Consider the following 57671-nt stretch of genomic DNA (forward strand, 5'->3'; position numbering starts at 1 on the left):
CGTGACAACCTGACTTTTCTAGCATTCTCGCCCAGGCGATATTCCGCTCTTCATCAAATCGCGCTTTCAGCTCCACGACGACCGTAACCTGCTTACCGGATTCCGCGGCTCTCGCCAGCGCTTGAATAATCGGAGAGTTCCCGCTCGCCCGGTACAGTGTCATTTTGATCGCCAGCACTTTGGGATCATAAGCCGCATGGACGATAAAATCGGTCACAGCGTCGAACGTTTCATACGGGTGATGAACAAGCACGTCCTTCTGTTTCAGCACATCGAAGAAATCATTCGTATCCTCGAATTCTATGGGATATTTGGCATTTACCCGCGGGTAGCGAAGATTTTCAAATCCACTGAGTGTATTAGCCAGCTTCATAAAATAGGTAATATCGAGCGGCCCGTCAATTTCAAAAGTTTGCTCTTCAATCTCGAACTCATCCTGAAGCTGGGCGAGGGCATATGGATGAATCCCTTCTTGAACCTCAAGCCGTACAGGAGAGCCCCAACGCCGGCGTCTCAGCTCCTTTTCTATCTCCTCAAGCAGATCCTCCGCGCCTTCCTCATTGAGCGTTAAATCGGCATTGCGAGTCACCCTAAAGCCATGAACGGAAATCGGAATATAACCGCTGAACAGCGATTGGATATGATGCTCCATTAATTCTTCGAGAAGAATAAACTCCTGTTTTTTACTATTGGTCCGCGTCGGTACGGAAATGTATCGGGACAAATTGCTCGGAACTTGCACAATGGCAAAATAAGGCTCATCATCCGGGTCATCCCCTTCTCTAAGCAGAAGGACGGCCAAATAGACAGAATGATTATGTACAAGCGGAAATGGCCGGCTTTGATCCACAGCCATCGGCGTCAGAACCGGAAAAATAATGTCATGGTAATATTCATCCATGGCTTTCTTCTGGCTCATATTCAAATCTTCGTATTCCGTGAACACGATGCCTTCTTTCGTCAACAATCTTGTCACTTCACGATACGTTTTGTACTGTTCGCTCACCATTTTGGATGTGCGCTTCATAATTCGTTTAATTAACCCCGCCGGTGTGTAGCCGGTAAAATCTTTTTTGGTATACCCAGCCTTAATTTGATCCTTGAGCCCTGCAACACGAACACTCATGAATTCGTCGAGATTGCTAGATACGATGGCCAGAAATTTCACACGCTCAAGCAGTGGAGTACTTGGATCCTGGGCTTCCTGCAGAACACGCCAATTGAATTCGATCCAACTTAAATCGCGATTTAAGTACTTGGTCGAAATCTCTTTGTGTTCCTTGAGCTCTTTAACTTCTTTCAAATCGGGTTCTCGCGCAATACTCATAAAGCCTCCAATTAGGTTATCTAGTTTATGACTTCATTGTACTATGTGTCCGGTATGCCGACAATGCAGCCCCCCCTTTTCAATTATATGAAGATTTTGTAAAGGAATGATCGTTTCCGTATTTATCCATGTTCATGGTACAATACAAAGAACTGAACCAAGGAGAGAATAAACGATGGGAATCCTGAATCCGCGCTTAGTCCACCAGATTTTCAGGGGCATTTGGGTGGCTTTGATCCTCGCTGGAATCGGCTATGCCTTATACTATGTAGTTCCGCTTATTTACCCATTTATTTTTGGCTGGATTTTAGCTCTTATGCTCAATCCGGTAGTGAATTTCTTCCAATTCAAATTGAAATTTCCGCGTTGGCTTGCCGTCACCTTATCCATGCTCATCTTTTTAGCCGCTATGATAACGGCCATTACGCTGCTTGTCGCTAACATCATTGTGGAGCTAGGATCTCTAGCAGATACCCTGCAGTTCCAGATAAACCGTTGGGTGGAGCAATTCAACGTATTCATCAATTCAACGGCGTTCCAGAACTGGATTGAGAGAATTAATGATTTTTTCGAAAATAACCCTAAATATCAAGAAACCGTCAACAAGAACCTGTCTTCCACGGCAGGCTCGATTGCGGATGTCAGTAAGTATGTCATCAGTTATGTCTTTGACACATTGAGACGTTTTCTCACTTCTCTGCCGAATATTGCAACGATTACGATTATCGTCATGCTGGCTACTTTTTTTATAAGTAAAGACTGGTATCTGCTCATCAAAAGGTATAAAGGCATCTTCTCGGACATCATCGTTAAGACTACGCAATTGATCCGAAACGATTTGCAAAAGGCATTATTCGGCTACATGCGCGCACAGCTCATTCTGGTCTCGCTGACAGCGCTGGTCGTTATCATTGGCTTGCTCGTTCTGCGTGTTGACTATGCCATTACAATCGGCTTACTAACCGGCTTGGCGGATTTGATGCCTTACTTGGGAACCGGCGCGGTGATGGTGCCGTGGATCCTGTACGTGTTTTTTGCACAAGGGGATCTGTTCCTCGGGATCGGGCTCAGCATTCTGTATGGCGTCATCGTAATTGCCAGACAGATTATGGAGCCTAAAGTGCTCGCTTCCTCCGTTGGCCTTGACCCGCTAGCCACATTAATCGCCATGTTCGTCGGATTGAAGCTGTTCGGGCTTCTTGGACTCATTATCGGACCTGTGTCACTTATTCTGATTTCCGCTTTTTACAGAGCACGAATCTTTCACGATATCGCCGCTTACATACAAAAAGGCTCGGCACCTCCTGAATAAAGGAGACCGAGCCTTTGTTATTGGGGCTGCTTGCAAGACCACCGCCTTATCTTCGATTGATCCAATGGATGTTGCCTTTGCCAATTTGTCTTCGGATCAAAGCTAACAGCATCACCTTGAAGATCGTCCTCGTATACGGGAAAACAAGGAGAAAACCGAGGATGTCCGTGATAAAGCCCGGTGTAATCAATAAGATGCCGCCGAGGAAAATACAAATGCCATCCAACAGATGCTGTGCCGGCAGCTGCCCTTGGGACCATTCAAACCGAGCGTACTCCAACACTTTGCGTCCTTCCCGTTTAGCGAAATAAACGCCGAGGACGCTGCTTAGAATGATAAAGGCAAATGTTGCCCAACCGCCAATTAAATGCCCCATCAGGATAAGGAGGGAAATTTCGATGGCAGGCACAACAATGAAAATAGCAATAATGATGCGTAACATAAACCCAACCCCTTCCCCTTTAAGAGTACTCAGATAACAGCTGCCACAATTCCGGCGCTTCCTTGTCTATACGTACTGGCTTCCAAGAAGGATTCACCCAAACATGACGCGTGTTTCCTGTTACAAGCAAATCTCCCTTTGTTTCCGCCGATACAGATGTCAAATCTTCAGTAATCTTCCTGATTTCGTAAGCAAAATGGAGACGTACTGAGCTGATCTCAATCACTCTGGTGTTAATACTTACCAAATCGTCATAGCGAGCCGGCTTCTTGAACTTAACCTCCGCTTCGACGACGGGCAGCAAAAGCCCTTTATCCTCAATGCTGCGGTAAGGGTAGCCTAGCCCCCTGATCAGCTCCGTTCGTCCGATTTCGAACCAGTTCAAATAGTTAGCGTGGTAAACTACGCCCATTTGATCTGTTTCGGCATATCGTACGCGCAGCTGGTGCTCATGCCATCGTTCCTCATTCATGTATATGCAAGCCTCCCAAGGACAAAGTTATGCGTTTAGTATAACACAGAGAGGGGGATGAACTCCCTTTTTGCGGGGCTGCGCGAGGGGGATTGCCAGTGGCAGGAAAGAATGGATTACTTGGAGTAGCTAGCTTGGTAGGACCTGTGAAGGGACGACAGTGGTGGAGTTGAAGAGGTGTACGAGCTTTTGCGATTAGAGTGTGATTCGAGCGTCTGTGTGGCAGGTAAGAATGGATTACTTGGAGTAATTAGCTTGGTAGGACGTGTGAAGGGACGACAGTGGTGGGGCTGAAGAGGTGTGCGAGCTTTTGCGATTAGAGTGTGATTCGAGCGTCCGTGTGGCAGGTAAGAATGGATTACTTGGAGTAGCTAGCTTGGAAGGACGTGTTGTGCGCCCGTCACGCACATTAACGGGAAATTATCCTGCTATTTTCCCATTTCATAAGGGGACAGACCCAATTAACTGGAAATTAGATTTTCCAGCTAATATTTAGAACAGATAGCTGCTAATGATCTTGGCAGCACGGGGCAGCGGCCAAAATCCTCAAGACCTTGCTCCAAGAGGAACTACAGGGCGCTAATTGAGCCAAGTCAGCTCTTTTCAGGGTTCATTTGGAACTACAGGGTCTTATTTAGTCCGCAAGCCGCCTCATGTAATCAAACCCGCCAGAATAAAGGACCACAGTTCCCTCCAACCGCCCAAAGGTCCGTTTTTACTGAAAATAACGGACCATAGTTCCCTCGGGCAACTCCATGTGCATGATTCCCCAAACAAAAGAGAGGCCATCCAGATAAGTCTGATCAGACCCTCTTAGATAGCCTCTTCGTTACAACTTACAGAACGCTCGCTTGGCCGGAGTAGATGATACCTACTTCCGGATAAATCGACACTTCTGTACCGTCTTTAATAACTTCTACTGCGTTCTCAACGCCTACGATAACCGGGATTCCAAGGCTAAGCGCGACAACAGCAGCATGTGATGTAATGCCGCCTACTTCCGTAATCAAAGCGGAAGCTCTTTGTACAGCCGGCATATACTCTTTATCCGTAGTTACCGTTACAAGCACGGCACCGTCAACCATTTTGGCATTCGCTTCTTCAGGCGTGCGTGCTGTGACAACGATACCTGTAGCGGTTTGCATACCGATACCTGTACCTTTGGCCAGCATCTCGCCAACATGATGAACTTTGATCAAGTTCGTTGTTCCAGAGCGTCCGACAGGGACTCCCGCCGTGATAACGACGATATCGCCTAAAGAGACAATGCCTGTTTTGATGGAGCTATCCACAGCCAGGTTGAACAGCTCGTCCGTTGTTTTAGCTTGTACGCTCATTACCGGGATAACGCCCCATACCAGGGATAAACGACGGATCACTTGCTCGCTTGGCGTAATCGCGATGATTGGCGCTTTCGGACGGTATTTGGATACCATTCTTGCCGTATATCCGCTTTCCGTAGCTGTCAAAATCGCTTTCGCCCCAAGTTCTAAAGCCGAATTAGCTACCGCTTGCGAGATCGCTTCTGTGACCGTAACTTGTGCTGCTTGTGCTTGGCGCAGGAAAATTTCTTTGTATTCCAGAGCTGTTTCTGCACGCTCAGCAATACGAGCCATCGTTTCAACGGACTCAACCGGATATTTCCCTGCAGCCGTTTCACCGGAAAGCATCACTGCATCTGTTCCGTCGAACACGGCGTTCGCTACGTCACTTGCTTCCGCACGCGTCGGACGCGGGTTACGCTGCATGGAGTCGAGCATCATCGTTGCCGTAATAACCGGCTTGCCAACGATGTTACATTTTTTGATCATTTGCTTTTGTACAACCGGTACGTCTTCAGCCGGAATTTCAACACCAAGATCCCCACGGGCAACCATCAAACCGTCGGATACTTCGAGAATTTCGTCTAAATTGTCTACGCCCTCTTGGTTCTCGATTTTACTAATGATTTGAATGTGAGTTGCGTTATGTTTTTCCAGCAATTCACGAATTTCCATAACGTCGCTTGCTTTACGCACAAAAGATGCTGCGATGAAATCTACGCCTTGCTCGATACCGAAAATAATATCGTTGGCGTCTTTTTCCGTGATACCCGGAAGCGAGATCTTCACGCCAGGCACGTTAACGCCTTTTTTACTTTTAATCGTTCCGCCATTGACGATGCGGCACTCGATTTCTGTTCCGCGAATGTCAACAACCGTAAGTCCAATCAAACCGTCATCGATTAGAATCGTGGAACCAACTTCAACGTCGCGCGGCAGATCGGAGTAAGTAACGGAGATGCGATCAGCATCGCCAAGAATCTCTTCTGTCGTCAAAACGATATGCTTGTCCTGAACGAGCTCAATCGGTTCTTCCTTTAATTTCCCAGTACGGATTTCAGGCCCTTTGGTGTCTAGCAAAATTGCCGCTAATTTGCCTGTCTCAGCAGATGCAGCGCGAAGATTGCGGATACGTGCGCCATGCTCCTCAAAATCTCCGTGGGAGAAGTTAAGACGGGCAACGTTCATTCCCGCTAACAGGAGTTTTTTCAAATTCTCTTGTGATTCGCTTGCTGGTCCGATGGTACAGACAATTTTCGTTTTACGCATGGTTTCCCTCCTGAGTAAATGTGAACCGACCTATTTCTCTAAATTTATGGTAACGGTCCTCTAACAGCTCCTGTTCGGTCAAGCTTAGCAATGGCTCAAGCTGTTCCCAGATCGCTGTTTTGATAAATTCTGCTTGTGCAGCAGGATCACGGTGTGCGCCGCCTTTAGGCTCCGGAACGATGCCGTCAATGACGTTTAATTCTTTAATGTGATCTGCGGTAATCTTCATTGCTTCTGCCGCGTGTAGAGCTTGGGAAGCATCTTTATATAAGATGGAAGCTGCGCCTTCCGGACTGATTACCGAATAGATCGCATTCTCCAACATCAACACCTTGTTGCCTAATCCTAATGCCAGTGCGCCGCCGCTGCCGCCTTCACCGATAACGATACAGATGATCGGCACACGAAAAGAGGCCATTTCCAGCAAATTTCTGGCAATCGCTTCTCCTTGACCACGCTCTTCTGCAGCATTCCCGGGGAATGCGCCTTTGGTATCGATAAATGTAATAATCGGACGTTTAAACTTGTTCGCTTGGCGCATCATACGCAGCGCTTTACGGAAGCCCTCCGGATGCGGACATCCGAAATTGCGAGCAATATTATCCTTCGTATCTTTCCCTTTTTGATGACCGACTACGGTAACGGGAACACCGTTCAATTTGGCTAGTCCGCCTACAATCGCTAGGTCGTCTCCATACAATCGATCGCCATGAAACTCTATGAAATCTGTAAAAATAGATAAAATATAATCAATCGTCGTCGGCCTTTGAGGATGACGCGCTAATTGCATTTTCTCCGCTGAAGACATGCTGGCGTACAGCTCGTCTTCTAGCTGGACGTATCTTTCTTCCAAACGGCGTATTTCCTCTGAAAAATCAATTTGCTTCTCTGCTCCAAATTTGCGCAGCTCGGCAATTTTGCTCTTCAGTTCCGCTAGCGGCTGTTCAAACGGCATTTCACCCGCCATAAGTCGCCTCCCCCTTCACTCCGTGCATGTCCAGTAGCTTGATTAACGTAGGCCGCATATCCTTACGGGCAACGACCTTGTCGAGCTGACCATGCTCGAGATTGAATTCTGATGTCTGGAAATTGTCCGGCAGCTTTTGTTTAATGGTTTGTTCAATAACGCGGCGGCCCGTGAACCCGAAAGACGCTGCAGGTTCAGCAATGATAATGTCTCCCAGCATGGCAAAGCTTGCGGATACGCCGCCGAACGTCGGATCCGTAATGATGGAAATAAAGAGTCCGCCTTCGTTGCTCAGCTTTGACAAAGCTGCGCTTGTTTTGGCCATTTGCATCAAACTAAGAATACTTTCCTGCATACGCGCGCCACCTGAAGTGGAATAAATAATGATCGGAACCTTCTTTTCAATCGCAGCTTCAACCGCTCTCGTAATTCGCTCTCCTACAACGGAGCCAAGCGATCCGCCCATAAAATCAAAGCTCATTGCCGCAACCACAACCGGATAACCGCCAATGGTGCCTTCCCCGGTTATAATCGCGTCTTGTAATTTCGTCGTGTTCTTCGCTTTATCTAATTTCTCTACATAGTCAGGAAACTGCAAAGGGTCCTCAGAAATCATATTCGCATCGTATTCCAGAAACTGGCCTTCATCGAGCGTTAATTGAATGCGTTCCAATGCGCTTAAACGATAATGGTAGCCGCAAGCTGTACAGACTTTCAGGTTTTTCTCTAGCTCTTTACTCGTTTGAATGGTACCGCATTTCGGGCATTTATTCATTAACCCTTCGGGAATATCCCTTTTTGTTTTCTCAGAAGGAATCGTTGCGTATTTACGCTTTTGAAATAAATCCTTTAGCACATTTCCACCTCTAATTGGCTGATATCGTGAACCTCTGACACGCCACGTTACTTACTTCTACTTTAACTATCTATGTAAAATAGAATTGAGCACTTCCTGCACTTCTTCGACTTCCCCGGCGGGGACGACGATTTCGAACTGATTTTTGGATAAGGAGGAGATCCCCCTTACTTGCACGAGAAATCCTTCTTCCGTCAGCCTCTGTTTAATCCGCTCGGCAATTTTCGCGGTAGGAGCTATGTATATCACCGTCCACATGAAAAAAAACCTCCTATGAAGTGCAACTACATGGATTGGGGCAACTAGTAACGATGATAATAAACTTCCCGCATAAGCATAGGCGCACACAATGGAATAATGATATCATAATTTCTCTTTTTCCCGCAACAGAGCACGTTCATGAAAAAAAGTGAAGTCTGAACTAACAAGTTAGTCCAGACGCAGTTTACTGCTATAATCAGGCGCATGCTCATTCTGATGAGCGATTCTGGCAGAAGCGGCTGCCGCTAACCCGCATATCAAATCATCGAGAAAAACATGCACAGCGCTTTTATCATCGTTGAGGCTCCGGATGATTCCCATTTTTTCTTTATCCAGATAGCCAAAGCTGGTCAATCCGATCATCCCGTATACATGGACAATGCCTAGCGCCAGAGTTTCATCGACACCGAACAAAGGTTCGTCGGCCTCAAGAATAGATTGCAGAGGCTCGGGCAGCAGTTTGTTCTCCGCCAGTTCATCCAGCGCGATACCTGTGTACAACGTGTATTGTACTTCCCGCTTGGCGAGAACAGCCAGCACGCTGTCGATGCATTCTTGCTCCGTGAGTTGTTCATTATAGGGCTTCTGCAGCTTAAACACAATCTCTGAAATTTGTTCAATCGTTACACCGCGCTTTTGCAGCAGCTGGATCATATGTTGTTCGGTCATAAATCTTCCTCCTACACATGAATTGCCCCATGAAATGCCGGGTTCCTATTCATATGCGGAGGAAGCATGCTTTATTTCACTCTTACGGAATCTTTACCCATGATCGTTTCAATCATGCGGACAAGATCCTTGGAAGGATCGACCAGATATTGGTCGCTAAGGGCCAAGAGCTTGTTGCTGCTTTCGTAGAAAAGCGCAACCGCGAGCGGCCCTTTGTGCAGTTTCAGCAGCGCCTTCAGCTGCAGGAGCTTATCCGGCTGCTCGCAGTCAGCCGAGATCTTGACGAACACCCGCTGCGGCTTCGTCTCCGCAGCGGGGCTGCCGCTGCCCTGCACGCGGGCAGCTTCGGTTCGCGCCGGCTGCGGCGCAGCGGCGCGGGGCTCCTGGCGGCCGGCCAGCGGGGCCGCCTGCTTGGCAGGGGCGCCGCTGCGCGCGCCGCCAGATGCGGCAGCCGCGCGAGCAGGCTGGTCGTTGACTCCGTCAACTGCTCGCCTAGGCTGCCTGCGAAGCCGCTGGACGCCCGCAGGGTCGTCCAGCGCTGCAAGCTGCTCCGCGAGCAGCTTGGGCGGGTCCTCGTCCTGCAGCTGCAGCTTCGCCCGGACGAGGACAAGTCTGCCCTTCTGCACGAGCGGAGCAGCATTCTTCCAGGTCTCGGGGAAGAGCACCACCTCGACCTTGTCAATCCGATCCTCCAGCTCCATGAAGGCCATAGGCTGCCCTTTCTTGGTCACGATCGTCTTGTGCGAGAGAATCATGCCCGCGACGAGAACTTCGCTGTTATCCGGCAGCTCAGCCAGCTGATGCAGCATGGCGGCCTCCATTTCAGCAAGGGGCTGCGCATACGCATCGAGCGGGTGCCCGGAAATATACATGCCGAGAAGCTCTTTCTCAAGCTCCAACTGCTTGCTCTGCGGCATGACCGGAATGTTCGGCACCTCGACTTCCCAGTTCGGCTCTTCGACAAAGCCGAAAAGGTGAAGCTGCAGATCGTCCCGTTCTTTGCGCCATTTCGTAGCGGAAGCAATCGTTTCATCCAGAATAGCCATCAGTTGGGCGCGATGGCCTCCCAACGTGTCGAAGGCTCCGCCCTGAATCAACGATTCAACCACCCGCTTGTTGCAGACACGCAAATCAACACGCCGGCAGAAATCAAGCAAACTTTCAAAGGCAGACTTTTTGCGTTCGCTTAAAATCGCATCGATCGCTTGCGTGCCTACGTTTTTGATCGCCGCAAGTCCAAAACGGATCGCCCCGGACGCAGGATCAGGCGTAAACACCGTCCCGCTGCCGTTTACATCCGGAGGCAGAACGTCAATTTTCATCCGCCGGCATTCATCTACATATTCGGCAACCTTCCTGTGATTCCCCATCACGGCCGTTAACATCGAGGCCATGAAATAAATCGGGTAATGCGCTTTGAGGTAGGCCGTTTGGAAAGCCAATACCCCATATGCCGTCGCATGCGCCCTTGGGAAGCCATAGTCGGCAAAGCGCACGATCATATCATAGACATGGTTCGCATCTTCCGCACTAAAGCCTTGCTGCAAGCTGCCCTTCACGAAGTGGGTGCGCTCTTCATCGAGTACTTCCCGCTTCTTTTTGGAAACCGCTCGCCGCAACAAATCCGCTTCACCTAGGGAGAATCCGGCCATTGAAGAGGCGATTTGCATAATTTGCTCCTGATACACGATAATGCCGTACGTATCCCGGAGAATCGGCTCTAAAGTCGGGTGCGGATAATCCACTTCCACCTGACCGTGCTTGCCGTAAATGTATTTAGGAATGAACTCCATCGGACCGGGACGGTACAAAGCCAGTACGGAAATAATGTCCTCAAAAACGGATGGCTTTAAATCTTTCAGCACTTTGCGGACACCCGTTGATTCCAGTTGGAAAACCCCGGTGGTTTCGCCTTTGCTCAGCAAGCTGTAAGTAACCGTGTCTTCGTCCATATCCAACCCGTCAAAGTCCAGGCGCAAGCCTTCCATCTGAGCAATCCAATCCACGGTTCGTTCAATAATCGACAGTGTCCTGAGGCCCAGAAAATCCATTTTCAAAAGCCCAATGGCCTCCAGATGCTCCATCGTATATTGAGTTAACGCTGTCTGTGTCGCACCTTCTTGCAGCGGCACATACTGCGTCAACGGCTCTCTGGAAATAACAACCCCGGCCGCATGCGTCGAAGCATGGCGCGGCATGCCTTCCACGCGCATAGCCATCTCAAGCAGCTCTGCGGTTTTGGGCTGTCTCGCGACCAGCGACTTCAGATCGGAGCTGACCTGCAGCGCCTCCGTGAGCGTCATGCCGAGCGTATTCGGAATCGCCTTGGCCGCGCGGTCCACATCCCCGTAAGGAACGTTCAACACACGGCCGACGTCTCGGACCGCCGCTTTCGCCGCCATCGTTCCGAAAGTAATAATTTGCGCCACATGCTCGTGTCCATATTTAGCTACGACGTAATCGATCACTTCATCCCGGCGCTCATCGCTAAAATCGATATCGATATCGGGCATCGTAATCCGTTCCGGATTCAGAAAGCGCTCAAAGAGAAGCTTGTACTGAAGCGGATCTACATTCGTTATGCGCAGCACGTACGCGACGAGACTTCCGGCAGAAGAGCCCCGGCCCGGCCCCGTCATGATGCGTTTTTCGTGAGCAAAACGAATGAAATCCCATACGATCAAGAAATAATCGGAAAATCCCATGTTCTCAATGACGCCTAATTCATAGGCCAATCGCTCTTCCGCTTGCTTCTTCAGCGGCGAATCCGGATGATCCCACTCAGGTTTTGAGCCATACCGCTGCTGCAAGCCCTGCAAGCACAGCTCTCGTAAATATTCAGCTGCCGTAAGGCGCTCCGGAATAGGCCGGAAACTTGGCAAAATCGATTTGCCGAACTCCAGCTGCAGCTCGCAGCGAGAAGCCACGACAGCCGTATTCGCCAGCGCTTCGGGGACATGGACGAATAACCGCCGCATCTCCTCTTCGCTTTTTAAATACATCTGGCTTGTGCCCATTTTGAGCCGGTCCGTGTCCTCCACGGTTTTGCCGGTCCCAATACAGATCAGGATATCCTGCATCACATGGTCCGGTTCCGTCACATAATGCACATCGTTCGTCGCAATTAGCGGGATGCCGGTTTGTTTGCTCAGCTCGATCATGGCAACCATTACTTTTTTCTGTTCGATCATGCCGTGATCTTGAATTTCCAGAAAGAAGTCATCCCCGAAGATATCCCGATAGCGCTCTGCCGCTTGTCTGGCTTCATCCAACCGGTTATGCAGCAGGTGCTGCGAGATTTCGCTGCCCAGGCAGGAGCTCAAACAGATAAGCCCCTCTGAATGCTTGGACAAATGTTCCAAATCAATGCGCGGTTTATAGTGAAAGCCTTCTAAATGCCCAATGGAGCAAAGCTTCATCAGATTCTGATAGCCCTTGTAATTTTTGGCGAGAAGAATGAGATGGTAGATCGGCTGTTCTTGTCTAGTCCCTTTGTCTCGGATGGAGCCCGCTGTAAAATAAACCTCACACCCGATAATGGGTTTAATGCCACGCTGCTTGCAAGCTTTGTAGAAGGCAATAGCCCCGTACATAACACCGTGATCCGTTAAAGCCAGAGAGGTCATGCCCAGATTAGCTGCTTGCGCAACAAGCTCCTCCATGCGTGCGGCACCATCCAATAAACTGTATTCACTATGCACATGCAAGTGTACAAACGAACTCATCAGCATTTCCTCCCTGCTCTCATTTTATTCCTTACATATTATCATATTGTGGCTGTGCATTCCCATACAATAGGTCATGGAGAGTTTGTCCCCAACATTTAGCTGGAAAGGAAGCGGTAAAAGCCATGGGTGTCTTTTGGGCGAATATCATTTTATACTTCTGCATTGCGTTCGGGGTCGTCTTCGGAGGCAGCATGTTAAGCGGCATCGCAGCTGTGCTGACCTTGCAATCACCGACGGAGAAAATGATGACAGTTGCTGAAAATATTAAAATTTGGGCCATGGTGGCTGCTGTAGGCGGCACGATTGATCCGATACGCTATATAGAAAGTCATGTCGCCATAGGACATTTGAATCCGGCAATTAAACAGATCATTCTGATTATCGTCGCCTTCTTTGGAGCTCAGATCGGCACTTCGCTCATCCAAATGATTTGCAAGGGAGGCCATCAGCCTTGAGGGTGCCTCCTTTTGCCCGATATCAGCGCCTGCTTTCGGGCTTCGGTCTGATGGTTTCGGGAGCCATCATAGGGAGCGCGGTCTATATGAGCATACATCAGCACACCTATACGCAGCTGTATGTGGAAATGCATAAATATTTGCAAGAAAACCGTGATTTGCGTGACGATATCGACAACTTAAACAAGACGAAAAACAAACAATCTTTAATTAATGTCGTCAACGTCCATTTAGTTCCCAAAAATCAGGAAGATCTGATTAGTGAGGATATTCAAAAAGAAATAGAGAGCGATATTAAGAGCGAGTTTAAGATCGTTATCGGCCAGAAAGCTACTTATGTCAAGGATGCTCAGCCTCTGTACGAGAAATTGATTACCCAAAAGACGTACGTTTTGCATGATAAAAAATATGTCGTTGAAGTGAAATCCATCGTGCTGATTCAGACCGAATTGACCATTTGGATTACCGCCCAAGAGAAACGAACATAAGCAATCTTCGGAAACTGTGCGAGATGTGATTGCAATCTCCGCCTAAAATCGCTAAAGTTAACAGTAAACTCGCTTAAAAGGACGGATGAACCACATGTTCGCGATTCAAATCTCTTTATTTTCGCTTATTTGCCTGCTGCTTGCCTTGTCGGTATATTTCAGCTTTCGGGCGCGCCGGGAGAAGGAACCTGCCAAACGCGGCCTCTACTCGGCCCGTATGAATATTTGCATGGGCTTAATGCTGGTGATGATTGCCGTTACGCAGCTCTTCTTCTTCAGCGAGTCCAGCTTCCGCCGCATTTTCGGCACGGTTCTGGTCCTGCTCGGATTGTTTAACCTGTTCGCCGGCATCCGCAATCACGGGCACTTCGATCGCCTGCTGCGCTAGATGACTTGAGCGGTCAGCATCGCTTTGGAAACCAAAGCACCTGCGTGGTAAATTTCCACGTCAATCTTGCCAAACTTACGGCTCACCTCAATAATGGTGGGTCGTATTTCTATTTTGGAGTCGATTTGCAGCGGTTTGAGGAAATAGGTCGACATGTTGTCCATGACAAGATCACCTTTTTTAAACTCCTGCACAATGCGGTAGGCCGCCTGGGTCATTAACGTGGTCAGGACACCCTCCGATACGGTGCCTAAATGATTCGTCATCTGCGGGGTAATGACGCCGTGAAACTGCAGCGTGCCATTCTCAGCTCTGACCTCTTCCAACCCGGACCAGATCAAATCCTCGAACGTTTCCCCGTTCTGCGGCTGCTTCTGAATGTACTGCATCGCTTTCAGCACATCGCTCCGGTTCAGCACGCCCACCATTTTGCGGTTCGTGTCCACAACAGGGAGCAGCTCGATGCCTTCCCACACCATCATATGGGCTGCGGAAGCTACGGAAGTCTGCGGCGTGACCGTGAGCGGACTGCGCGTCATAAGCTTATCAACCGTCTGCAAAGCGTTCGCCCCGACCATATCCTTGGAAGTCACGACGCCAATAATGCGGTTCCACTCATCGACAACCGGGAACCGGCTGTAGCCTGTATCCTCCGACAACCGCTGCCAATCCTTCAGCGTGCTGTTCGCCTTGAGCGCATACAGGGAGGCGCCCGATGCCAGGATATCCTCGACAAGCATGATCTTCTTCTTAATCAAACGATCGTATATCGCTCTATTAATCATGGAAGCTACGGTAAATGTATCGTAACTGCTTGAAATAATGGGCAGCTCCAGCTTGTCGGCAAGGAGCTTCACTTCCGCGCTCGTATCGAAGCCCCCTGTAATGAGTACGCCCGCACCTTGTTCAAGCGCGCAGCTGTGCGCCTTGTTCCGGTTGCCGACGATCAGCAGGCTGCCTGCCTCGATATAGCGCATCATGGCATCCTGCTCCATCGCGCCAATGACGAACTTGTGCAGCGTTTTGTGCAGTCCGCGCGAGCCGCCGAGCACTTGTCCGTCCACCATGTTCACGACTTCCGCGAAGGTCAGCTTGTCGATGTTCTGCCGCAGCTTTTTCTCCACTCTGACCGTTCCGATCCGTTCTTTGGTGGAGACTAGCCCTTGATTCTCCGCCTCTTTGATGGCCCTGTAAGCCGTACCTTCACTTACTTCCATGTTCTTCGCAATTTTGCGAACGGATATTCGGCTGCCGAGCTTCAAACTTTCTATATGGCGTAAAATTTGTTCATGCTTCGTTAATGCATCCATGGATTGAGTATCCAACTGTTACACCCCATTCGCTTGTTCCTGTACTACTCTGTACTACTAGTATAATCGTTACGAAGAACAAGGACAATGCGGACAGCTTCCAGACTGAAAAAAATCCAACCCTATTGGATTGGATGCTTTATTCGTATTATACCAAACATATGTTCGAAGTCAAATGAAAGCTGAGCTTGCGGATGCCCGGTTATTTACGAAACTGCAGCATTTTTTTGCGACCTTGAACAAGCTGCTCCAGCTGCCATTTTTTCATTCGGTTGATACGCTTCAGCTCTCTCCGCTTCTCTTCGTCCACACCCAAAATTTGATGCAAATGAGACGCAATGACGAGAAGCGCCATGGCGATCCAGATGCAGCTGAAAATCATCGGCAGGGAACCTGCGTCCCGCAGCTGCATCTGGGGCAGCGAATAAATCAGCATGCCAAGCGCCGCGCTCATGTATACGACATTTTTAAACCCTTTCAACATTGATCACTCCTTTCGTCTGATGAACTCACAAACCTGTCTTCATCTATTTTCAATGTATGAGACAAGTTCTTGTTATATGAGTGCATAGCGAAAGTTTGGAAAAAACTAATCTTCCCCGAAGCCCTGCGAATGCAGGAAAGCTTTCATGTGCTCGCGCGGACGCAGCGCTTTGGCGGCCATCTCCTTGGACCATGTCGTGTCGACCTTGCCGCCTGTACGAACGTTCATATAGCCGCGGATGGTCTCGTCGTACCGGCTGACCGACTCTTCGTTATCCGTATACCGGTTCTCATGGTATACGGCTTCAAGAGGGAGCCGCGGACGCTGCAGCGGCTCCTGATCCGGCATGCCGATGCACATGCCGAAGACGGGGTACACCAGCTGCGGCAAACCCAGCAGCCGGGATACCTCAGCGGGCTTGTTGCGCAGCCCGCCGATGTAGACAACGCCGAGCCCGAGCGACTCGGCGGCAATGGCTGCATTCTGCGCAGCGAGTGCAGCATCTACGGTGGCAATGATGAGATTCTCGGCATTGCCTGTGATCGGCGTATCCGCGTGGCGGTGCGCCGCCTGCGCGTAGCGGTGCAAGTCCGCGCACCATACGAGAAACAGCGGACATTCACTGACGTACGCCTGATTTCCCGCAAGCGCGGCAAGCTGATTTTTCAGATCGCCATCCGTCACGTGGATGACGCTGAAGGCCTGCATGTTGCTGGAGGTTGAAGCCGCTTGAGCGGAAGCTATAATGGCCTGCAACTGCGCTTCCGTGACAGGCTGATCCGTAAACTTGCGAATCGAGCGGTGATTTTGCAATAACTGGATGACTTCGTTCATATCGATGCGACCTTTCATGGTTCATTTTGTTATTTCACTCAAGGATGCGTTTCAAGTGCCCACGGCTCCTTAAGTATACTTTTAGTTACTATCGTACAAAAAAGTGGCTACTTGTAATTAATTATAATACATCCGATACTTAGATACATAGTTTTAGCCAAACTCACCATTCTATTGGCAGGACTGAAGCTTCACTCATATTTTCGGAGGTGTTTCGTTATGAAAAAAGATTTATTTTCACCATATGAACTAAAAGGCTTGCATATCAGAAACCGGATCGTCATGGCGCCAATGTGTCAGTACTCCGTTACAGCCAAAGACGGAAAGCCCAATGAGTGGCACTACGTACATTACCTCTCCCGCGCGATCGGTGGTACGGGCCTCATCATCGTGGAAATGACGGATGTGCATCCCGACGGACGGATTACGGACAACGATCTGGGCATCTGGTCCGACGAACATATCCCCGCCTTCGCCCGAATTATCGATGGCGTTCATGCGCATGGCGCCAAAATCGGCATCCAGATTGCTCATGCAGGACGTAAAGCCGAGGATGCCGAAGTGCCTGTCGCCCCATCGGCTATCCGTTTCCCCGGGGATGCCTACAAAATGCCGCGGGCACTGACAACGGACGAGGTGCAGGACGTCGTGCGGCAATTCGGCGATGCTGCGAGACGTGCGGTGCAAGCTGGCGTAGACACCATTGAGCTGCATGGCGCTCACGGCTATTTGATTCATCAATTCCAATCGCCGCTCACGAACAAAAGAGACGATATCTACGGGCAAAATCTCGCCCAATTCGGCGTGGAAGTCATTCAAGCCGTGAAAAAAGAAATGCCGGCCGACATGCCGCTCATTTTCCGCATCTCCGCGGTCGAGTACGTTGACGGCGGCTATGATATTGACCACGCCATCGAACTCTCCAAAGCGTATCAAGCCGCCGGCGTCGATGCGTTTCATGTGAGCTCAGGCGGGGAAGGCCCTGCAGGTCAGCGAAAACCGGGCAATTCCCCCGGTTATCAAGTGCCTTTCGCGCGGCAAATTCGCGAAGCGCTGCAGGTTCCGGTCATTGCCGTCGGCATGCTGGCAGACCCGGTTCTGGCCGAGTCGGTCATCACCGGCGAGGATGCCGATCTCGTCGCGATTGCCCGCGGCCTGCTGCGCGACCCGTATTGGGCGACGCATGCTGCCGTGCAGTTGGGGCATGAGCATACCTACATCCCGCAGCAATATGCGCGCGGGTATTGATTTCTTGGCTGCTCCCAAGCCTTGCTACTGCTACTGCTATTGCTATTGCTATTGCTATGTTGCAGTTTATACAACGTAATGACAGGAATTAGGCGCTTTCGCTCCCCTATGTTGTATTCTGTACAGCATAGGAGGCGGAAAAGTGCCGATTTGGGAGCATTCTGTAAAAATGGTTGCATTTTGTACAACATAGCTCCGAATTTCAACACGCAGCCCCGTTTTCGTTGCACAAAGTGCAGCATAGGAGGCAAATCTAAGCGCTGCATCTGTTTCTGGGCTGCGCCCAGCCCGTGCCTGCAACTAGCCCGAGTGAGAAGTATTACTGTGTGTGCTGTGGCAAGCTCGCATGGATGTCCCGTTCTAATAAAGGGGGAACATCGTTCCTCTATTTAGACACAAAACGGATTTTCAAGGGTTGAAGGGGAACTACAGGGTCTTATTTCACCTCACCCCCCCAATTATCTGGGCGAAATGGCGAAATAGCGGACCATTGTTCCCACTTCCTTGCCATAGGGTGGTTTTTGGCAAAATAGCGTCCTGCAGTTCCCTTATAGTTTCGCTCATAAAAAAAGACAGAGCAGGAAACACATCCCGCTCTGTCTTTTTTCATTAAATCCCCACTAACTTCCTGACTTTACGATACAGCAGCGTCAACACCCAAGGAATCGCCACAATCAGCACAAGCACAATCGCATTATACAGATGAAAGAGCGCGATCGAGCCCGGCATTTGGACCTTATATTTCCACAGAGAAAGCAGCGCCGGATGCATCAAGTACACACCGAATGACACGGATCCCAGGGAAACGAAGAAGCGGCCAACGGGCGGTGCTTTTTGCAGGAGCCACTTCCCGCCCCAGATGAAGCTTATGCCGATTCCGATGCTATAAAGCAGCCAAAGCACCTCAAACCACGTATTTTCAAACGTGTATCCCTTTAGTCCCAGCAAGTATAGCGATGTATACGTTAAGCCGCTAAGGATGGAAGCTGGAATAACCCAGCCTTTATTGCGCTCCAACCACGTCCGAAATGCCCCGTAATTCATCCCTATCGCGCCTCCGATGAGGAAGTACCCGAAGTAGGTGACGCACAGCTCTGGTTTGTGGGCGATCGACCCGAACCAATGGCTGTACACGTACACGCCGGCTTGTATGGCGAGTCCCCAAAGCGCCAGCGTTTTGCGGAACCAAGCGGCATTTCTCACAGCCCAAACAAGCAGAGGAAACAGCAGGTAAAACTGCACGATAATGATCATAAAATATAAATGATAGCCCGAATCCGCCCATTTCAACTGTTCCAGAAACACCCGCGGCTCTATTTTAAATGGGTGCCCCGGTGTCCAGAGCCAAGGATTGTATATGTAGTAAAAAAAAGACCATACAATATAAGGGACAAGCACCTGCCTCACACGTTTCCAATAAAAGATGCCGGCCTGCTTGGCGCTCCAATTATCCGTATATATGTAGAACAGCACAATGCCGCTTAAGAAAATAAAAACAGGAACGGCAAAATAGCTCATTTTGTTCAAGAATAACATAAGCAGCTGCGAGCTGCTGCCTTTCAAAGCCGGATCCACCGTCCAGTCTGCCGTAACGTGAATCGTGACGACGGCTAGAATCGCAATCGCTCTAACAATATCGAGCTCCGTAATTTTTTGTTTGGCCATATCGGTTTCAAATCCTCATTTCCTCATACATACCCTTTAATATAGACAGTTTCGACATAATTCGCAACTTCCATCATCGGCAAAAAGTCCCTATCTCATAGAAATAGGAACTTCTTTACGCTAGGCGGAAACCGTCTCCCGAGTCTGACGTTTGCGGGGACGAATAAGCATTATAATTGCTCTCCTCATTCAATGCCTGAATAAACGCTTAACAATCACTGAAACTCTACTGAAACTATAACTTTTCAAAAAAAAAGACTATCCGGTTTCGCAGGTTCTGCGACTTCCCGAACAGTCTCTTTTTTATTTAAGCATCGCTTGCAACGGTTCCGCAATAATGCGCTGCACATCCTCAAGCACGATGGATAAACGGCGTTCCGCATCGAATAACCGCTTGATTCCCGGGTTCAGGGCAAGTTCGTCGTACAGCTTTTGCAGCTTCTCCATCTCTTCTGGCGGCGGCATTGCGCCTGCGGCCATTTTCTGCTGAAGTTCATTTTGTCGTTGACGGAAATCTTCCAGTGCGTTTTTGCTGGATGCATCCTGGCTAATCTGAGCGCGAATCGCCAACATATCGTTATATTCACTGCTTTCCTTAATTGCTTTTGCAAGCTCATATGCTCTATCATGCACATTCATTTCCATTACCTCCTCATTTTTCCCAACTCGCGGTTGGGCTCTTCCCCAAACAGTTTCGAACACATCCCAAGCACAAAGGGATATATGTCCTCATATGATGGAGTAGTTTACTTTGCTTAAACAGCAATGCCATTTTTGATGCTGGAAGGAGTGTTCGCTATTGACCAGGACGAAAGTCGGAATATCCATTCAAGGCACCAGCATCTATTTGGATGATCGGACCGTTGTTCTAAGTGAAGCCATTGCAAGAAAATGGAAAGTTCCGTCCAATCAATCGATGGTCCTGCGCTTTGGCTCTGCCAAACAGGATGTCAAGGTCATAACGGCGGCTACATCGAACAGTTTGCGGTTCAATCCCGTCCTCGCCGCCAAGATCGGTATTCATCAAGGGGCGCAGCTTAATATTCATTATAGGCACAATGTGGGCACCTTGTCGATTGGACCCTTAATTGGTGTGATGATCAGCCGCGTTTATAAGAATGCGCCCGATCGCCCTTTTGGTGCTATCACCGCTTTTTGTAAAGAAATGACGGCTGCATGTGAACGATACGGGGCTGTCATCTGCTTTTTTCCGCCAGGCGAAATGCAAGCGAACGCCAGCTCCATTTCTGCATATGCGTATTCCAACGGTTCATGGAACAAAAGAACGTTTCCGATTCCTAATGTGATTTACAACCGCCTTACCTCGCGCAAGTACGAGAACCAGCCGAACGTTCAACAATTTTTGAAAGATGCCAAGGCCCGTCACGGCACCGAAGTCTTCAATGAGAAATATTTGAACAAAACGGAAGTGTTCGATGCCTTGCGCAAAGAGAGCTCCCTTCACGGGTATTTACCGGAATCTTACCTCTTCAAAAATTATCAAATGCTCAAATCCATGGCCTCCCGCCATCCCGTCCTGTTTCTCAAACCGATCACCGGCTCCCTGGGAAAAGGGATCATTCGGATTCGCCGGGAACCCGGCGACGCTTATACGTGTGACTTTACGAACTTAAACGGTGTACGCAAACAAACATTCCCATCCATTTCCGCTCTGTTCCAGGCGATTGCCGGCAAGCTCAAAACCCAGCGCTATCAGCTGCAGCAAGGACTGGACCTCATCACAACCGACGGCAAAACGATTGATTTCCGTTCCCTCGTACAGCGCGGAGCAAAAGGCGAGTGGGCCATCACTTCGATTGTCGGACGCATCGCCGGAACGCAGCATTTCGTCTCCAACCTCGCACGGGGCGGCACTTTGACGAATGTGACGGGCGCGCTGGCCAGATCATCAGTTTCACCAACTGCTCGTGTCTCTGTCAAGGCACGCTTGCGCAAGGCTTCTCTGGACATCGCCAAAGGAATTGAAGCACAAATTCCCAGTCATTTTGGAGAGTTAGGAATCGACCTTGCTGTAGATAAAACGGGTAAGGTTTGGCTGCTTGAAGTCAACTCCAAACCGTCCAAAGACGATAACACACCATTAAACAATGAGAAAAAAATCAGGCCGTCCGTGAAACAACTCGTGCAATATGCCAAATATTTGGCAAAGATTTGAGGTGGCATTATGCGAAGAAGCACCAAACGTCCATTGCTCGGGATCATGGTCACAGAATTGAATAGGGAGCTGCCTTTTGCAAGTTCAGATTTCTATATGCATCTGACTGACTGCGCTGCCCGGGAAGGTCTGGACGTCGTCGTATTCTCACCGAATCGCATTGATTGGAAAGGGCAAACGGTACGGGGTTACTCCTTTGAGACTGAAACGAAAGAATGGGTCTCCAAGCTCTTTCCACTGCCTTCGCTGATTTACGACCGATGCTTCTTTAGCAATAAGAGCAGCTATGACCACTACTTGCACCAAGTGAAGAAGCTGCGCGAAACACCCCTTATTCGCTTCTTAGGCTATGGGCTCGGCGGGAAGTGGGAAGTCGGGCAAATGATGCAAAAAGACAGCACGCTCAGCCGTTACTTGCCTGAGACGAACTTGCTCACAAGCGGCAGTGACCTTAGAGATTGGTTTCTTACAAAGAACGACGTATTCCTTAAACCGCAAGGCGGCAGTCAAGGGAAAGGCGCCCTGCATCTACGCAAAATAAACGCAATGGATGGAAGCATTGCCTTTCATGTCAAAGGCCGCAATGCGCATAACGGACTTGTCGAACGTCATTTCCAACATTTCGATTCCTGCTGGCATTGGCTGCGCAGCCGTATCGGCACCCGGCCCTATCTCATGCAAGAGTATCTGCACCTGCAATCATCCGAAGGAATGGCTTACGATATACGCTCTCTCGTACAAAAGAACGGCTCCGGCTTATGGGAAAGCACGGGCATGGCTGTTCGAATCGGCAAGCCTGGCAGTATAACCTCCAACCTGCACGGCGGAGGCACTGCCGAAGAGGTACCGGCCTTCCTCACGAGGGAGTTCGGCGAGAACAAGGCGGGTGAGCTTATGGCCACGGTTGCCATGTTATCGACTCGCATCCCTCCGATTCTAGAAAGCCATCATGGGCGATTGGCGGAGCTTGGCATTGATTTTGGCATCGATGCTTTGGGCCGCGTATGGATTCTGGAAGTGAACTCCAAGCCGGGCAGAACGATTTTTGCGCGTATGCATAATGAGAAAGCGCGTATGAAATCCATTGCAAACCCCGTCTATTATGCTGGATATTTGCTGAACAAAAAGCTGAGCTAAGCTTGGCTTGCTGGTATGTGGCCAGGCGGACAAACGTTCATGACTGTCTGCCAGGACACGGAAAGCCCCGTAGGGCAACAAGTTTAGGAGGGTAACCTAATGAGTTTGACAACGTGTATGCTCCACGCCGTACAACGAACAGATAGATCGGTCTACTTAACAAGTGAACTCGTCAAAGCTTTACGGTTAACCGGGAATAAATCGATTACTGTAAAGGTCGGCAGCAAAACAGCCACACTACCGATCCGCCTGATCAAAAAAAGTGGTCAGCATATGTACATTCCGCTTTCCTTAATGGCTTCACTGCGCATACCTCGAGCAGGGAGCGTCATGGTTGCCAGTACGACGAACAAAGAACTGCGCATCGGCCCGATCATCGGCGTTTTGACGAATATCACGGGCGGGTCGTCTCCCTTCGGTACAAAAACCGGATTCATCCGCCAAGTTTTAAATACAGGTTCAAGTAAATCATTTATTTTCGCTTTCAGCCCGAGGAACGTCAACTGGGTTCAGGAAACGGTCACCGGCATTATTCCCAAAGAGGGCGGGGGCTGGATTCGCAAAACCTTCCCGCTGCCTGATGTCGTCTACAACCGGCTCTCCAGCCGTAAAGCCGAGAAATCCGCCGGTATGGAGGGCTTTAAGGACCGGTTTGTGCGCAGAGGCATTCCGCTCTTTAACTGGAGCTTTTTTGATAAATGGGATGTCTACAAAATGTTAGATGGGGACGATGCTTTCAAATTCGTTCCGGAATCCCGCATCAATCCGTCTGCCGATCAAATTAAAGAAATGCTCGACAAGCATAAATTCATTTATTTAAAACCTACGGCGGGGAGCCTGGGCATCGGAATTTTCCGGGTCACCTACAACCCGAAACGCGGCTATTTCGTTCGCTACCGCAAAGGCGGTAAAAACGTACTCATCCGCTATGGGAAATTCGAAGGACTCATGCAAATGCTCGGCACCGGACGCGGACGCCTTTCGAACTATGTGGCCCAGCAAGGAATTCGTCTCATTGAAATCGACAACTGTCCGATTGATTTCCGCTTCCATATGACGAAGAACGGGAGCAACAACTGGGTTGTAGCCGCCATCGGGGCTAAAAAATCCGGCAAGGGCAGTGTAACCACCCACATCCGCAACGGCGGTCAGTTAATGACGCCAGAACAGGTGCTTCGCCAAATCTACGGCAGCCGCGCAGAACAGGTGCTTACCAATGCCAAAGAAACAGCCATCAAACTCGCTGAAGGCATCGAAAATAACTATAATCACTTGCTCGGGGAACTCGGATTCGATATTGGCATCGATCAAAATGAGAAAATTTGGATGTTCGAAGCGAATGCCAAACCAGGCAGATCCATTTTCAAACATCCGTCCTTAAAAGAGGGAGACCACGCTACTTTGCAAAGTATTTACGAGCACTGCCTCTACTTGAGCAGATTCCGCTCTAGGAGGGAAAACTAATGGCTTTCTTCCTGAACAATAAAGAGTCAACACCGACGCTAGCCATTCTTACCGTGAAGGATAGCAATCGGGTATTCCGCGGCAATTTGCACAATTTTCTTGATTTAATCCAGACCGGTGAGCGGCTTGGGGTTGATGTTTACGTCGTGACGACAAAAGACTTCAATTTATCGAGCAATGAGATCCACGGCTACCGTTACAACGCTCAGAAGAAGAAATGGAGCAGGGAACTCGTTCCCGCTCCTCAAGTCGTATACAATCGGATACCCTACCGCAAAATGGAGATGAAGCCCGAAGTCCAACAAACCATTCAAGCCTGCAATCGCAGTACCAGCGTCCATTTATTTAATTCTTCCTTCTTTAACAAATGGACCTTGTTTAGTTGGCTGAACGGCGCCAAAGAAAGCAAACCTTACATGCCCGACACCAAGCAATTAAGCTCGGCTGACGATCTGACTTCCCTTTTGCGCAAACACTCCGTGCTGTATTTAAAACCGGTGAAAGGCAAAGCCGGAAAAGGGATTATGCGAATTGACCGGTTGACCACGAAGAGTAATCAAACCCAATACCGGTTAAGCCGCCAGGTGGATAAACAGATGACCTACAGTTATCACAATTCCACTTCTGAGCTCTGGAGCGAATGGAATCGTCACCGCGGCACCCATGAATATATTGTCCAGCAGGGGATCGCATTAGCCAGATACCAACAGCGGGCCTATGATTTACGCGCACTCATCCAGAAGACATCCAAAGGCGAGTGGAGCGTATCAGGCGTAGGTGCACGCGTTGCCGGAAAAGCCAGCATTACGACGCACGTCCCAAGGGGCGGATCTATCGACGATCCGTTTAAGCTGCTTACTCAGGGCTTTGGTGCCAAGGAAGCGAAAAACATTTTAAAACGGGTTGAAACAGCCGCCGTTACGCTCGCCACCCAAATTGAAAAATCGTCGGGCAATCAGCTTGGTGAAATGTCGATGGATATCGGTGTGGATATCGGAGGACATATCTGGTTCTTTGAAGCAAACTCCAAACCGATGAAATTCGACGAACCCAAAATTCGCAAGAAATCACTTGAACGCATTATTCGCTACAGCCTCTACCTTATTAATAATGGAAGAAGAAGGTGATTATGCTTGTCTTCACAACGACTGGGCGTACTCGCTATTTATTTAAGCAAATCTAAACTGGAAGAACTCTCCTATTTTCAAAGGCTCAGTAAGGAAGGTAAAAAACTGGGCGTTCAAGTCGAAGTCTTCTCGCCGACCGATGTGGAAGCCGACAACTCTGTACGCACGTTGACTTATGATGCGGCACACGGAAGATGGATTCGACGCCGCACATCCATGCCGCCGGTTATTTATGACCGCTGCCGCTACAAAGCCATAGCCAACTATCAAATGCTCAAAGCGTTCCGCAATCGTCATGCCAAGCTGACCTTTTTGAGCAGGCCGTTAGCCAACAAATGGTCCATGCACAAAATACTTTCCGAGAATGAGAGCATTCGTTCCTACCTCCCGGTTACCGTGCGATTCAGCTCCGTGCAGGAGCTGCTGAAATTCCTCAAAAAGCATAAACTCGTGTATGTCAAACCGAAAAGCGGAACAGGCGGCAGAGGCATCCTGCGAATTGAACAGCTCGACCACGACCTCTATTTATTACAAGGAAGAAATCAGCAAAGAACCATCATCACCCCGTACCGCGCCAGCGAAAAACAGCTGCTCGTCAAGCTGCATTCGCTGAAGCTAAGCCCGGACTATGTGGTTCAACAGGGCATTCAATTGAAACTGAGAGATGGACGCGTGCATGACTACCGGCTGCTCATTCAGAAAAACGGCCAAGGTGAATGGGAGGTAACCGGCTGTGCGGGCCGTATCGGTCCTCAGCGCAGCATCACTTCGAATCTTCACGGTGGCGGCAGCGCTGTTTCTCAAGATAAACTGCTTGCATACCGTTTTGCTTCTTCTGAAAAAACGGAAACCATCAAGCAAGAAATGAATAGCTTTGCTTATATGCTCGCGGACTTTCTAGAAACGAAATTCGGCAAACTGTGCGAGTTGGGGATGGATATCGCGGTAGATCCGCGAGGCGAAGTTTGGTTGCTCGAAGTCAATCCCAAGCCCTCCCGGGAAGTTTTTCGCAGAATCGGCGAAAACGCAACCTACCAGAAGGCGGTTACACGGCCCATCGAATACGCGGTCTGGATGCTGAAACAGCAATCACGCAAATTAGAAACGCAAGCATCAGAGGATTTGGATTTAATGGATTAAGCAATCAATCGGAAGCGGCAGCCCCTGGCTGTAAGGAGCTTCCGACCTACATAAGTAAAAGACTGAGACCGCAGAATAAGTAAAAGATCGAGAGTCCGCCGATTGCCCCATCGCAAGCCGCGTTGATAAATCATGAACACAATGCTCCTGCAGAGCGGATTCCGTCCCTGTAGATGTGTCATCGCAAAGCGGACAAGCTATACTTTTAACTCCGAATGCTTATTCGTTGAATTCTCAATCTGGATCGTTGTGTGGCTAATACGAAAACGTTCCTCCATCCGATGAATCGCTTGCTGCAGGATGGATTGGCTGTCCTGATCGTCAGCAATGAGCAAGTGGCAGCTTAATGCGTCGAGTCCCGAAGTAATCGTCCAGATGTGCAAATCATGTACGTTAATGACGCCGTCAATGCTTTCCAGCTCCTGCTTGACTTCTCCTAAAGAAATCTCAGCGGGCGTCCCCTCCATCAAAATATGAATCGTGGATTTCAGAACAGCCCAAGCTCCTTTGAGAATAAGGAGAGCCACAATGACACTAATGATCGGATCGGCCGCATACCAACCAAAAATAAGCATAACCGCACCAGCAACGATGGCTCCGACCGAGCCCAGCGCATCGCCTAATATATGAAGATATGCGCTGCGCAGGTTCAAATTGCTATGCACATCCCCTTTGCGCATTAGCGACCAAGCGCTTAGCAGGTTGGCTAATAACCCAATGCAGGCAATGATCATCATGGAACCGCTGGCTACGACTGGCGGGTTAAAAAATCGATCGAACGCTTCCCATATAATAAAACCGGCAATCAGAAAAAGAGTGACCGCGTTAAAGAGCGCTGTTAAAATTTCAACGCGGTGAAAGCCAAACGATTTGCTGGCCGACGACGGTTTAGCCGCGAACCAAAGCGCGACCAGACTTAAGAACAGCGAGCCGGCGTCGCTTAACATATGCCCCGAATCGGAGAGCAGCGCCAAACTGTTCGTCCATAACCCACCGATGAATTCTAAAATCATGATTCCTAGGGTTATGCAAAGCGCAATAATAAGACCCTGTTTGCTTCCATCATGACCATGATGATGGTGCCCGTGCCCGTGATGGTGTCCATGGTGGTGTCCATCGTGCGCGTGGGTGTGTTCGCTATGGCCCTCGTGGCTGCATGAAGCATGATCCTTATGAGATTTTTCTTCTGGCGAATGTTGATGCATGGCATTCCCTCCCTGTTGCTCTGCCACTAGAATGGCATGCTGTTCGTAACTTTATACATAACGAATTAATATATGAGCACTTATTCATATATTAATGAGTGAAGCCAGCTTTTGTCAATAAGGTTTCGCCTAAAAGGGAGAAATTACGGAGAACCCAATGAGCAAACCCAACTTTCCCAAACTTTTTGACACTCCCCCTTTTCCCGCTATAAACAAACCTCTCTCTCCCCGTGAAACTGCAAAAGTGCAGGTAATTTGAATGCTTAAGTGCGATTTAGCTACCTTTGATGTAAAAAGTACAGGTAATTTCGGTGAAATGAGCCATTTTGGCCATTTCTGGTGAAATTACCTGTACTTAATGCAGGTACTGGTTGAAAACGGCATGGTGGAGGCTGATTTAGATGTACTTTTTGCAGTTGAGCTGAGTAGGATCAACTTCCCCCTACCGTGGCCGTTCACGTGGAACAACTGTGCTCGAACGAGCGCAGCGTATTGATGCTCATTGATGCTCTATTCGTGATAAAGGAACTCCATTCCCTTATTTCGGCGAAAAGCCGATTTTCGGGTGTCCGAGGGGAACTAGAGGGTCTTATTTCACCTCAATGATCTACCTTCCTGCTCGGAATGGTGGAATAGCGGACCCCAGTTCCCATTCCCCTGCCGAAAGGGCTGTTTCCAGCAAAATAGAGCCCTGTAGTTCCCTCTCCCTTCCAGCGAGGCATGGAGACTGGAGACTCACTCGCGAAAAAAAATCGGCTCTAAGCCCATTTCCGGAGCTTAAAGCCGATCATCCTAACAAACATTACGTTCCTGTAGCCACTTTGTTAGCCCCAGCTTCCACAACATCGGGGTCAAACGTAACTGTCGCGCTAAATATAGAAGTGGAAACGCCGAAATCCCCCGTAATGTCGCCTCCGCTACCAGAATACGACTTGGCTGCGCTTGTCGGAGCAATCACTAATGTGTCTCCGTTCACCAGGCTTCCTTCGTTCCTAATAATGTTGAAAAATCCTATAAAAGAAGGCATTCTGATCAGCACCCTTATCTCAATGTGCTACAGTGTATGCCCAGCCTACTTGGTTTGCGACTAATTCCGCTTAAACATATTCCAACAGTTCAGCGAAGCTGCGGATTCGAATATGCGCGCCTTCCAGCTCTCCGGCTTCCCGGAAGCCTGCATAATCACAAGCCGCTACAGTCAGGTTATTTTTCAGGCCTGCCTCCACGTCGGAAGAACGGTCCCCTACCATCCAGGCAGATTCAATCCCATGTGTCTCGAGGGCTATTTTGACCAGATCCACTTTGGATTTGGTTTGGTATTTTCCAGCGCTGTATAAGTCTTCGAATAAGTGGGAAAGCCCCATCGCTTCGGTCACATGGCCGACATAGTCCTCCAACCCGTTGCTTGCCACAAATAATCGGATGCCTTTGTCCTTCAGAGCTTGCAGCGTTTCGGCAACCCCTTCGTACAGCTTGCCCTGCCCCTGCTGCAGCCCCTCCATTTGAAACTTTAGCAGCAGCTCATCGGCTGCCAGGCGCGCCTCCATCGAAGCATCCGGCATCACCCGCTGCCAAATATGCTCAAGCAGCATGCCCAGCGCTCCCAAGATTCTTTCTTCCGGCGGAGTTTCTCCCGCATACAGCCCCTTTTCTCTAAGCGCATCAAATGTCGCATGATAAGCGGGCAATAAAACCGTCTCCGTTTGAAATAACGTGCCATCCATATCAAAAAACATAGCTTCAGGTAAGTTTCTCTGTGTGCTCATCATCAAGCTCCTTCTCCGGCATAAATTCTACATGACGTATAATGATCTTAGTTTAGAATGGCAAACATACCCATGTAAGTCAATGTTCATATTTGGGAAAAAGCCTGTTGCCGAGAGCAATAAAAACAGTTATGATTGAAATGAGAATAATTACATCGAAAAATGATATTTTTATGCAAAATAATTTCAAAATTCAACCAACCAATGTAAATAATTGCCGATGAGAGCGAGGAGTACAAACATGAATCTTCACATTTTTCAAAATCAACAAGAACTCAATGAGGCCGGAGCCGGGATTATTACCTCGCTTGTCCAAATGCAGCCAAAAGCCGTTCTGGGCTTAGCGACGGGCGGCACGCCAGTTGGGATTTATGAAGAAATAGTGAAAGCTTACGATAAAGGCCGCGTCAGCTTCAAGAACGTCACTACTTTCAACCTGGACGAATATGTCGGCTTGCCGGTAGATCATCCAGAGAGCTATCACGCGTATATGCAGCAGCATTTGTTCGCGCACATTGACCTGCCTGCTGCATCCGCTCATCTCCCTAACGGGAATGCTCCCGATTTGGAAGCGGAATGCGCGAGATTCAATGAACTTCTTGACGATGCGAAGCAGATTGATTTGCAAATTCTCGGCCTCGGCCATAACGGACATATTGGCTTTAATGAGCCCGACGATTCACTGGTCAGCGGAACGCATCTCGTGGAATTGAAAGCTGAAACCCGCGAAGCGAATGCTCGCTTTTTCAACACCATTGAGGAAGTGCCTACGCATGCATTAACGATGGGAGTCGGCACGATCCTCAAAGCCAAAACGATCCTGCTGATCGTTCGCGGAGCAGATAAAGCCGAAATCGTTCACCGTGCGCTGACAGGACCGATTACAACCGAAGTTCCGGCTACTCTGCTGCAAACTCACCCGCACCTTGTCGTACTGCTTGACGCTGAGGCCGGGAGGTTTTTCGAATGAGCGAACTCGTCATCACGGGTGCCAAAATCGTAACCGAACAGGGCGTCATTGAACAAGGCGCCGTTCATATCAAAGATGGCGTTATCGCGGCAATCCAGACCGGCACACAGTGGGCGCCTAGCGCTCCCGGTCCGGATGCCCAAACGATCGATGCTCGCGGCAGCTGGTTATTGCCCGGTTTCATCGATGTTCATGTGCATGGCGGGTACGGCGCTGATTTCATGGAGGCGAGCCCGGAGACGCTCGATACCATTACCCGGTTTCACGCCTCAAACGGCACCACCTCCATGCTGGCAACGACGATGACGGCAACGCGTGAGGACATTGACCGCGTCCTAGGCGAAGTAAACCGCTATATGCAAGAACCGATGCCTTACGCCAGGCTGCTTGGCGTGCATATGGAAGGGCCTTTTATCTCGCCGAAATGGGCCGGCGCGCAGGACCCGAAGCTGATGCTGCCGCCGCAGCTTTCATGGGTGCAAGATTGGCACGAGCGCTATCCGCAGCTCGTGAAGCAGCTTACCCTCGCCCCAGAAGGCGAGGGAGCGCTTGAGACGATCGCGTGGCTGCGCGATCACGGCATCGTCGCCGCCTGCGGCCACACCGACGCCTCGTACGCCGACATCCAGTCGGCGGCTGACGCGGGGCTCTCGCACGCAGTGCACACCTTCAACGCGATGAAGCCGCTGCATCATCGCGAACCCGGTACCGTCGGTGCCGTCCTCACCGACGACCGCATCAGCGGCGAAGTCATCGCCGATGGCATCCATGTGCATCCGGCAGCGATTCGCCTGCTGGTGAAAGCCAAGCAGCCGCATGGCCTGCTGCTCATCACGGACGCCATGTCTGCCGCGGGACTCGGCGACGGGCAGTACGAGCTTGGCGGGCAAGCCGTCACCGTTCAATCGGGCGTTGCCCGGTTGACGGAAGGCGGCGCGCTCGCCGGTTCCACGCTGACGATGATCGATGCGCTCCGTTTCATGGTGCGCGAGGTCGGTGTCAGCGTCGAGGACGCGAGCCGCTTCGCGAGCGGCAATCCTGCGCGGCTGCTGCAGCTTCAGGCGTCGCACGGCTCGATTGCGCAAGGCAAGCAGGCGGATCTGCTCCTTGTCAGCCCTGATCTCGACATCGAACACGTATGGATTCGCGGCAAAGAATTGCAAGCCTAAAATACAAGAGGGCTGCCCCTTAAGTAGATCATCTACTTGAGGAGCAGCCCTTCGTTTATTATCAAATGTGGTTCACATGTCCATCGTTACTTTTTCAATATGCCTATATATTCTTTCCAAGGCCCAATATCCGTCCTGTATCTCCCGGCCATGACCCGTACGATTTGAGCCGTGTGGGTTAAGTCATGAACAACCCAGGTAGACAGTAGTTCTCTTACCTTCACTACACCTAATCTAGGGTGTAACCCCGTCGATTCAAGATTCAATTCCGTTTCCACATAACCCTTAAGTTTAGCTAGATTTTGTGTTCTTAGCGTTTTAAATTCAAATAACTTTTGTTCTATTGACGAACTTTCAATTGTGTGGGAATTGAGATCAATGGCAGGAAATGGTTTACTTTCGCCTTCCTGAAGAATAAATGCTAACCTTGGTATCCACGTATCTTTTTCTAACTCAATGAGGTGTTCAATGACTTCAGAGACAGTCCAGGTTCCTTCGCCTTCGTTGCAATTCAACCATGTATCCGATAGACCGGATAAAAAAAACGCCAATGCTTGTGGTGTTCGTTCCAGAACCTCAATAGCTTCTTTCATATTAAAATTCATCTAACGGCTCCTTTCTATGAGACAACTATTTTCACAAAAAAAGATATAAACCTATTCGCGAAAGAAGGAATATTTCCCTTTAAACCGCAGTACGCTACATTCCCTATATCTAAATAACGCGCCACAGGCAATCGGACAAAAGATACTAAATCACCTCCACCATACAAACATTGCTTCGCGGTTACCGGGCTTCCTTGCTCCCCCCAATTGCCGGCAACGTTCGGGTGAACATGATAAGCAGGGAAGTTGGAGGAAGAGACATCCAGCCTGAGACGCGATCCGCTTTTCAACCGCCATGTGATCGGCCATAGCTCGATACTTATGCTCACGATGGTGCCAGGCTCATAAGAAAGCCGCATGGATGATCCATTCCGATAGGCCAAGCTCGTGATGCCGTCAGCAAAGTTATACGCTTCGCCACTGGCGAATACTTCCATTAATTTCACCGTAAAAGCGGTATCCGCCGCCGTTGAGCTCACATGCAGCCCGACCCTCATCTGACCGGCAACGAGCAGATCCTGCGCCAAGGGTTCGGATAGGAAGGAAATCACATCCGGCCTAGAGCCCGCTTCCGGTTGTAAGACACTTGCCGCCTTCGGGAGATAAGGGGAATCGCCATACACGGAAAGCAGCGTGCTGCCGCCTGCTGTAGGTACTGGATGCTTAGGGTCGTACTCATAGGAAAAGGAAGCAGGCTGAGCAGACGGACGTTTCCCAAGCGATTTCCCTTCGTTCAGATAAAATAACATCGCGTCATTCTCCGGCGGCCATTGCTCCCATGTTCGCCAACCTTTGTCTCCAATGACATACGTATGAACGACTCCCAACTGTTCCTTATAGGGCTGATTTTTGACCATAGCGTCAAACCAATCCAGCGCAGCTTTCGTCCCCCCGTTCGGACCATCCACCCGTCCTCCCGGATAATCCAGATCGCCATAAGGAACCAGCGAATGCACCCATGGACCGACGGTGAAACGGCTCCTGTCGCGAATGTCTGGCCTCAATTGATGGAAAGCGGTGAACATCGTCTCCAGCGCAATATCGAACCAACCGCACACCATGCAGACGGGGATATTGATTTGCGGCGGCATTGACTTCAACAGCCCCCATAAACCTTCATTCCATAAGGAGTCGCCAGAGCCGGAATTGGCAATAAAATCACGGTACCACGGCAACCTTTTGCCCAGAAGCTTCTCATCCATCTCAATCGGCGGCCAAATTCGATACGCATTGTGAGCCATCTCGGCCAAATCCGCTTCTCCCCAATCCTTGCCCGAGTTGGACAAGGCCCATGAAGTATAAATATCCGGCTTGAACATGCCGTCCATATAGGCAAAACGGTAGAGATCCGTCCCCATAACGGAAAGGTACAGCGTCTTCACCTCCGGCGGCAAACAATCCGCTAGTATCCATTGATTGAAGGACAAATACGATCCACCGTACAGGCCGATGCTGCCATCCTGCCAAGTCTGCCGAACTAACCAGTCCAGCGTATCAAGCCCATCCGACCGTTCGTTGACATAAGGCTCCCAAGTCCCTTCGGACGAGCCTCGTCCCCTGCATTCCTGAAGAACGACCGCATATCCGTAACGAGCGAAAAGGACAAAGGAAGGATCGTACACATCGCTGCTGTTTACGTAAGGATTACGCATGAGAAGGACGGGCCATGGGCCTTTCCCTTCCGGCAGCCATACATGCGTCGCTAAACGAATGTTGTCACGCATCGGGACCATAACCTTGTGATACTCCCCAACTTCGTGCGTAGGTTCAGGCATCAAATGCTCAGTTGTTTCTGACATGCTAACCCCTCCCAGGAGAAAAAGACGTCCATCCCAAAGAGCCGGGATGAACGCCAACGGCGCTGCCGTTAATTTCCGTATACTTCGAACTCGTAAATGCGGGCGTTGCTGCGATGCTGTGTTTTACTTGGATGCTTTCCAAGCATCAATTTGCTTCTGCATTTCGGCCAGAATATTGTCCAAGCCCGCCTTTTTCAACTTCGCATTCATCGTTGGCAAGGTCGTATCCGGATCGGCGATTCCCGTGATCAGCCCGGAATAGAATTCGTCCACCACCGAAGCGGTTTGCGCCAATTCGCTTTTCACGTTGCTTGGATCGAACGAGAAACCTAACAATTTGGACGGAATAGCTGCGGCATTCTTATCAGGACCGGCTGGATACCATTTCGGCTGAGTCGCACTTGTGCGGAACGAATTGAACATGTTGCCGTACTCCCAACCGGAGTCCATCCAATAACCGGCATTGTCCACTTTTTTGATCAAATCATCCGAAACCTTCGTATAGTGCTTGCCTTCAATGCCATAGCTCATCAAATTAAACAGCTCTGGATCGGCATACATCAGGTTGTAGAACATCATGGCTCTTGCTGGATCTTTGGAAGTTCGTGAAATCGCTGTCATTGTTGCGATAATAGAGCCTGTGCTCATATAAGGCTTGGAGAATTCAACCGCTGCTACGTTCGCTGCATCTCCGCCGCCGAATCTTTGAGCCTGGTTCGCGGCCGAATCCGGATTAATAACTGTAAATGTGGATGACACATATTTACCCGCCAATTCATCCGAGTTCGTGTCTTTAATCGTTGCCGCATCTTTGCGGATGATCCCTTTGGAATACCACTCGCGCATTTGTTTCAAAAAGGCCGTGAACTCCTGCGTTTCATATAAATTCACGACTTTGGACGACGCATCGTCGATTCGGATAACACCGGGATTTTTCTGGGAGAAATATTCAAGTCCGATCGCGGTGCCGTAGTTGCCCATCACATCGGTGTCGCCTTTTAAGCTAAACGGATATTTGTCCGGTTCAGCCTGTTTGACTTTTTCGAAAAACGGGGTCAAATCGGCCAATTTTTTAAATTGATCGGCTTTATAGCCATATTTGTCCAAGTACGTTTTGTTCATGAGTAAGCCCGGTGTGCGAGCCAAAACTTGAGTATTAATGATGCCATACAGCTTGCCTTTCACCTTCGCGGCATCCCAGGCGGATGGGGGGACTTGCTTCTTAATATCAGCACCGTATTTCGCTAACAGATCCGTAATGTCGAGGAATGCGCCTTTGTTTACGTTTTGCAAATAATCGTTCGTCCAGTTCGATGTGAAAATCAGATCCGCTTTCTCCCCTGAGGCTGCAATCGCTTGCATTTTCTGATCGTACGTACCCCAATCGACTAATTGAATATTCAGCGTGGCATTTATTTTTTCTTTCGTAATCTTGCTCATCGCATCCTGCACAAGCTTAGCATCCGGGAATACGCTTTGCGGCAAATACCATGTAATTTCATAAGGCTTAAGCTCCGCTGCGGCTGGACTAGCGGCAGCACTGCTGGCAGGGGAAGAAGGCTCGCTGCTGACCGGCGAAGGAGATGCACTGTTATTGTTAGTCCCGCAAGCGCTAAGCAGCATGCTGATGGATAAGCAGCTTACGATGACGGGTGACAAGGTTTTTAATGTTCTATTTTTCATATTCGAACCCTCCTAATGTCATGTTACAGGCTGTACAATCTATTATCATCCGATCCGGATTCGGATTGACAAACACTTACATTCAGTTAGCCTTTAACCGCGCCAACTGTCAATCCTTTGATCAAGTATTTCTGGAAGAAAGGGAAAGCGAACAACATCGGGCCGGCGGCCAGAATGGCAATGCCCATACGGGAAGATTCGGCTGGAATAGCGCTCATATCAATGCTGATGCCCGCTTGCATGTTTTTCGTCAAAAACTCGATATTAGACATGATCCGCTGCAGGAAATATTGAAGCGGTATCAATTTTTCGTTTTGGATATAGAGCATGGCAAGCCACCAGTCGTTCCAATACGCCAGTGCGTAGAACAAGCCTACCGTGGCCAGCGCCGGTTTTGACAGCGGAAGAACGATCCGCACAAAGGTGCTCAGTTCCGACGAACCATCTATTTTGGCAGATTCAATAATTTCGAAAGGCAAGCCATCCATGAAACCTTTCATGAGCATCGTAAACCACGCGCTGACGCCATACGGAAGAATTAAGGCCCAAATCGTATCCTGAATGTGCAGGACGGTTGTTGTGATAATGTACGAAGGCACTAATCCTGCATTGAACAGCAGCGTGAAGAAGATGAAGTAGCTCGTAATTTTGCTATAGCGATAATCCTTGCGGGTCATAATGTAAGCAATGGAAGAAGTGAGAATCAAGCTTAACGTAGTTCCCACTACAGTCACAAAAATCGTGACCATATAGGATTGAAGCAGCGCTTTTGGCGTTTGGAAAATGTACGAATACGCGACAAACGTAAACCGTTTGGGAATGAGCTGATAGCCATACTTCGCGATATCCCCGTCAAAAGAAAGCGAGACAGAAATGACGTACAACATGGGATAGATGAAAATAATGGATAGGACAACAAAGAACAGAATGATCAGCCAGTTATTTTCTGACTTTTTCTTGATAGATGGACGCACCGTCCCCCTCCTCCCTAGAACAAAGCGTTGTCCCGATTAAATTTACGAACCAATATATTGGTCGCCACAACCAGAATCAAACCGACAATCGCCTGATACAAGCTGGCCGCAGACGCCATCCCCAGATCACCGACAACACGCAGCGAACGAAACACATACGTATCAACGACATCTGTCGTAGCATACAGCATCCCCGCATCCCTGGGCACAAAGTAGAAAAGTCCAAAATCCGAGTAAAATATCCGGCCCACATTGAGCATGAACAGCATCGTAATTAATGGCAAAATGAGCGGGATGGAAATTTTCCGAATTTGCTGCAACCGGGAAGCTCCATCTATAGAAGCAGCCTCATAATAACTGTTGTCGATGGACAGCAAGCCCGTGAAGAAGATGATCGCGGTGTAACCGACATTTTTCCATAAATACGTTAGCAGTAAAATTACCGGCCAATAACCCGGCTTGCTATACCAGTCGATCGGGGCAAAATGAAGCTGTTCCAACGTCTTATTGATCACGCCGAAGGAAGGATTCAGCAAAATATAGCTGACAAAACCTACGACGACCCATGAAAGAAAATAAGGAAAGAACAAGATCGTTTGGAACAGTTTGACCCATCTTCGGCCTAACTCCGCCAGTAATATACCGATGACTAAGGCACAGGACATCCCCACGACAATAAACAATCCGTTTAATAAAAGGGTGTTCCGTGTAATCCTCAGCGCATCTTGCGAGTTGAAGAAAAACTTGAAGTTATGAAGCCCTACCCAATCACTTCCCCAAATGCCTTTGGTATAGTTAATATCTTTAAATGCGATTACGATGCCATACATCGGCAAGTAGTAAAAGACAAACACAACAAGTACCGCTGGCAAACCGATGAAAAATAAGCTCCTTGCTTTCCAGAAATGCTTCCATTCCTTCTGTAAGGCGGTGAAGATTCCCAAGTATGATACCTCCTTCTGTAGGTGTTGCTTCGTCCTTTGCGATTTCATCATACGAAATCCCCTGGCGAATTGAATACTGCTCATTTTTGCGCCTGCTAAAATGTACTGTAGTTTTGAAAATCGGTCGGATTTCAACTGTACTTTACGCAAAATAGGTTAAGCTTCGCTTAACCTTTACCTACAAACTAGCTCCCCTCACCTTAACTCTCTGCTGTATCCCACATTTTCCGTTGCAAGTTAGTCTCCTACTGGCTCTCATTGGACGAATTCCAATGAAGATGCCCTGCAGACATGTTATTTCTTCATTTCGTTGGATGAAATCCAACAGGAGCGGCTAAAAAGGCGATAAAACCTACCATATTCATCATCCCGTTGGATTTCGTCCAATGTGATTGGCATTTAGGCATCCAAAATCGCATGTTCGTTGGAATTCATCCAACAAGTCTGAGTCTCCTCTGGCGTAGCTCTCCCTTCGCCGAAGGGGAAAAGCTGCCATTTCGCTCCGAGACGGCCGAAAAGGCTGTCTCAGCTTCCAAAGATGGCTGACGGCTCGCTTTTGTATGTCGAGAGGGCCAAAAAGGCCGTCTCAAACGGAGAAAAGCGGCCATCCCCCTCCGAGACGGCCGAAAAAGCCGCCTCAGCCTCCGAAGATGGCTGACGGCTCGCTTTTGTATGCTGAGACTGCCAAAAAGGCCGTCTCAGAAGGAGAAAAGCATCACTCCCGCTCCGAGACGGCCGAAAAAGCCGTCTCAGCCTCCAAAGATGGCTGACGGCTCGCTTTTGTATGCTGAGACAGCTTTTCCTCACTTATCATCTTATCCGTTTGGCCATGTACTCTCTAGGCGTCATCCCAAACTTGGCTTTAAACAGTTTATAGAAATAACTTTCGTTCTCCACACCGACTCGCTGCATAATCTCTTGGATGCTTAGTTTGGAATTCTCCATCCATTCCACCGCTTTATGCAGCTTAACCTGATTAATATATTCCGGTATCGACATCCCCAGATGTATCTTGGATATTTTGCTCAATTTGTAAGCGGGCAATCGCATCATTTCAGAAATGCTTGCTGCCGAGAGCGAGGAATCGAAATAGTTGGAATCAATGATTTCTTTGACCGTATCGGCTACAACCTGGTTGCCTTGGATCGCTTTTTCTTCGCCTTCACTATGAATGGATCTAACCGCTTCCAGAAGGAGCTGCTCGAATTGTTCGATCGTTTCCTCCTCATACAACTCCCGGCTCATGAGCCTGGCAGGGATCGCAATCGGTTCCTTGCTCGTACGATTCATTTCAAAAATCGTCTTCTTCAGTTGGTAAACGACCTGCATGCTCACTAACATAATGCTGCCATAGTCCAGCTTACGGATCTGCTGAAAGACATCGCGCAGCTTATCCTCCGTTTTGAGCGCATTCCCCTTGGGCACAGCTTCAATAAACTTGCTTACCATTCCCCACACCTGCTCAATGTCTACGCTTCCCGTATTGTCGTCGATAAGAGCTTGCGTAATCACCGACTTCGTCCCGAACACATAGCGATATGAGCTGTTCGCTAAGGTGCTGTTATATGCAGCGGCAATCGCTGTATATTCCATAATAGGATTACTCACCGTCGCCGAAAAGGACACATGATAATGCTTCTGAATATAGCTTTGTGCTTCCGCAAGCGCTTGCCCCACAATTTCCACGGATTCAGCTTGGCCGTCTGCCGTGTTCAATACAATCGTGAAAGAGTCGTCTTTCATGTCCACCGTTTGCGCTACACACGTTTTCGATAAGGCATCGGTTGTTATATTCGCAATTGCAAAACGCAGAAGCTCCCTCTCCGCCAAGCTTTTATGGCTCAGAAACCGTTTATACTCATCGATTCGAAGAACACAGACGATGAATGGTTGATCTCGGGACAAAGATACGTTCAACAATTTAAGTACATCTTCAAATTCGGAGACGTTCATACTGTAGCTGTCCGAAATCAGCTTTTTCAAAAAGTAGATCTTCATGATGCTCGTATTATTGTTTTTTTCGAGATGGTATTCGTATAACTGTTCTCTCGACTTCCGGTACACCTCGGTCAAATAGGAAAACTCATCTTTCAAGCCTGGCTCCAGGGATCCATCCTTTACCGCGCCGCTCCATGAGGTTTGTTCCATCAGCCTTCTCACAGGCTTGTAGATGCCTTGGGAAGCCGACAGCGTTAAGAGCAGCGCTCCGACAAACACAGCAGCCGTGATGAGCAGAATCGTATCCATGAGCTGTTTCAGATTTGCATACACTTCTTTGTATGGTTTCGCTTCCAAGAGGGTCCAACCCGTATTTTCCAAATATATATAGGAAACGATGAATTTCTCGCCATTGATTTGGGACGAAAAAAATCCGGCAGGCTCCCCCGCGTGCACCCGATCTTGGGAAACCGTCGTTTCGAAGGATTGCTTAATCGTAGCCGCAAATGCATTTTCAGCGATCGAACGGTTTGGATCCGTTTCCATAAATTTGTGATCATTGTCTAAAATATATAAATCGCTTTGCGTTCGCGAATCAAACTGGTTAATCGTTCGAATATTGTCCACGAGCCAATCCAACTTCACGTTGAGAATGATGGCACCGTCCATGACGCCTTGTTCATCCACATTCTCGAACATGACATAACTTAGCACGGTATCATAGGTAGGGTTTTCCATGCTGCCGCCCGTTTGCATTTTTCGCACAATGGCTTTTAACGGAGTGACCGGCGGGTCCGCCGAAAGAACTTTGTCTAACTCTTCATCTTTATGGTACAAATCACCGAAGGTTGAGTAATACATCTTCTTATGATTGTTATAGACATAAATGGATTGAATAAACGGATAATTGGCAACGACGTTTGCGTTCAATTTATTGATTGTATTCATATGTACGTACGTCTCTTCATCGTTCAAATACATGAGGGCCTTTACATCATTGCTGCCGTATGTAGAAAAGGTAAGCTTGCGGATCATCGTATCCAAATAATCAATGTTAAACTTCATTTGCGACAGCACCTTTTGGCTGCTCTCATATTCGCTTTGGAAAACATTTTTCTCTACATTCACGTAAATAAGGCTGGAAAATGAAAGTAAGCTGAGCAGGATAATGCAATTGATCCATAAAAAAATGCGCAGCAAATACTTTTTTTCCTGAACGATTCGCCAAATTTTCATGCCAGTTCCCCCCTGCGTCATTTACTTCCCCATGAATAATTTCATCTTATTATAACGCTTACAAATGAACAACGGACGAAAACAGCGCACAGCAAGGCTGCTTGCCTAGCATAACAATTAACGGCAATTTCGTATACTGCTCCTTTTTGCTCCCTCAAAAAACACTGTACTTTCCGAAAAAAGCATGAAAAAGAAGGAGCTGCGGCTAAGCGCGCTCCTTCCTATTATTTCTCTTCGTTCGTCAATGCATCGCATTCATCGTCGCATGCTTCACGATGACGCGGCGGATGAAGAACGCAATGGCCAGCCCGATGAGTGACACGATCGTCGCGAACACGAACACGTTCTGGGAACCGAGCATCATCGCTTTGGCCATCTCGACCGGTTCGCTCGGAACCGAAGAGCTGGTTAAATACTTCTCCATGCCTTTTGTAAGGATGGAGATGGCAACTGCCGTGCCGATCGCGCCTGCGACCTGCTGCAGCGTGTTCATGACTGCCGTGCCGTGCGGGTAAAGCTCCGGCGGCAGTTGGTTAAGTCCGTTCGTCTGCGCCGGCATCCAGATCATGGAAATACCGATCATGAGACCAATATGCAAGGCCACGATAAAGGCTACAGAAGATGCAACGGTAATGCTGGAGAAAAACCACAACATTACGGCTACAATAGCGAGGCCAGGAATGACCAGCCATTTAGGGCCATACTTATCGAACAAGCGTCCCATACGCGGCGACAAAATACCGTTCAACGCACTGCCCGGCAGCATCATCAGCCCGGTAGCGAACGCGGATAGTTTCATCCCGTTTTGCAGATACATCGGTAGAATAATCATGCTCGATAAGATGATCATCATACATGTCAGCACAAGTAGCAGACCCACGATAAACATGGGGTACTTGAAGACGCGCAAGTTCATCATTGGCTCGCGCATGAACATCTGGCGCAGCGCGAACAATACAAGTGAAATAAGGCCGATGACGATCGATGCGAGCACGATCGTGCTAGTCCAGCCTCCCTGTCCTTCTCCCGCCTTACTGAAGCCGAAGACAACGCCGCCGAAGCCGATGGATGACAAAATAATAGATAAGGGATCAATGCGGGGTCTCGTGACCTCGGTAACGTTTTCCAGGTATTTCAATCCGATCAACAACCCTATGACCAAGAATGGAAGAGACAACCAGAAAATATAGTGCCATGTTAAATATTCGATTAAAAGACCCGCAACAGTCGGGCCCGTCGCCGGTGCGAACATGATGACCAGACCAACGAAGCCCATCGCCGCCCCGCGCTTCTCCGGAGGATAAACGACGAGAATCGTATTAAACATGAGCGGAATCAATAAACCCATGCCGGCTGCCTGCAGAACGCGAGCGACCATCAGCATTTCGAAATTAAGAGCAAGCGCTGCGATCAATGTCCCAATGATCGAGCTTGCAAGCGAAATAATGAAAAGCTGCCTCGTTGTCAGCCATTGCAGCAGTAAACCTGTCATCGGCATCAGAATACCGAGAGTCAGCAAAAAGCCTGTCGTTAACCATTGTGCAGTCGCGGCTGAAATCTGGAACACGTCCATTAAATTGCTAATGGCTATGTTGAGTGCCGTCTCGCTGAACATGCCTACGAAGCCGCAAATGAGCAGCGATGCCATTATAGCCCTCGTATTGTATTGCTTCATATGAATTTCACTTCCCTCTCCTGAGAACTTTTTTGCAAAGTTCTCTATCTATATGGCTCCCGCTTTAAAATACAACAGAGTGTGCATTTATACAAGACCGAAAACAAATTAAACAAATTTCTACCTTTCAGTTCTATAAGAACACCTCTAATGTTATTTACAAAATAAGGACAGCACTCCAATGGAGTACTGTCCTTATGATTATCGCGTTCCGTTCATTTTGATTACTTCCACTGAGCAACTTTTTCGACCGGCAGTCGAACTGATCCGTGTCCAGCGTTGGCCGCCTTGCCAATTGAGATCAACATAATAGGTATGAAGCGATCCGCTTCGAGTCCGAAAGCTTCTGCAATCCGGTCTTTCTTGTATCCGGCCATGGGGTTTGTTTCGTATCCGTGTGCACGGGCTGACAGCATCAGTTGCATAGAAACGAGACCACTGTCGATTAAAACAGATTCCTTCTTCGCTTCAACAGAAAGATTTTGAAAATATGGTACTGACATTGCCAACTTCTTGTCTTTCACATCCTGTGGCATATAACCAAGTTCTACGGCTTTGCCGTAGATTTCTTCCGCATGAGTCACGATCTGAAGGTCACCGAATACAGCGATAACTGCCGCAGATGTGTTTACCTGTGAAGCATTGAAAGGCGCTAGCTGCAGCAAGGTTGCTTTGGCTTCTGGACTCTCGATTACAAGAAAGTGCCACGGTTGCATGTTAAAAGATGACGGGGCGAGCGTAGCTTCCGTAAGAATTTCCTTCATCTCTTCACGACTGATTTTTACACTGGGATCGTAATTAGCAATCGCTCGGCGCCCGGTAATGATGTCGTTAAAGTCCTTCCGTTTGTTCACATTGTTCATCGATATCTCCTCTTTCTTTTCCCTTAATAGATGCCGTTTCCTCCTAAAAGCCGTTCAAAGATCGAGCGTACAGCAGCTCTTTTTATCGTTAATTCTTCTTCGGACCATTTGAATACCCCATTATCTAACCAGAACGCAGTCCCAACCAGTAGAAATTCAGCAGCTTCTTCAGGATGTTTAACAGTGAATTCCCCCGCGTGTACACCTTGCCTAACAATTTCCGCCACGTAAGGAATCAGTGCTGTAAGTTCTGCTACTTTCCATTTCTGATGCAAGGTTATGTTGCTCGCATCATGCAGATAATCTAATACGGTTTGTTCTTGAGGCGTAGGTATAGCATCCACAATGATCTTGTACAGTTTTTCAAGTGCAGTCAGACTAGTGTTTTTTGTTGTACTCTGCACGTCGGCAAGCCGCGAAAATAAAGTGCGTTCACAAGCTGCGTTCACGACCTCTTCTTTTGATTTAAAGTAATAATAAAATGTTCCTTGGGCAACTCCCATTTTTTTCACAATATCGCTAACTGACGTTCGCTCAAAGCCATTGACTTTGAATAGTTCCATCGCGACATCCAAAATTTCATTTTTTCGTACTTCTGGATCCTTTGAGATTCGTGGCATTTGTTTTCCTCCATTGTTCACTCCATTTCTTAATAATATATCCATTGACTGAGAGTAAGTCAATAAACTATACTTCATTCTATACAATGACTGACATTCAGTCAACTTAAAAAAGGAGTGAGGTTTTTTATGAAAAACCGAAAAATTTTGTATGCACTCGGATTCTGTGCTGCAATCGTTTCTTTTGCACAAAACCTGTATGTTCCACTCATGCCTGAGATTCAAAAGGAACTGCACACGTCTTTGTATATGGTAAATCTCAGCATTACCCTGTTCACTATTGCGCTTGCGGTTCTTCAGATTGTGTACGGACCTTTAATTGACAGAATTGGGCGCAAAAAAATACTCCTGCCCGGGATGATTCTCTATGTTTTGGCTACAATAGGATGCAGCTTCTCTTTCTCAATTGAAATGCTTTTAGGATTCCGGTTGTTGCAAGGCATTGGCGCGGCGGCTGTCCCGCTGGTAGCAGCAACCATGATTGGTGATTTATTTGATGGGAAAGAACGTGCCGAATCCATGGCGACCTATCAGATGATATTGGGGATTGCACCTGCTATTGGTCCACTAATCGGAGGTGCGATTGGTAGTGTTGCGGGTTATTCAGGGGCATTTGGCTTTCTGGCTGTCACGGCATTCCTTATGTTGCTGGTCGTCATTTTTGTTTTGCCTGAGACTGGGCCGGTCAGCGTACACAGCAAACGACTCGACCTAGGGTCATTTGCACGAATCTTCAAAAATAGAACCGGCTCTTCTGTACTATTGACAGGCTTTGTTTTGTACGATGTGTTTTATACGTTGATCGTGTTCCTGCCTATCATCCTCAAAGACGGATACCGTTTATCTGTCGCACAGATTGGCCTTGCTTCTATGCTGCTTATGGCTTTCAGCCTTATTGGCAGTAAACTTAGCGGGACATTGCAGGCAAAGATTGGTTCGGCCAAAAGCTTGATTCTGACATTTTCATGTGTGATTATCGGCCTGATCCTGTTCATTATTACCGCCAAGATGTCCTTGATTGCACTTCTAATTACACTGGGCTTCATAGGTTTCTTCTGTGGATTAACGATGTCGGCGCTGCCTACGCTTTTATCGGCAGAGTTCGTAAAGGAGCGCGCTACTGCCATTGGAGTCTACAATTTTGTACGCTATTTGGGCATGGCTGCAGCGCCCATGCTTGGAAGTTTGCTTTATTTTTACGGGGGAGTGACATTGCTTATTGGCATAACTGCGCTTCTGGTTGGGGTGGCCGTTGTTTTTTCCAGCGTACAACTCGGGCTTATGCTTAAGAAAAGGGACAGAGCAAAGGGAACCTTTTAATCTGTTCAGTAGCCGCAAAAGAAAGGAAGACGGCATTTCTGCCGCCTTCCTTTTTATGGAACTGACCAGATTTTTTTAATCCGATCTTAAGATTGATTAAGGATTTGTCTAGCCACAGCAGCCAAGTCTTCAATGTCCACTTTGCCATCGTTATTGACATCCGCTTTCTTGTATTGCACCCAATCCGAATCAGTCGATGATTTACCGTAAGCGGCAGCCACGATAGCCAAATCGCCGATGGTAAACTTCCCATCATCGTTCAAATCACCAGGAGTAGACACATTAACGGAAGCTATAAAGGCTTGCAATGCAGCATTCAAATTGGATACCGCTTGTTGAATCTGCGACTGGCTAACACCAGAGTTGTTAAGCACCAACGTGGCTGCATCGATTGCAGCTTGTAAAGTTGCTTTGGATCCAACAGGATACTGGCCTGTTCTCGTGCCTTCCACCGCAGCATCATGCTTGCTTTGCGCATCTGCGATCAAAGAAATGAGAGCTGCTTTATCTACAACTGTAATTTGGAAATTATGGGACGCTGCGTTCAAATTCAGTTCCACACCTTGAGCATCCGCTGAGATTGCATTCACGGTGATCACTGAGCTTGCAGTTGCTACAGGCGACTTAGCTTTCCAATGGAATTTAATGAAGTCGCCATTGGCTTGATGATTGGTTCCGAGTTGGGCAGCAATTACGCGTATCTTTCCTTGTTTATTGCCAGTTTCCAATATTTTGAAATCTTCAGACAGCGATTCGGCCGATACAAATTCCACGAATTCAGGATCGTAAGTGACTGTAATATCTTGTGCGTAAACGTCTTGGTTCACCTTGCCCAAGCCATAGGTCAAGTCAAAGGACTGACCAGGCTGCACATCTTGATCACCACTTAATACCACGGAGTTCACAGGAGTTTCTTGAAGATTGAATGCACCCGTTTGTCGGATATCTCTTGAGGAACTGCCGACCAGAATGTCATATTTGCCAGGCTCAGCAACCCAATCATGAGAAACGGTATCGTAGTAGGCAAATGACCGTTTATCCAAGGCAAAAGTTGCCGTTTTCGTTTCTCCAGGCAGTAAAGACAGCTTCTCATAACCTTTCAGTTCCTTCTCAGCACGGTTAATTTGGGAATGTCCGTCATGAATATACAGTTGAACGACTTCACTACCCTTGACACTACCTTTATTCGTTACATCCACTGAAACCGTTTGATTTTTTGAATTGATGCGTAAGTTTGAATAGTCAAATGTCGTGTAAGAAAGTCCATAACCAAATGGATACTGAGGCTCCTTATTCGCCGTGTTGACACTTGAAGTGTCATAATAACGATATCCTACGTAAATATCGTCGGAGTAATTCACAACCCCGCCTGTTCCTGGGAACATGACATTTGCCGCTGCCGAGCCAACCGCATTATTCGTATTGCCAAAGTTGACCGTAGGGATATCTTCTAATTTTTTCGGGAACGTGACAGGAAGTTTTCCTGAAGGATTGACAGCTCCTTTCAAAATGTCGACAATCGCATTACCGGCTTGCTGTCCTGGCAGCCATGCAACTAGAATAGCATCTACTTTATCTTTCCAATCATCTACGATTAATGGTTGGCTGATATCCAATACAGCGACAACCTTTTTATTTTGAGCGTGAAATGCAGTAGAAACATTATCGATAAAAGTTAATTCCGCAGCCGTTGTATTGATATTGTTAGCCGTGTTGTCCGTACCTTCCCCACCATCTCTTCCCATGACAATGACACCGATATCAGAGCGAGATGCTAGCGAATCAGCCTCTTGTGCTGTCAACGATTGCGTTAAGTTTGCTGTATTGTCTGCATTGGTATAGATCGGCGTATAGCCTGCGTTAGTCAGACCTTCTGGAAGCTGCACAACGTAGCTTGCACTCTCTGGAGCTACATAACCGCTTCCTGTCCCCGCCGTATACATCGTAACTGCGGCATTAGCCGTACTGCAGACGCCTAAACTTTGGAAGCAGCTGCTGGATGACTGGTTGGTCCCGACAATCCCCACTTTCTGGACTTCCTGCTTAAACGGCAGCGTATTCGCGTTGTTTTTTAATAGCACCATACCTTCGGAAGCAGACTTACGGGCGAGTTCTTGATGGGCTGTATATAAGGCTGGATCTGCTGTTCTGAGAACACCTTTGTTGGCAGCATAACCAGCGTAATCCCCTTTAAATCTAGGCGATTTAATAACCGTACTTAAAACATGCCGAACAGCATCATCTAAGTAAGATGGATCGAGCGTTCCATTATTTAATGCGGTATTTATCGTACTTGTGTTGGTGCTTGGCATCCCCAGATCACTTCCGGCTTTCAACATGTCGACTGCTGTGTGTACTCCCCCCCAGTCTGACATGACTAATCCTTTATAACCCCATTCGCCTCTTAGGATATCGCCGACAATCGTTTTGTTCTCGGACATCCATGTTCCATTCACTTTGTTGTAAGAAGTCATAACCGACCAAGGGTTAGCTTCTTTCACGCCCATCTCGAAAGCGGACAAATAAATTTCCCGCAGGGCTCTTTCCGAAATCGTCGCGTTAATCGAGCTCCTGTTTGTCTCCTGATTATTTGCAGCAAAGTGTTTTAAAGTGACGCCAACGCCCTGCGATTGAACGCCTTTTGTATATTCTACAGTCGATTTTCCAGCCAGATAAGGATCTTCCGAATAATACTCAAAGTTCCTTCCGTTCCTTGGGTCCCGCTGAATATTGAGGCCAGGCCCCAGTATTTCATCGACCCCTTGGACTCTCAACTCTTTGCCGATAGCTTCCCCAACTTCATATATTAAATTCTTGTCAAAGGAAGCTGACAGCGATGTCGGATTAGGGAATTGAGTGGATCTGCCCGCACCCAGTCTAAGACCGGTAGGACCGTCTGCCACTACGACTTGGGTAATGCCTAAAGAAGGAACAGCAGCAGTTGCGCCGGCCGCGCCAGTGGCCAAAGATTGCGATGCTCCGCTAATGAGCGATAGTTTTTGTGCCTGTGTTAGTGCTTTTATTACTTGATCGATGGAAGCCTGATCTTTTAGGGTTACCGCGTCGTCCGCCAGAGCAGGTTGAGTTAAGAATGGAGCAAAACCTATAATCCCTGTTAACAGCGTTGTGCTTAATAGTACATTGAATGCTTTTTTCATACGACTTGTATTCATGTGCAGTCCTCCAAATAGTTTATTTCATGACCAAGTTGAACCTTCATCTGAAAACAATGGGTTAATCTCTTGCCCCCGGACTTTCAATCGTTATTGACCACTCACCACCCCCAATCGTGTGTCATCCAATCGCAAATTTGTAAGCGATTTCACATTTATTAAGAAGTCACGCGTTGAAGATTGAAAGTCATGTACATCTTGTTGCTAGATACAAAATGTATCACCATGGATATAACAACTCGTAGAACAGAGATCACATTCCATATATGCTTATCTTAACTGTTACCCAACCCATTTCCTATCACTATACAGACTTATTCCTTTAACGTTTCCGACTTATTTCCAAATAACCTTAGCCCGGTACAATACCGAACTAAGGCTATTTACATAAACTCAGTATTTATTGTTGAAGTAAACACTATTATAATAAATAGGGGCATAGCCATCCATGGTTTACTAATTCAAAAAGGGGGAGCAGCCTTGCAGACTTTTGCTTTTAGCTCCGGTATTATTTTATTGTTTTTTCTAATATCCATTGCGTTATTTTTGCTGCATATAGTCTTATGTGTATGGGCATATCGAGATAGCATAAGGCGAGGGAAGAGCACGGAATTTGCAATCTTGATCCTGTTAGCCATGTTATTTTTCCCGATCCTCGGGCTGATCGTTTATCTAATTATTCGTAATGATTAGTTTGACTTCAGCACTTAATAACTTGCTTTTAAAACTTAATACAGGACATTAACCCCTCGTTTTTGCGCTTGTATATTATCCTTGACTGACCAAATGTTTTAAATTTTTCACGTAAAGCTCACGAGCGGACCAATCTATGTACTTCTCAGGTACGGCAATTTCACCTATTTGATCTAGTGTGGTTGCCTTAGCTCTAAGCATTTCGGCTGTCTCAAGTAAATTGCCTAAGTAATCTTTGGCTTTTGCAATCCATTCCTTCCCGCCCACGGGTCCATGACCAGGTACAACGCACTCAATTTCCCAAGTATTCAGTTCATCAAGAATGGATATCCACTTCCGAATGTCCCCGTCCACAATCAACATGTGATTATTGATGGCAACCAAGTCCCCTATGTAACAAACGTTCGCATCAGGCACATACAGAAAGGAATCAGAAGCGGTATGGCCGCCGCCTAGAGTATGACACAACACTGTTCGACTCGTTCCTTTCACACACCACTCCGATTCAAAGACTTCATTGGGCAATATTAATTCCAGAGAAGGCAGAGATAGTTGAATTTCTTTTAAAATGGAGATTTGTACTGCCAGTTGCAACTTCTGTTTTTCTTCAATAGTTGACTCCCGTTGTTCCTCAAGCTTTTGAATATAGGTACCTAATCCTTCAAGTCCCGAACGCTGTTCCCTAATTCTTGAAGGATGCTTCTCTTGCATGATGATTTTTGTTTGCTCGGTTGCCACAATAGATACGTCTCGAAACGCTTGGTTTCCGCGAATATGATCTCCGTGCCAGTGACTGTTAATGAGATGAGATACAGGCTTCCCGGTGAGTTCCCCGATTACGTTTCGAAGCTCCGTTGCAGCCTGTTGCGTGTTAAACGAGTCGAAAACCAGAATGGATTCTCCCAAGTCAACAAATCCGGCATTTGCCATTGCACCAGTACCTTCGTTTGCTATTGCACCATAGACCCCTGGAGTAATCTACTTCACCTCAAAGTGCCTAGTACTGAGAACCAATTTTTCAAAATCCATTTCAGTCACATCTCCTTTTATTATAGAGGTTTACGCATCTGTGGCCCAATAAATGGAGTCACTGCTAAAATTACTGTTCGAATACTTTTCTTGATATTGGAAAATTCTAATCGTAATGAAAGGAGGTACATACATGGTTGAGTACACTAACATTCAAGACAACTCCGAAGAAATAATGAACTGTATTGTTAGCTGCGATACTGAGCAAGAAGAGGAACACAAAGATAAAAACCTACTGAACAGCATGCCAGACGAAGAAGAATATATGGATGAACCGTAATTCATTATGCTTCAATGGCGATTTACACTAACATTCCAAGGCTGGGACCATGAAACCAATGTTCCTGGCTTTTGCTTTTTATTCAACTACAGTTAACTTCTTATTTTTTTAGTCAAAATGATTTCCAAGGGCTCATCTTCGAGTAAAAGACATCCTGAATCTCGATAACCTATTTTTCTATAAAAGTGCTGTGCCTCTTCATTTGCCAGAGTCGAGGTCATAACCAACTGAAAACCCTTTTCTTTCATTTTTTCTTCCCAAAAAAGGATGACTTGCTTCCCTAACCCCTGGCGTCGATATTGTTCGTCGATCCAAATCATATTCATGAATGGCGTATTGTCCCAGAAATATCCGTACCTCATAAATCCGATATTATTGTCATCTTCGTCCCGCAGAATATAGATCTCATTGCCACTAATTTTTTGTAAAATTAAGTCCTGTAAAATATGGTGGTCACGCTCTTGGATATAGCCATAGTCTAAATGAGTTGCAAGAGCAATTTTCATCTCTATCCTCCCGTGTAACGCCTCGATAACAAGTATATCCACATTTTAACACGACTCGCAAAATCCATAATACTCTAGTCTATTACATTTAAGGACATCAGCTTGCCGTCTACCTTAGACTCCGAAAAAGTGATAGGCAGCATGCCTTCCGGGAACGGTACCTCGAAGCGGTAAACACCGACCTTTTCATCGCTTTTATCCGATAATTCCTTGGCTTCATAACCGCCTTGAATGCCAGCCTTTGTTAGCAGCTCCAGGGTCTTCTGCAAGCTTGCACCTTTATATTTGTCATGCAAATTGTTTGACCACGTCAGCTCATCCCAATCAGGAGCTTTCACGTTCACGCCTGCCTGCCGCATCGTCTCCAGCAAATTGGCGACCATGCGCCCATCACCTTCCTGCATGGCGCAAGCAAGCGCTAGGTAAGCTCGGTCAGTCGTAGGAACGTAATTCGTTTTATTTTTGGCTGCCAGCAATTCTAATAGATTCTCCGTATTCTGTTCTGCGGTGAACCAATACGTATGGAAATCCATTGGATTCGTTCGGCTTGTGCCTGGGATCAAGTACCGCCCGTCATCCGAAACACGGAATACCTGTGCAATATCAAAACGTGCTGGATATTGCATGGCAAAAATCTGACTGCCGTCTCCGCTAACCATCATTTGAATGGAAAATGGCTCACGCGGCCGCTCATTCCCCGGCAGGATCGAAGCAGAACCACGTATGCTGGAGTAGTAGAAGCTGCCATTGGCAGCAGTTTCCAGGACAAGTCTGTACATCAACCGGCTCTTGTGCATGATCGGCTTTACGTCGATTTGGGTTGAATGCCCATTTACTGTGCGAATATCCTCATTCACCTGCCATGTAATGTCGGCTATTCCATGCAGTTCGTCTGGCTTCTTCTCTCCGGACAAGTCCGGAAGCCTTATTGCAATACTATAATCACTTGTCTGCCACTCGTAAGCTGTATAGTTCTGCTTTGACGCATAGAATACGTCGGAGAAATTCGTCAAGTAGGAAATACCGTTGAGCTGCTTTTTACTACCGAATTCAAACGCACTTAAGTGCTTTCCGGAAGCTGCAAAAATCCCCGCCACAACTAGTAACGGCACGAGCGCCACAATTATAGCGTTTACCATTTTATACTCGCGGGCCTCTCCGAATGGCTGATCAGGAGTCTGTTCACCGTCTAGCTTTAACTTCACTGCCAGCCTTCTCATTAGCTCGCTAATCAGCAGGGTTCCAATGCTTGCGTAAGCGATCAACGGTACCGCGTAGCCCAACGGAGGCGGCAGTGATCGAAATAAGCTGACAATTAGCGTGCAAAGCATAGCAAACAGCGCAAGCGGCAGCAATGTGCCGAAATAGCGCCGAAACATGCGTGGCGCCTTCGCCAATGCATCGCTAAAGGTGATATTTTGGAGGACAATCAAATATGGTGTAAGCGAATAAAACATTAAAGCAACCATCAATATGAGCCCAACCGGAAAAAAAGCTGCAGCAAGGAAAACGATTACCGCGCCAAGCACGCTTTGAAAAAGAGACCATGCTACCATATCGCCGAAATACCTGCGTCCGCACGCGATCAGAGGGACTGCCTTACGGTTCAGAACCCAACCTTTCAGACCTCCGAGGTACATACCCCGGACAAAACTTTGCACCACCATTACAGCCGCCGATACAAGGAATGCCGCGATTCCCCATGCCGGAGCCCCGGCCTGAAGATACGTGTATGGGATTTTTAGGTCCGCAAGAGATGGCATATATAAAGGAATCGTTGCATTAAACCCGGCTGTCTGCACAGAAGCACCAGTTGTCGTTACCAGTGACTGAGAATATGGAAACACGGAAAATCCAAAATAAATGCCAAGCCCGACTACAGTCGTAATCAATACTTCAAACACCATCACCAAAACAATTAATCGTGTATAGGCCATTTTTACCTCCTTACAAGTCATCTCTCCCAATATTTGACGCATTTGGAGAGTGATTGTTCCGTTAGCTGGGGATAGTTTAATCGTGTTATTAACAACAACTTATCCCAAAATACAAAAAAACCGCGATTTACGCGGTTTTTAATGAGATCATGCTCTTGTCGTCTATTTCTATTCATATTCATCGGATTTTCTTCTCTCCCGGCGTAAAAGGAATAGTAAGAATCCGAGCCCCACCGTAGCGAACACGGCAAATATACAACCGAATATTAACATGAAATAGTCCATATCCATGATTTTTACCACCTGATGATTATGACCTGGAATTTCCAAATGTATGTTACCACTAAATTTAAAACAAGGCAACTTGGGACGTTTAGGGCTACTTAATACAATGGTTTCTTAAACGGCCATCATGACGGTGCTTTCGATAAAAGGGGGAATTCCCGGCAGTAGGCCACTGAAAAGTCCCTTTAAGTAAAAAAGGTACAGCCCTCTCAAAAAATTGAGAATGCTGTACCTTCGATCCAAGGATGCTTTATTGCGGCGTGTAGCCTGAGTTAAGAAGTAGTTCGTACGGAACACTCGGATCTGTTCCAGAATACGTATAGCTTCTTGTGGTGACGGTTACTTTTGCCCCAGCAGGAACGTACAACTGCCAGTTTTCACGGCCATTTGCACTCCAAAGTCGAGTTGAAGCACCCGGAGCACTTCCACCAGAAATACCTACTGAATTAATACCGTAATTTAAAGTCGTGTAGTTTGGCTGCCAGAAATAAAGGAATACCGTTCTAGCTGAACCTGTATCGTTTGTCCATTGGAAATAATCGATATCATCAAAATTAGCGAAAGTACCTGTAAAATAATCTCCTACTCCGTAAAAGATATTCGGGTTACTCGCACTGTCTGGTTCCGGGAGAGCAGGTCTTGCAAATGCAGATGAGGTGAGTGACATAAATACTGCGAATGCTGCCAGGACTGTTACTACTTTTCTTTTCATTGATAGTTCCTCCTAAAATATAAAATAAATTCCATTACATAATAGTAGACACTATCATATGATTATTTGTTACAAGAATTGGAAAAATATTTTTCAATTGTTTTCCAAGGTTTGTTTCAAAGCCCACTTTTATAGTAGTTAAGTTTATCTCTGTCGCAATATGCTGCAATTTTGAATAATGTTATAGTTCTCTTCTGAATTGAAAACTTCGCCGCTTGTAAGGTTTTTGCGGTGATATGCATTATTAGCGATACAGCAGCAACAAAAAGAAAACCACCCTACGGGTGGATAGTCGCAAGGTGGAGTAATATGCCTACTCAGTACGTAGTTCTTCAATAAACTTGGAGAAACTCTCTGAGATAAGTACTAAATGATCATAGGTTGGTGTATCACTATCATCATTCATGTAATCCCAGTAGTAAATAAATCCAGTATTATTGCCTTCTACCGAAATGCACAGTAAATTTCTAAGAGGGTCTTCTCCAAATGTAATTATATTGGATGGAAGGTTTCCTTCTTCTTTGTTGAAAAACAGAAAATTTCCAACCAAGCTAGGCACTTTCCTATCAAATAAAGGAAGAACAGAAATGAGATAGCTTGTTAAAAATCCATTTTTAGTAGTGAACATCACATTAGGTCTTGGTTTCCCACCATTGTACTTTAATAAAAAATCCTTGTAATCATTTGGTAGTATAAACCCATATCTCTTCTCTACTTCTTGAATAGCTTCTAAAGATATAGGGGCAAAAGTATTGTCCATTTCAAAATGCATTTTGAGCACCTTTTTTCTTTACTAATAATTCTAACATATTCAAAAAAATCTTAGTACAAGCTCCAATAACAATCGGAACTATCGGAAACGGGTTTTCTTAACATACGTATACAAATTCAAACTCAGCGGATTCTTCATAACGTGCCAAGTAGTGCCATTTTTAGTTGCTAGTGTAACAACCACATACAAAAAAACCACCAAACGACGTTTAATCGCAAAGTGGTTTAACCTATTCATCATTCAAATAAACTCAACTTTCACAGATCAGATATCCAAGCCTTATCCCCTTCTCAGATCACTTTCAAACCAAACCCTCAAAAAATCTTCCTCTGCTCCCTATCCTCCTTCAAAATTTCGACAGCCTCCCTAAAACGAAGCGAATGCACAATCTCCCGCTCCCGGAGAAACTTCAGACTATCCTGAAGATCGACGTCATCCGTCAAATCAATCAGCCATTGATACGTAGCTCTTGCCTTCTCTTCGGCAGCTATATCCTCGTAGAGGTCTGCAATGGGATCTCCCTTCGCTTGTATGTAAGTGGCCGTCCATGGCACGCCTGACGCGCTCTGATAAAATGGCGCCCTGTCATGACTCGCATAATGATCATCCAGGCCGGCAGCTTTGAGCTGCTCAAGGGTTGCGTCTTTCATGAGCTTATAAACCATTGTTGCAATCATCTCAAGGTGAGCGAATTCCTCTGTGCCAATATCCGTTAGCAGGCCCACAACCTTATCCGGAATGGCATAACGCTGATTCAAATACCGCAATGCTGCAGCAAGCTCACCGTCGGCACCGCCGTACTGCTCAAGCAGAAGCTTCGCCATTCGAGGGTCGCATTTGTTGACTCGGACAGGATATTGCAGCTTCTTTTCATAAATCCACATGGCTCTTCCTCCTTGTTCAGACCTGCCATGGCCATGGCGTTTCAACCCATTGCCAAGGATGCTTGCTGTAGGCTTGACCAAACGCCATAAGCGGGCCAAATTCCATTTCAAATTCCTGAACCAGCATCGTTCTCTTTTGCGCGAATTGATTGTACTGCTGGATAGCCGCGAGATCGTGCGGATGCGTATCCAAATAAAGCGTCAACTCAACCAGGACAAAGTCGACCGCTTGCAGGTCATGCATCATCTTGTAATAAGATTCCGGTACCGCTGGTGGATTCATATCCATGGGCTCCCTTCTTCTACTTTTGATTCGTAAGGTCCAAACAGAGCAGGCCAGAGCGTACCCTTTTGCAAAGCTTCATATGGACTAAATTGCGGCAAACCGGGCGGCTGGAAGCTCATATAGAGCTGCGGCGGTGTATTATACAATTTCACACGGATTGGCGGACAAGGATCGAACGGGCTGATGTAGGGGAAGAATTTTTTAAATTGCGAATGCATACGACACCTCCTTTTCTCACTTCGTTACACAGAGATCGGGCATAGCGGCAAAAGCCTATAAACACGTATATGCGGCACAACTTGGCCAAAATCACTGTTTTGCCAATATTTCGTTATAGTCACCGGATGCTTTTACCGCTTATTATAGGATTGATCCATGTGGCTCCATTACTTACACAATCTAACATCTTGGAGGGCAACATAATGACACGATCCATACGAATTCTTGTTTCTGCAACAATTCTTGCAACCGTCGCCATTAACGTCATGCTTCCCGCCACTCCCGCATCTGCGGCAACCGCTGTATCAAGCAGCGCCACTTTAACGCAAGGAATGACCAGTTCCTCGGTGTCCGTCCTGCAAACAAATTTAAAAACCCTCGGCTACTTCACTTACCCGACCATCACCGGTTACTTCGGTACGATCACAGCTCAAGCTGTTAATGATTATCAAAAAGCTTATTCGTTAGCTCTTACTGGCGTAGCGGACGCCGCAACTCAGACCAGCATCTCTCATTCGCTAAAAAAACGCCTGCTGATGAACGATGCGATGAACTTCGTCGGAACTCCCTACCTATGGGGCGGCACGACCCCTCAAGGCTTTGATTGCTCCGGTTTTATTTATTACATGTTTCAGCGAAACGGAATACCGGCTGTGCGAACAACCTCCAAAGAGCTTTTTGACACAGGAGTACCTGTAAGTCAGGGGAATTTGCAGCCAGGCGACTTGGTGTTCTTCTCGATATCCACTCCTGGCGTCGTTGACCATGTCGGATTTTATATGGGGAATGGGCAATTTCTATCCGCCACACGATCCGCAGGCATCTACCCGCAAAGTCTTACAAGCTCATATTGGGGTCCTAGGTATCTAGGAGCAAAGCGAGTTTATTAGTTTGCGCACTGCCTTATTAGTAACAACAAAAAAAATCCCTGCCCCCATGCCATAACCGGCAAAGAGCAGGGACTTCCTTCCTTTCAGTCCAACTTGATATTTAATTTCAAAAGGCCGGCCTTCCGCATCGCCTGATAAATAATAACGACCAAAGGTCCTAAGAACAAACCGGCTACGCCTAACAGCTCGAAGCCAATATACAAGCTAATTAATGCAGCGAGTGCATTAATCCCTACCGCTTCGCTCAGCACCTTAGGCTCCACAATTCGGCGGAATATCGTAAGGACAAGGAACAAGACCAATAATCCGATTCCCATACCCGTATGCCCGACCAATAGCTGATAGCCAAACCAAGGGATAAACACAAGCCCCGTACCAATGACCGGAACGAATTCCATCACCATCACCAGTAATGAAATCGCCAGCGGATATTCAGCTCCGAGCACCAGCAAGCCTATGAAGGTGACCAGGTACGTTAGGATCGCCATGATGAGCTGTGCCCGGATGAAGCCGAAGATGGCTTCCCGCAAATAAACGAGGACATTTTCCATCTTTGCTCTTGTCTGCTCTTCGAACATGGACAGGAACGCAACTCTCATTCTCAGCAAACTAAACATACACAAGTATAAAGCGATAACATAGACAATCATAACGATGAAGAAATTCGGTATTTTACCTGCCATGTTCAGGAAAAATC

The 57671-nt window shown here is 47.7% G+C and carries 52 protein-coding genes (2 of these 52 cut by a window edge); 16 read left to right on the plus strand and 36 right to left on the minus strand.

Features of this window, described 5'->3' with window-relative positions:
- On the minus strand, positions 1-1327 hold the 5' portion of the coding sequence (locus tag GC097_RS14810) for an RNA degradosome polyphosphate kinase (protein WP_171684076.1). It extends 797 nt beyond the left edge of the window; 1327 of the gene's 2124 nt are visible here — the first part of the coding sequence; the start codon lies at positions 1325-1327; the stop codon falls past the left edge of the window.
- A 175-nt stretch (positions 1328-1502) separates the two neighbouring features.
- Between GC097_RS14810 and ytvI (GC097_RS14815) the strand changes: the two genes are divergently transcribed.
- Entirely contained in the window at positions 1503-2639 is a 1137-nt protein-coding gene (ytvI, locus tag GC097_RS14815) for a sporulation integral membrane protein YtvI (RefSeq protein WP_171684077.1), read from the plus strand.
- A 46-nt stretch (positions 2640-2685) separates the two neighbouring features.
- On the opposite strand, the gene GC097_RS14820 is transcribed toward ytvI (GC097_RS14815), so the two are convergent.
- The 8 genes from GC097_RS14820 to GC097_RS14855 form a co-directional block, all read right to left on the minus strand.
- Positions 2686-3081: an FxsA family protein gene (locus GC097_RS14820; RefSeq protein WP_171684078.1), complete on the minus strand. Its 396-nt coding sequence runs from the start codon at positions 3079-3081 to the stop codon at positions 2686-2688.
- Between the two features lie 19 nt (positions 3082-3100).
- Positions 3101-3553 (minus strand): acyl-CoA thioesterase, encoded by a 453-nt coding sequence (locus tag GC097_RS14825; protein WP_171684079.1) that lies wholly within the window; start codon positions 3551-3553, stop codon positions 3101-3103.
- Between the two features lie 836 nt (positions 3554-4389).
- Positions 4390-6144 (minus strand): pyruvate kinase, encoded by a 1755-nt coding sequence (gene pyk, locus GC097_RS14830; protein ID WP_171684080.1) that lies wholly within the window; start codon positions 6142-6144, stop codon positions 4390-4392.
- Positions 6137-7111 (minus strand): acetyl-CoA carboxylase carboxyl transferase subunit alpha, encoded by a 975-nt coding sequence (gene accA, locus GC097_RS14835; RefSeq protein ID WP_171684081.1) that lies wholly within the window; start codon positions 7109-7111, stop codon positions 6137-6139. Before accA ends, pyk begins: the two co-directional genes overlap by 8 nt.
- On the minus strand, positions 7101-7967 hold the full coding sequence (accD, locus tag GC097_RS14840) for an acetyl-CoA carboxylase, carboxyltransferase subunit beta (RefSeq protein ID WP_171684082.1): 867 nt from the start codon (positions 7965-7967) through the stop codon (positions 7101-7103). Before accD ends, accA begins: the two co-directional genes overlap by 11 nt.
- A 66-nt stretch (positions 7968-8033) precedes the next feature.
- Positions 8034-8225 carry a glutamate decarboxylase gene (locus GC097_RS14845; protein WP_171684083.1) on the minus strand — a complete coding sequence of 64 codons (192 nt, stop codon included), beginning with the start codon at positions 8223-8225 and terminating at the stop codon, positions 8034-8036.
- 171 nt (positions 8226-8396) lie between these two features.
- Complete coding sequence (locus GC097_RS14850; protein WP_171684084.1) at positions 8397-8897, minus strand: phosphatidylglycerophosphatase A family protein; 501 nt, start codon at positions 8895-8897, stop codon at positions 8397-8399.
- 71 nt (positions 8898-8968) lie between these two features.
- Complete coding sequence (locus tag GC097_RS14855) at positions 8969-12622, minus strand: DNA polymerase III subunit alpha (protein ID WP_171684085.1); 3654 nt, start codon at positions 12620-12622, stop codon at positions 8969-8971.
- A 125-nt stretch (positions 12623-12747) separates the two neighbouring features.
- On the opposite strand from GC097_RS14855, the gene GC097_RS14860 reads away from it, so the two are divergent.
- From GC097_RS14860 to GC097_RS14870, 3 genes are all read left to right on the plus strand, one after another.
- Positions 12748-13080 carry a YtrH family sporulation protein gene (locus tag GC097_RS14860; RefSeq protein WP_171684086.1) on the plus strand — a complete coding sequence of 111 codons (333 nt, stop codon included), beginning with the start codon at positions 12748-12750 and terminating at the stop codon, positions 13078-13080.
- 2 nt (positions 13081-13082) lie between these two features.
- A complete protein-coding gene (locus GC097_RS14865) occupies positions 13083-13568 on the plus strand; it encodes a sporulation membrane protein YtrI (RefSeq protein ID WP_512699049.1) in 486 nt (161 codons plus the stop codon).
- A gap of 94 nt (positions 13569-13662) precedes the next feature.
- Complete coding sequence (locus tag GC097_RS14870; RefSeq protein WP_171684304.1) at positions 13663-13956, plus strand: YtpI family protein; 294 nt, start codon at positions 13663-13665, stop codon at positions 13954-13956.
- Here the strand turns inward: GC097_RS14870 and GC097_RS14875 are convergent.
- The 3 genes from GC097_RS14875 to nfsA all read right to left on the minus strand — a co-directional run bounded on the left by GC097_RS14875 (position 13953) and on the right by nfsA (position 16584).
- Complete coding sequence (locus tag GC097_RS14875) at positions 13953-15266, minus strand: DRTGG domain-containing protein (RefSeq protein ID WP_171684088.1); 1314 nt, start codon at positions 15264-15266, stop codon at positions 13953-13955. The genes GC097_RS14870 and GC097_RS14875 overlap by 4 nt on opposite strands.
- A 202-nt stretch (positions 15267-15468) precedes the next feature.
- The gene (locus tag GC097_RS14880; protein ID WP_171684089.1) at positions 15469-15750 is read right to left on the minus strand and encodes a hypothetical protein; all 282 of its coding nucleotides are present in this window, start codon (positions 15748-15750) and stop codon (positions 15469-15471) included.
- A 105-nt stretch (positions 15751-15855) separates the two neighbouring features.
- Positions 15856-16584, minus strand: a complete 729-nt coding sequence (nfsA, locus tag GC097_RS14885) for an oxygen-insensitive NADPH nitroreductase (protein WP_171684305.1) — start codon at positions 16582-16584, stop codon at positions 15856-15858.
- A gap of 219 nt (positions 16585-16803) precedes the next feature.
- Between nfsA and GC097_RS14890 the strand changes: the two genes are divergently transcribed.
- Complete coding sequence (locus tag GC097_RS14890; protein WP_171684090.1) at positions 16804-17832, plus strand: NADH:flavin oxidoreductase/NADH oxidase; 1029 nt, start codon at positions 16804-16806, stop codon at positions 17830-17832.
- Between the two features lie 609 nt (positions 17833-18441).
- Here the strand turns inward: GC097_RS14890 and GC097_RS14895 are convergent.
- Together GC097_RS14895 and GC097_RS14900 are read right to left on the minus strand one after the other, a co-directional pair.
- Positions 18442-19497 (minus strand): acyltransferase, encoded by a 1056-nt coding sequence (locus tag GC097_RS14895; protein ID WP_171684091.1) that lies wholly within the window; start codon positions 19495-19497, stop codon positions 18442-18444.
- A 303-nt stretch (positions 19498-19800) separates the two neighbouring features.
- Positions 19801-20136 carry a YlbF family regulator gene (locus GC097_RS14900; protein ID WP_171684092.1) on the minus strand — a complete coding sequence of 112 codons (336 nt, stop codon included), beginning with the start codon at positions 20134-20136 and terminating at the stop codon, positions 19801-19803.
- 160 nt (positions 20137-20296) lie between these two features.
- Between GC097_RS14900 and GC097_RS14905 the strand changes: the two genes are divergently transcribed.
- From GC097_RS14905 to GC097_RS14925, 5 genes are all read left to right on the plus strand, one after another.
- Positions 20297-21673 carry a YheC/YheD family endospore coat-associated protein gene (locus tag GC097_RS14905; RefSeq protein WP_171684093.1) on the plus strand — a complete coding sequence of 459 codons (1377 nt, stop codon included), beginning with the start codon at positions 20297-20299 and terminating at the stop codon, positions 21671-21673.
- 9 nt (positions 21674-21682) lie between these two features.
- Positions 21683-22810, plus strand: coding sequence for a YheC/YheD family endospore coat-associated protein (locus GC097_RS14910; RefSeq protein WP_171684094.1), 1128 nt, complete (start codon positions 21683-21685; stop codon positions 22808-22810).
- A gap of 99 nt (positions 22811-22909) precedes the next feature.
- Positions 22910-24274, plus strand: a complete 1365-nt coding sequence (locus tag GC097_RS14915) for a YheC/YheD family endospore coat-associated protein (RefSeq protein WP_171684095.1) — start codon at positions 22910-22912, stop codon at positions 24272-24274.
- Positions 24274-25401, plus strand: a complete 1128-nt coding sequence (locus GC097_RS14920; protein WP_171684096.1) for a YheC/YheD family endospore coat-associated protein — start codon at positions 24274-24276, stop codon at positions 25399-25401. The genes GC097_RS14915 and GC097_RS14920 overlap by 1 nt, the downstream gene beginning before the upstream one ends.
- A 6-nt stretch (positions 25402-25407) precedes the next feature.
- Positions 25408-26541 (plus strand): YheC/YheD family endospore coat-associated protein, encoded by a 1134-nt coding sequence (locus GC097_RS14925; protein WP_171684097.1) that lies wholly within the window; start codon positions 25408-25410, stop codon positions 26539-26541.
- Between the two features lie 197 nt (positions 26542-26738).
- Here GC097_RS14925 and GC097_RS14930 read toward each other — a convergent pair whose 3' ends face one another.
- The 3 genes from GC097_RS14930 to GC097_RS14940 all read right to left on the minus strand — a co-directional run bounded on the left by GC097_RS14930 (position 26739) and on the right by GC097_RS14940 (position 29512).
- Entirely contained in the window at positions 26739-27746 is a 1008-nt protein-coding gene (locus GC097_RS14930) for a cation diffusion facilitator family transporter (protein ID WP_171684098.1), read from the minus strand.
- 802 nt (positions 27747-28548) lie between these two features.
- The gene (locus GC097_RS14935) at positions 28549-28773 is read right to left on the minus strand and encodes a spore germination protein (protein ID WP_171684099.1); all 225 of its coding nucleotides are present in this window, start codon (positions 28771-28773) and stop codon (positions 28549-28551) included.
- 70 nt (positions 28774-28843) lie between these two features.
- The gene (locus tag GC097_RS14940; protein WP_376768390.1) at positions 28844-29512 is read right to left on the minus strand and encodes an HAD family hydrolase; all 669 of its coding nucleotides are present in this window, start codon (positions 29510-29512) and stop codon (positions 28844-28846) included.
- Positions 29513-29753: 241 nt separating this feature from the next.
- Between GC097_RS14940 and nagB the strand changes: the two genes are divergently transcribed.
- Positions 29754-30482 (plus strand): glucosamine-6-phosphate deaminase, encoded by a 729-nt coding sequence (gene nagB, locus GC097_RS14945; protein WP_171684101.1) that lies wholly within the window; start codon positions 29754-29756, stop codon positions 30480-30482.
- On the plus strand, positions 30479-31651 hold the full coding sequence (nagA, locus tag GC097_RS14950; RefSeq protein WP_171684102.1) for an N-acetylglucosamine-6-phosphate deacetylase: 1173 nt from the start codon (positions 30479-30481) through the stop codon (positions 31649-31651). Before nagB ends, nagA begins: the two co-directional genes overlap by 4 nt.
- Before the next feature lie 86 nt (positions 31652-31737).
- Here nagA and GC097_RS14955 read toward each other — a convergent pair whose 3' ends face one another.
- The 9 genes from GC097_RS14955 to GC097_RS14995 form a co-directional block, all read right to left on the minus strand.
- Positions 31738-32256 carry a DinB family protein gene (locus GC097_RS14955; RefSeq protein ID WP_171684103.1) on the minus strand — a complete coding sequence of 173 codons (519 nt, stop codon included), beginning with the start codon at positions 32254-32256 and terminating at the stop codon, positions 31738-31740.
- Between the two features lie 14 nt (positions 32257-32270).
- Positions 32271-34055, minus strand: a complete 1785-nt coding sequence (locus GC097_RS14960) for a CocE/NonD family hydrolase (RefSeq protein ID WP_171684104.1) — start codon at positions 34053-34055, stop codon at positions 32271-32273.
- 123 nt (positions 34056-34178) lie between these two features.
- Entirely contained in the window at positions 34179-35738 is a 1560-nt protein-coding gene (locus GC097_RS14965; protein ID WP_171684105.1) for a DUF3502 domain-containing protein, read from the minus strand.
- Between the two features lie 86 nt (positions 35739-35824).
- Complete coding sequence (locus GC097_RS14970; RefSeq protein ID WP_312875668.1) at positions 35825-36712, minus strand: carbohydrate ABC transporter permease; 888 nt, start codon at positions 36710-36712, stop codon at positions 35825-35827.
- 14 nt (positions 36713-36726) lie between these two features.
- Positions 36727-37656 carry an ABC transporter permease gene (locus GC097_RS14975; protein WP_246294258.1) on the minus strand — a complete coding sequence of 310 codons (930 nt, stop codon included), beginning with the start codon at positions 37654-37656 and terminating at the stop codon, positions 36727-36729.
- Between the two features lie 810 nt (positions 37657-38466).
- A complete protein-coding gene (locus tag GC097_RS14980) occupies positions 38467-40830 on the minus strand; it encodes an AraC family transcriptional regulator (RefSeq protein WP_171684106.1) in 2364 nt (787 codons plus the stop codon).
- Positions 40831-41071: 241 nt separating this feature from the next.
- On the minus strand, positions 41072-42505 hold the full coding sequence (locus tag GC097_RS14985) for a DHA2 family efflux MFS transporter permease subunit (RefSeq protein ID WP_171684107.1): 1434 nt from the start codon (positions 42503-42505) through the stop codon (positions 41072-41074).
- Between the two features lie 224 nt (positions 42506-42729).
- Positions 42730-43368: a nitroreductase family protein gene (locus tag GC097_RS14990; protein ID WP_171684108.1), complete on the minus strand. Its 639-nt coding sequence runs from the start codon at positions 43366-43368 to the stop codon at positions 42730-42732.
- A gap of 23 nt (positions 43369-43391) precedes the next feature.
- The gene (locus GC097_RS14995) at positions 43392-43988 is read right to left on the minus strand and encodes a TetR/AcrR family transcriptional regulator (RefSeq protein WP_171684109.1); all 597 of its coding nucleotides are present in this window, start codon (positions 43986-43988) and stop codon (positions 43392-43394) included.
- Positions 43989-44117: 129 nt separating this feature from the next.
- On the opposite strand from GC097_RS14995, the gene GC097_RS15000 reads away from it, so the two are divergent.
- Positions 44118-45308 (plus strand): MFS transporter, encoded by a 1191-nt coding sequence (locus GC097_RS15000; protein WP_171684110.1) that lies wholly within the window; start codon positions 44118-44120, stop codon positions 45306-45308.
- Between the two features lie 86 nt (positions 45309-45394).
- Here the strand turns inward: GC097_RS15000 and GC097_RS15005 are convergent, their stop codons facing one another.
- Complete coding sequence (locus GC097_RS15005; protein ID WP_171684111.1) at positions 45395-48481, minus strand: glycoside hydrolase family 3 C-terminal domain-containing protein; 3087 nt, start codon at positions 48479-48481, stop codon at positions 45395-45397.
- A gap of 546 nt (positions 48482-49027) precedes the next feature.
- On the opposite strand from GC097_RS15005, the gene GC097_RS15010 reads away from it, so the two are divergent.
- Positions 49028-49174, plus strand: coding sequence for a PLDc N-terminal domain-containing protein (locus GC097_RS15010; RefSeq protein WP_312875672.1), 147 nt, complete (start codon positions 49028-49030; stop codon positions 49172-49174).
- A gap of 75 nt (positions 49175-49249) precedes the next feature.
- Here the strand turns inward: GC097_RS15010 and GC097_RS15015 are convergent, their stop codons facing one another.
- Entirely contained in the window at positions 49250-50104 is an 855-nt protein-coding gene (locus GC097_RS15015) for an MBL fold metallo-hydrolase (protein WP_171684113.1), read from the minus strand.
- Positions 50105-50336: 232 nt separating this feature from the next.
- Between GC097_RS15015 and GC097_RS15020 the strand changes: the two genes are divergently transcribed.
- A complete protein-coding gene (locus GC097_RS15020) occupies positions 50337-50483 on the plus strand; it encodes a hypothetical protein (RefSeq protein ID WP_171684114.1) in 147 nt (48 codons plus the stop codon).
- A 92-nt stretch (positions 50484-50575) separates the two neighbouring features.
- Here GC097_RS15020 and GC097_RS15025 read toward each other — a convergent pair whose 3' ends face one another.
- The 7 genes from GC097_RS15025 to GC097_RS15055 form a co-directional block, all read right to left on the minus strand.
- Complete coding sequence (locus GC097_RS15025) at positions 50576-50989, minus strand: GNAT family N-acetyltransferase (protein WP_171684115.1); 414 nt, start codon at positions 50987-50989, stop codon at positions 50576-50578.
- A 74-nt stretch (positions 50990-51063) separates the two neighbouring features.
- Positions 51064-52926 (minus strand): hypothetical protein, encoded by a 1863-nt coding sequence (locus GC097_RS15030; RefSeq protein WP_171684116.1) that lies wholly within the window; start codon positions 52924-52926, stop codon positions 51064-51066.
- Positions 52927-53461: 535 nt separating this feature from the next.
- Entirely contained in the window at positions 53462-53923 is a 462-nt protein-coding gene (locus GC097_RS15035; RefSeq protein ID WP_171684117.1) for a hypothetical protein, read from the minus strand.
- A gap of 313 nt (positions 53924-54236) precedes the next feature.
- Entirely contained in the window at positions 54237-54695 is a 459-nt protein-coding gene (locus tag GC097_RS15040) for an SMI1/KNR4 family protein (RefSeq protein ID WP_171684118.1), read from the minus strand.
- Between the two features lie 314 nt (positions 54696-55009).
- Positions 55010-55579 (minus strand): manganese catalase family protein, encoded by a 570-nt coding sequence (locus tag GC097_RS15045; RefSeq protein WP_171684119.1) that lies wholly within the window; start codon positions 55577-55579, stop codon positions 55010-55012.
- Between the two features lie 16 nt (positions 55580-55595).
- Complete coding sequence (locus GC097_RS15050; RefSeq protein ID WP_171684120.1) at positions 55596-55862, minus strand: spore coat protein CotJB; 267 nt, start codon at positions 55860-55862, stop codon at positions 55596-55598.
- A complete protein-coding gene (locus tag GC097_RS15055; protein WP_171684121.1) occupies positions 55859-56083 on the minus strand; it encodes a spore coat associated protein CotJA in 225 nt (74 codons plus the stop codon). Before GC097_RS15055 ends, GC097_RS15050 begins: the two co-directional genes overlap by 4 nt.
- A 204-nt stretch (positions 56084-56287) precedes the next feature.
- Here GC097_RS15055 and GC097_RS15060 point away from each other — a divergent pair, with 204 nt between their 5' ends.
- Positions 56288-56974 (plus strand): C40 family peptidase, encoded by a 687-nt coding sequence (locus tag GC097_RS15060; protein ID WP_171684122.1) that lies wholly within the window; start codon positions 56288-56290, stop codon positions 56972-56974.
- A gap of 83 nt (positions 56975-57057) precedes the next feature.
- Here GC097_RS15060 and ytvI (GC097_RS15065) read toward each other — a convergent pair whose 3' ends face one another.
- Positions 57058-57671, minus strand: partial view of a sporulation integral membrane protein YtvI gene (gene ytvI / locus GC097_RS15065; RefSeq protein WP_171684123.1) — the 3' portion only. Its footprint extends 433 nt past the window's final position; the window shows 614 of its 1047 coding nt (coding positions 434-1047); its start codon lies beyond the right edge, outside the window — the gene reads right to left on this strand; the stop codon is at positions 57058-57060.

Source organism: Paenibacillus planticolens (assembly GCF_013141725.1).
Taxonomy (GTDB): Bacteria; Bacillota; Bacilli; order Paenibacillales; family NBRC-103111; genus Paenibacillus_E; species Paenibacillus_E planticolens.

Excerpts from the sequence above, each read along its gene's own strand:
- ytvI (WP_171684077.1), top strand. The coding sequence starts at position 1,503 with ATGGGAATCCTGAATCCGCGCTTAGTCCACCAGATTTTCAGGGGCATT.
- GC097_RS14820 (WP_171684078.1), bottom strand. The coding sequence starts at position 3,081 with ATGTTACGCATCATTATTGCTATTTTCATTGTTGTGCCTGCCATCGAA.
- GC097_RS14825 (WP_171684079.1), bottom strand. The coding sequence starts at position 3,553 with ATGAATGAGGAACGATGGCATGAGCACCAGCTGCGCGTACGATATGCC.
- pyk (WP_171684080.1), bottom strand. The coding sequence starts at position 6,144 with ATGCGTAAAACGAAAATTGTCTGTACCATCGGACCAGCAAGCGAATCA.
- accA (WP_171684081.1), bottom strand. The coding sequence starts at position 7,111 with ATGGCGGGTGAAATGCCGTTTGAACAGCCGCTAGCGGAACTGAAGAGC.
- GC097_RS14845 (WP_171684083.1), bottom strand. The coding sequence starts at position 8,225 with ATGTGGACGGTGATATACATAGCTCCTACCGCGAAAATTGCCGAGCGG.
- GC097_RS14850 (WP_171684084.1), bottom strand. The coding sequence starts at position 8,897 with ATGACCGAACAACATATGATCCAGCTGCTGCAAAAGCGCGGTGTAACG.
- GC097_RS14855 (WP_171684085.1), bottom strand. The coding sequence starts at position 12,622 with ATGAGTTCGTTTGTACACTTGCATGTGCATAGTGAATACAGTTTATTG.
- GC097_RS14860 (WP_171684086.1), top strand. The coding sequence starts at position 12,748 with ATGGGTGTCTTTTGGGCGAATATCATTTTATACTTCTGCATTGCGTTC.
- GC097_RS14870 (WP_171684304.1), top strand. The coding sequence starts at position 13,663 with ATGTTCGCGATTCAAATCTCTTTATTTTCGCTTATTTGCCTGCTGCTT.
- GC097_RS14875 (WP_171684088.1), bottom strand. The coding sequence starts at position 15,266 with ATGGATGCATTAACGAAGCATGAACAAATTTTACGCCATATAGAAAGT.
- GC097_RS14880 (WP_171684089.1), bottom strand. The coding sequence starts at position 15,750 with ATGTTGAAAGGGTTTAAAAATGTCGTATACATGAGCGCGGCGCTTGGC.
- nfsA (WP_171684305.1), bottom strand. The coding sequence starts at position 16,584 with ATGAACGAAGTCATCCAGTTATTGCAAAATCACCGCTCGATTCGCAAG.
- GC097_RS14890 (WP_171684090.1), top strand. The coding sequence starts at position 16,804 with ATGAAAAAAGATTTATTTTCACCATATGAACTAAAAGGCTTGCATATC.
- GC097_RS14895 (WP_171684091.1), bottom strand. The coding sequence starts at position 19,497 with ATGGCCAAACAAAAAATTACGGAGCTCGATATTGTTAGAGCGATTGCG.
- GC097_RS14900 (WP_171684092.1), bottom strand. The coding sequence starts at position 20,136 with ATGAATGTGCATGATAGAGCATATGAGCTTGCAAAAGCAATTAAGGAA.
- GC097_RS14910 (WP_171684094.1), top strand. The coding sequence starts at position 21,683 with ATGCGAAGAAGCACCAAACGTCCATTGCTCGGGATCATGGTCACAGAA.
- GC097_RS14915 (WP_171684095.1), top strand. The coding sequence starts at position 22,910 with ATGAGTTTGACAACGTGTATGCTCCACGCCGTACAACGAACAGATAGA.
- GC097_RS14920 (WP_171684096.1), top strand. The coding sequence starts at position 24,274 with ATGGCTTTCTTCCTGAACAATAAAGAGTCAACACCGACGCTAGCCATT.
- GC097_RS14930 (WP_171684098.1), bottom strand. The coding sequence starts at position 27,746 with ATGCATCAACATTCGCCAGAAGAAAAATCTCATAAGGATCATGCTTCA.
- GC097_RS14935 (WP_171684099.1), bottom strand. The coding sequence starts at position 28,773 with ATGCCTTCTTTTATAGGATTTTTCAACATTATTAGGAACGAAGGAAGC.
- GC097_RS14940 (WP_376768390.1), bottom strand. The coding sequence starts at position 29,512 with ATGAGCACACAGAGAAACTTACCTGAAGCTATGTTTTTTGATATGGAT.
- nagB (WP_171684101.1), top strand. The coding sequence starts at position 29,754 with ATGAATCTTCACATTTTTCAAAATCAACAAGAACTCAATGAGGCCGGA.
- nagA (WP_171684102.1), top strand. The coding sequence starts at position 30,479 with ATGAGCGAACTCGTCATCACGGGTGCCAAAATCGTAACCGAACAGGGC.
- GC097_RS14955 (WP_171684103.1), bottom strand. The coding sequence starts at position 32,256 with ATGAATTTTAATATGAAAGAAGCTATTGAGGTTCTGGAACGAACACCA.
- GC097_RS14960 (WP_171684104.1), bottom strand. The coding sequence starts at position 34,055 with ATGTCAGAAACAACTGAGCATTTGATGCCTGAACCTACGCACGAAGTT.
- GC097_RS14965 (WP_171684105.1), bottom strand. The coding sequence starts at position 35,738 with ATGAAAAATAGAACATTAAAAACCTTGTCACCCGTCATCGTAAGCTGC.
- GC097_RS14980 (WP_171684106.1), bottom strand. The coding sequence starts at position 40,830 with ATGAAAATTTGGCGAATCGTTCAGGAAAAAAAGTATTTGCTGCGCATT.
- GC097_RS14985 (WP_171684107.1), bottom strand. The coding sequence starts at position 42,505 with ATGAAGCAATACAATACGAGGGCTATAATGGCATCGCTGCTCATTTGC.
- GC097_RS14990 (WP_171684108.1), bottom strand. The coding sequence starts at position 43,368 with ATGAACAATGTGAACAAACGGAAGGACTTTAACGACATCATTACCGGG.
- GC097_RS14995 (WP_171684109.1), bottom strand. The coding sequence starts at position 43,988 with ATGCCACGAATCTCAAAGGATCCAGAAGTACGAAAAAATGAAATTTTG.
- GC097_RS15000 (WP_171684110.1), top strand. The coding sequence starts at position 44,118 with ATGAAAAACCGAAAAATTTTGTATGCACTCGGATTCTGTGCTGCAATC.
- GC097_RS15005 (WP_171684111.1), bottom strand. The coding sequence starts at position 48,481 with ATGAATACAAGTCGTATGAAAAAAGCATTCAATGTACTATTAAGCACA.
- GC097_RS15015 (WP_171684113.1), bottom strand. The coding sequence starts at position 50,104 with ATGGCAAATGCCGGATTTGTTGACTTGGGAGAATCCATTCTGGTTTTC.
- GC097_RS15020 (WP_171684114.1), top strand. The coding sequence starts at position 50,337 with ATGGTTGAGTACACTAACATTCAAGACAACTCCGAAGAAATAATGAAC.
- GC097_RS15025 (WP_171684115.1), bottom strand. The coding sequence starts at position 50,989 with ATGAAAATTGCTCTTGCAACTCATTTAGACTATGGCTATATCCAAGAG.
- GC097_RS15030 (WP_171684116.1), bottom strand. The coding sequence starts at position 52,926 with ATGGCCTATACACGATTAATTGTTTTGGTGATGGTGTTTGAAGTATTG.
- GC097_RS15035 (WP_171684117.1), bottom strand. The coding sequence starts at position 53,923 with ATGAAAAGAAAAGTAGTAACAGTCCTGGCAGCATTCGCAGTATTTATG.
- GC097_RS15040 (WP_171684118.1), bottom strand. The coding sequence starts at position 54,695 with ATGCATTTTGAAATGGACAATACTTTTGCCCCTATATCTTTAGAAGCT.
- GC097_RS15045 (WP_171684119.1), bottom strand. The coding sequence starts at position 55,579 with ATGTGGATTTATGAAAAGAAGCTGCAATATCCTGTCCGAGTCAACAAA.
- GC097_RS15050 (WP_171684120.1), bottom strand. The coding sequence starts at position 55,862 with ATGAATCCACCAGCGGTACCGGAATCTTATTACAAGATGATGCATGAC.
- GC097_RS15055 (WP_171684121.1), bottom strand. The coding sequence starts at position 56,083 with ATGCATTCGCAATTTAAAAAATTCTTCCCCTACATCAGCCCGTTCGAT.
- GC097_RS15060 (WP_171684122.1), top strand. The coding sequence starts at position 56,288 with ATGACACGATCCATACGAATTCTTGTTTCTGCAACAATTCTTGCAACC.